Source organism: Gemella morbillorum (genome assembly GCF_900476045.1).
GTDB lineage: Bacteria > Bacillota > Bacilli > Staphylococcales > Gemellaceae > Gemella > Gemella morbillorum.
This window is the reverse complement of record NZ_LS483440.1, coordinates 1,555,640-1,613,310: the sequence shown is the minus strand read 5'-3', so window position 1 is coordinate 1,613,310 and position 57,671 is coordinate 1,555,640. Positions and strand designations below refer to the sequence as shown.

At 31.4% G+C, this 57,671-nt stretch carries 42 protein-coding genes, 1 tRNA gene, 2 pseudogenes and 1 other annotated feature (1 of these 46 cut by a window edge); of the genes and pseudogenes, 39 read left to right on the top strand and 6 right to left on the bottom strand.

Annotation, left to right across the window (positions count from 1 at the left end; translation table 11 throughout):
- Nucleotides 1-5 precede the first annotated feature (5 nt).
- The 11 genes from DQN46_RS07680 to DQN46_RS07630 all read left to right on the top strand — a co-directional run bounded on the left by DQN46_RS07680 (nt 6) and on the right by DQN46_RS07630 (nt 15,083).
- Nucleotides 6-659 carry an adenylate kinase gene (locus DQN46_RS07680; RefSeq protein ID WP_040461854.1) on the top strand — a complete coding sequence of 218 codons (654 nt, stop codon included), beginning with the start codon at nt 6-8 and terminating at the stop codon, nt 657-659.
- Nucleotides 660-674: 15 nt separating this feature from the next.
- Entirely contained in the window at nt 675-890 is a 216-nt protein-coding gene (infA, locus tag DQN46_RS07675; RefSeq protein WP_003144387.1) for a translation initiation factor IF-1, read from the top strand.
- A 26-nt stretch (nt 891-916) separates the two neighbouring features.
- On the top strand, nt 917-1,030 hold the full coding sequence (rpmJ, locus tag DQN46_RS07670; protein WP_003144208.1) for a 50S ribosomal protein L36: 114 nt from the start codon (nt 917-919) through the stop codon (nt 1,028-1,030).
- A gap of 22 nt (nt 1,031-1,052) precedes the next feature.
- Entirely contained in the window at nt 1,053-1,418 is a 366-nt protein-coding gene (gene rpsM / locus DQN46_RS07665; protein ID WP_004633585.1) for a 30S ribosomal protein S13, read from the top strand.
- 25 nt (nt 1,419-1,443) lie between these two features.
- Nucleotides 1,444-1,833: a 30S ribosomal protein S11 gene (gene rpsK / locus DQN46_RS07660; protein WP_004633577.1), complete on the top strand. Its 390-nt coding sequence runs from the start codon at nt 1,444-1,446 to the stop codon at nt 1,831-1,833.
- Nucleotides 1,834-1,869: 36 nt separating this feature from the next.
- Nucleotides 1,870-2,811, top strand: a complete 942-nt coding sequence (locus tag DQN46_RS07655; protein ID WP_111743603.1) for a DNA-directed RNA polymerase subunit alpha — start codon at nt 1,870-1,872, stop codon at nt 2,809-2,811.
- A 21-nt stretch (nt 2,812-2,832) separates the two neighbouring features.
- Entirely contained in the window at nt 2,833-3,201 is a 369-nt protein-coding gene (gene rplQ, locus DQN46_RS07650; RefSeq protein ID WP_003144119.1) for a 50S ribosomal protein L17, read from the top strand.
- A gap of 540 nt (nt 3,202-3,741) precedes the next feature.
- Nucleotides 3,742-5,073: an LPXTG cell wall anchor domain-containing protein gene (locus DQN46_RS07645; RefSeq protein ID WP_111743602.1), complete on the top strand. Its 1,332-nt coding sequence runs from the start codon at nt 3,742-3,744 to the stop codon at nt 5,071-5,073.
- Nucleotides 5,074-5,123: 50 nt separating this feature from the next.
- Entirely contained in the window at nt 5,124-12,479 is a 7,356-nt protein-coding gene (locus tag DQN46_RS07640) for an isopeptide-forming domain-containing fimbrial protein (RefSeq protein WP_111743601.1), read from the top strand.
- 108 nt (nt 12,480-12,587) lie between these two features.
- The gene (locus DQN46_RS07635; protein ID WP_111743600.1) at nt 12,588-13,148 is read left to right on the top strand and encodes a redoxin family protein; all 561 of its coding nucleotides are present in this window, start codon (nt 12,588-12,590) and stop codon (nt 13,146-13,148) included.
- A gap of 573 nt (nt 13,149-13,721) precedes the next feature.
- A complete protein-coding gene (locus DQN46_RS07630; protein WP_111743599.1) occupies nt 13,722-15,083 on the top strand; it encodes an ATP-binding cassette domain-containing protein in 1,362 nt (453 codons plus the stop codon).
- A gap of 295 nt (nt 15,084-15,378) precedes the next feature.
- Here DQN46_RS07630 and DQN46_RS07625 read toward each other — a convergent pair whose 3' ends face one another.
- Nucleotides 15,379-16,830 carry a C69 family dipeptidase gene (locus tag DQN46_RS07625; RefSeq protein ID WP_111743598.1) on the bottom strand — a complete coding sequence of 484 codons (1,452 nt, stop codon included), beginning with the start codon at nt 16,828-16,830 and terminating at the stop codon, nt 15,379-15,381.
- Between the two features lie 518 nt (nt 16,831-17,348).
- On the opposite strand from DQN46_RS07625, the gene DQN46_RS07620 reads away from it, so the two are divergent.
- The 17 genes from DQN46_RS07620 (at nt 17,349) to ybaK (ending at nt 42,282) form a co-directional block, all read left to right on the top strand.
- Nucleotides 17,349-18,119 carry a threonine/serine exporter family protein gene (locus DQN46_RS07620; RefSeq protein WP_111743597.1) on the top strand — a complete coding sequence of 257 codons (771 nt, stop codon included), beginning with the start codon at nt 17,349-17,351 and terminating at the stop codon, nt 18,117-18,119.
- Complete coding sequence (locus DQN46_RS07615; RefSeq protein ID WP_004633567.1) at nt 18,119-18,595, top strand: threonine/serine exporter family protein; 477 nt, start codon at nt 18,119-18,121, stop codon at nt 18,593-18,595. Before DQN46_RS07620 ends, DQN46_RS07615 begins: the two co-directional genes overlap by 1 nt.
- A 302-nt stretch (nt 18,596-18,897) precedes the next feature.
- Nucleotides 18,898-21,504, top strand: coding sequence for a cation-translocating P-type ATPase (locus DQN46_RS07610; protein ID WP_111743596.1), 2,607 nt, complete (start codon nt 18,898-18,900; stop codon nt 21,502-21,504).
- Nucleotides 21,505-22,354: 850 nt separating this feature from the next.
- Nucleotides 22,355-25,495, top strand: a complete 3,141-nt coding sequence (locus DQN46_RS07605) for a Cna B-type domain-containing protein (RefSeq protein ID WP_111743595.1) — start codon at nt 22,355-22,357, stop codon at nt 25,493-25,495.
- A gap of 692 nt (nt 25,496-26,187) precedes the next feature.
- Nucleotides 26,188-28,761: a Cna B-type domain-containing protein gene (locus DQN46_RS07600; RefSeq protein ID WP_111743594.1), complete on the top strand. Its 2,574-nt coding sequence runs from the start codon at nt 26,188-26,190 to the stop codon at nt 28,759-28,761.
- A gap of 1,000 nt (nt 28,762-29,761) precedes the next feature.
- Complete coding sequence (locus tag DQN46_RS07595) at nt 29,762-33,202, top strand: Cna B-type domain-containing protein (RefSeq protein WP_111743593.1); 3,441 nt, start codon at nt 29,762-29,764, stop codon at nt 33,200-33,202.
- Nucleotides 33,203-33,316: 114 nt separating this feature from the next.
- A complete protein-coding gene (locus DQN46_RS07590) occupies nt 33,317-33,787 on the top strand; it encodes a GNAT family N-acetyltransferase (RefSeq protein WP_111743592.1) in 471 nt (156 codons plus the stop codon).
- Nucleotides 33,788-33,944: 157 nt separating this feature from the next.
- The gene (locus DQN46_RS07585) at nt 33,945-34,553 is read left to right on the top strand and encodes a TetR/AcrR family transcriptional regulator (RefSeq protein WP_111743591.1); all 609 of its coding nucleotides are present in this window, start codon (nt 33,945-33,947) and stop codon (nt 34,551-34,553) included.
- 87 nt (nt 34,554-34,640) lie between these two features.
- A complete protein-coding gene (locus tag DQN46_RS07580; RefSeq protein WP_231941205.1) occupies nt 34,641-35,867 on the top strand; it encodes an MFS transporter in 1,227 nt (408 codons plus the stop codon).
- Between the two features lie 224 nt (nt 35,868-36,091).
- Nucleotides 36,092-36,352 (top strand): hypothetical protein, encoded by a 261-nt coding sequence (locus DQN46_RS08650; RefSeq protein ID WP_197712500.1) that lies wholly within the window; start codon nt 36,092-36,094, stop codon nt 36,350-36,352.
- Nucleotides 36,353-36,374: 22 nt separating this feature from the next.
- Nucleotides 36,375-36,503, top strand: coding sequence for a hypothetical protein (locus tag DQN46_RS08855; protein WP_263433188.1), 129 nt, complete (start codon nt 36,375-36,377; stop codon nt 36,501-36,503).
- A gap of 172 nt (nt 36,504-36,675) precedes the next feature.
- Nucleotides 36,676-37,083: a hypothetical protein gene (locus tag DQN46_RS07570; RefSeq protein ID WP_111743589.1), complete on the top strand. Its 408-nt coding sequence runs from the start codon at nt 36,676-36,678 to the stop codon at nt 37,081-37,083.
- A gap of 251 nt (nt 37,084-37,334) precedes the next feature.
- Nucleotides 37,335-38,114 carry a DUF4037 domain-containing protein gene (locus DQN46_RS07565; RefSeq protein ID WP_111743588.1) on the top strand — a complete coding sequence of 260 codons (780 nt, stop codon included), beginning with the start codon at nt 37,335-37,337 and terminating at the stop codon, nt 38,112-38,114.
- A 239-nt stretch (nt 38,115-38,353) separates the two neighbouring features.
- Nucleotides 38,354-38,803: a hypothetical protein gene (locus DQN46_RS07560; protein WP_111743587.1), complete on the top strand. Its 450-nt coding sequence runs from the start codon at nt 38,354-38,356 to the stop codon at nt 38,801-38,803.
- Nucleotides 38,804-39,120: 317 nt separating this feature from the next.
- Nucleotides 39,121-39,368, top strand: a binding site (T-box leader).
- Between the two features lie 93 nt (nt 39,369-39,461).
- On the top strand, nt 39,462-40,205 hold the full coding sequence (locus DQN46_RS07555; RefSeq protein WP_111743586.1) for a cyclase family protein: 744 nt from the start codon (nt 39,462-39,464) through the stop codon (nt 40,203-40,205).
- A gap of 135 nt (nt 40,206-40,340) precedes the next feature.
- Nucleotides 40,341-41,501, top strand: a complete 1,161-nt coding sequence (locus tag DQN46_RS07550) for a 5-methyltetrahydropteroyltriglutamate--homocysteine S-methyltransferase (protein WP_111743585.1) — start codon at nt 40,341-40,343, stop codon at nt 41,499-41,501.
- 289 nt (nt 41,502-41,790) lie between these two features.
- Nucleotides 41,791-42,282, top strand: a complete 492-nt coding sequence (gene ybaK / locus DQN46_RS07545; RefSeq protein ID WP_004633550.1) for a Cys-tRNA(Pro) deacylase — start codon at nt 41,791-41,793, stop codon at nt 42,280-42,282.
- 42 nt (nt 42,283-42,324) lie between these two features.
- Here the strand turns inward: ybaK and DQN46_RS07540 are convergent.
- Nucleotides 42,325-42,395 (bottom strand) — tRNA-Thr (locus DQN46_RS07540).
- Nucleotides 42,396-42,742: 347 nt separating this feature from the next.
- Here DQN46_RS07540 and DQN46_RS07535 point away from each other — a divergent pair.
- The 3 genes and pseudogenes from DQN46_RS07535 to DQN46_RS08775 all read left to right on the top strand — a co-directional run.
- Nucleotides 42,743-43,528, top strand: coding sequence for a TatD family hydrolase (locus DQN46_RS07535; RefSeq protein WP_004633549.1), 786 nt, complete (start codon nt 42,743-42,745; stop codon nt 43,526-43,528).
- Nucleotides 43,529-43,533: 5 nt separating this feature from the next.
- Nucleotides 43,534-44,133, top strand: a pseudogene (locus DQN46_RS08780) (ubiquitin-like domain-containing protein); the annotation flags it as partial.
- 102 nt (nt 44,134-44,235) lie between these two features.
- Nucleotides 44,236-44,502: pseudogene (locus tag DQN46_RS08775) on the top strand (transglycosylase SLT domain-containing protein); the annotation flags it as partial.
- A gap of 118 nt (nt 44,503-44,620) precedes the next feature.
- Here DQN46_RS08775 and DQN46_RS07525 read toward each other — a convergent pair.
- The gene (locus DQN46_RS07525; protein WP_111743583.1) at nt 44,621-45,784 is read right to left on the bottom strand and encodes a multidrug effflux MFS transporter; all 1,164 of its coding nucleotides are present in this window, start codon (nt 45,782-45,784) and stop codon (nt 44,621-44,623) included.
- Nucleotides 45,785-45,958: 174 nt separating this feature from the next.
- Complete coding sequence (locus DQN46_RS07520; protein WP_111743582.1) at nt 45,959-46,225, bottom strand: transporter; 267 nt, start codon at nt 46,223-46,225, stop codon at nt 45,959-45,961.
- Between the two features lie 172 nt (nt 46,226-46,397).
- Between DQN46_RS07520 and DQN46_RS07515 the strand changes: the two genes are divergently transcribed.
- The 3 genes from DQN46_RS07515 to DQN46_RS07505 are packed head-to-tail and all read left to right on the top strand — an operon-like array spanning nt 46,398 to nt 50,361.
- A complete protein-coding gene (locus DQN46_RS07515) occupies nt 46,398-47,198 on the top strand; it encodes a DUF1444 family protein (protein WP_111743581.1) in 801 nt (266 codons plus the stop codon).
- Between the two features lie 36 nt (nt 47,199-47,234).
- Complete coding sequence (gene ytpR / locus DQN46_RS07510) at nt 47,235-47,837, top strand: YtpR family tRNA-binding protein (protein ID WP_111743580.1); 603 nt, start codon at nt 47,235-47,237, stop codon at nt 47,835-47,837.
- Between the two features lie 22 nt (nt 47,838-47,859).
- Nucleotides 47,860-50,361: a V-type ATP synthase subunit I domain-containing protein gene (locus DQN46_RS07505; protein WP_111743579.1), complete on the top strand. Its 2,502-nt coding sequence runs from the start codon at nt 47,860-47,862 to the stop codon at nt 50,359-50,361.
- Nucleotides 50,362-50,438: 77 nt separating this feature from the next.
- On the opposite strand, the gene DQN46_RS07500 is transcribed toward DQN46_RS07505, so the two are convergent.
- The gene (locus DQN46_RS07500) at nt 50,439-51,872 is read right to left on the bottom strand and encodes a bifunctional folylpolyglutamate synthase/dihydrofolate synthase (RefSeq protein ID WP_111743578.1); all 1,434 of its coding nucleotides are present in this window, start codon (nt 51,870-51,872) and stop codon (nt 50,439-50,441) included.
- A 391-nt stretch (nt 51,873-52,263) separates the two neighbouring features.
- Complete coding sequence (locus tag DQN46_RS07495) at nt 52,264-52,809, bottom strand: TVP38/TMEM64 family protein (protein WP_111743577.1); 546 nt, start codon at nt 52,807-52,809, stop codon at nt 52,264-52,266.
- Between the two features lie 228 nt (nt 52,810-53,037).
- On the opposite strand from DQN46_RS07495, the gene folP reads away from it, so the two are divergent.
- The 5 genes from folP to DQN46_RS07470 all read left to right on the top strand — a co-directional run.
- On the top strand, nt 53,038-53,841 hold the full coding sequence (gene folP, locus DQN46_RS07490) for a dihydropteroate synthase (RefSeq protein ID WP_111743576.1): 804 nt from the start codon (nt 53,038-53,040) through the stop codon (nt 53,839-53,841).
- Nucleotides 53,842-53,873: 32 nt separating this feature from the next.
- Nucleotides 53,874-56,687, top strand: coding sequence for a DEAD/DEAH box helicase (locus DQN46_RS07485; RefSeq protein ID WP_111743575.1), 2,814 nt, complete (start codon nt 53,874-53,876; stop codon nt 56,685-56,687).
- Nucleotides 56,687-57,145: a GNAT family N-acetyltransferase gene (locus DQN46_RS07480; RefSeq protein ID WP_004633527.1), complete on the top strand. Its 459-nt coding sequence runs from the start codon at nt 56,687-56,689 to the stop codon at nt 57,143-57,145. The genes DQN46_RS07485 and DQN46_RS07480 overlap by 1 nt, the downstream gene beginning before the upstream one ends.
- A gap of 153 nt (nt 57,146-57,298) precedes the next feature.
- A complete protein-coding gene (gene rpsF, locus DQN46_RS07475; RefSeq protein WP_111743574.1) occupies nt 57,299-57,586 on the top strand; it encodes a 30S ribosomal protein S6 in 288 nt (95 codons plus the stop codon).
- A gap of 13 nt (nt 57,587-57,599) precedes the next feature.
- Nucleotides 57,600-57,671, top strand: the 5' end (the start) of a protein-coding gene (locus DQN46_RS07470) for a single-stranded DNA-binding protein (RefSeq protein ID WP_004633523.1). Its footprint extends 489 nt past the window's final position; only the first 72 of its 561 coding nucleotides appear in the window; it begins with the start codon at nt 57,600-57,602; its stop codon lies off the right edge, out of view.

Here is a 57,671-nt window from a genome sequence, read left to right as displayed (position 1 = left end):
TCATGATGAATATTATTTTAATGGGATTACCAGGAGCGGGGAAAGGTACTCAAGCAGAGCAAATTAAAGAGAATTATCCAATTCCACACATCTCAACAGGAGATATGTTTAGAGCTGCTATTAAAAACGAGACACCGCTTGGAAAAGAGGCTAAAAGTTATATTGACAAAGGACAACTTGTTCCTGACAGTGTAACTATAGGATTAGTTGAAGAAAGATTGAATCAAGAAGATGCAAAAGAAGGCTTTTTACTTGACGGTTTTCCAAGAACAGTAGAACAAGCTGAAGCCCTTGATCAAATTTTAGCGAAAACTAATAGAAAAATCGATAAAGTATTAAACATCGATGTAGATCCATCTATCTTGTTACCTCGTTTAACAGGTAGAAGAATCTGTAAACAATGTGGAACTACATATCACTTAATTTTCAATCCAACAAAAGTTGAAGGTGTTTGTGATAAAGATGGTGGAGAATTGTTCCAAAGAAGTGATGACAACGAAGAAACAGTTGCTAATCGCTTAGAAGTTAATATTAAACAAACAAAACCATTATTAGACTTTTACAGTCAAAAAGAAGGTGTAGTTGAAAATATTAACGGTGACCAAGACATCAAAGTAGTTTTCCAAGACGTAAAACAAATATTAGATAAACTGAAATAATCAGGGAGGAAAAGTATGGCAAAAGATGTCATTGAAGTAGAAGGTTTAGTAGTAGAAAACTTGCCGAATGCAATGTTTAAAGTAGAATTAGAAAATGGTCATATTATTTTAGCTCATGTTTCTGGAAAAATCAGAATGAATTATATAAGAATTTTACCAGGTGATAAAGTTACAGTAGAAATGAGTCCGTATGACCTGACAAAAGGTAGAATAACTTATAGATTCAAGTAAGTTATAAACTCAAGGAGGAAATAACGATGAAAGTAAGACCATCAGTAAAAAAAATCTGTGACAAATGTAAAGTAATTCGTCGTGGTGGTAAAGTATTAGTGATTTGCGAAAACGCAAAACATAAACAAAAACAAGGATAATTAATTAGGAGGTGCAAACTTAATGGCACGTATAGCAGGAGTTGATATTCCTCGTGAAAAACGAGTTGTTATATCATTAACTTATGTATATGGTATAGGTTTAAAAACTGCTCAAAAAATCTTAAAAGAAGCAGGAGTTTCTGAAGATATAAGAGTAAAAGACTTATCAGGTGAACAACTAGATAAAATTCGTGAAATCGTAGATAACTACAAAACAGAAGGTGACCTTCGTCGTGAAGTTTCATTAAACATCAAACGTCTAATGGAAATCGGATGTTACAGAGGTATTCGTCACCGTCGTGGACTTCCAGTAAGAGGGCAAAATACTAAGAACAACTCTCGTACTCGTAAAGGTCCTAAGAAAACAGTTGCGAACAAGAAAAAATAATTAGGATAGGAGGAGAAACACAACTATGGCTCGTAAACAACAATCACGTAAACGTCGTGTGAAAAAAAATATACAAAACGGTATAGCTCACATTCGTTCTACATTCAATAACTCAATAGTAACAATAACAGATGAACATGGTAATGCAGTATCATGGTCAAGTGCAGGAGCACTAGGATTCAAAGGTTCTAGAAAATCTACTCCATTCGCAGCACAAATGGCAAGTGAAGCAGCAGCTAAACAAGCTATGGAACACGGAATGAGATATGTAGATGTAACAGTAAAAGGTCCAGGTGCAGGACGTGAAGCAGCTATCCGTGCATTACAATCTGCAGGACTAGAAGTTACATCAATCAAAGACGTAACTCCAGTTCCTCACAATGGATGTCGCCCACCTAAACGTCGTCGTGTATAATAATTTGCATACACTAAATTTAGGAGGTTTAACATAATGTTAGCAATAGAAAAACCAAAAATTCAAATCATTGAAGAATCATCAGATAAAAGATTTGGTCGCTTTGTAGTAGAACCATTAGAACGTGGTTATGGAACTACATTAGGTAATTCATTGAGAAGAATGTTAATCTCATCATTACCAGGAGCAGCAGCAAGAAGCATCGATATCGAAGGAGTTCAACATGAATTTCAAGCCATCAAAGGTGTGGTAGAAGATGTTACTGAAATTATTATGAATGTTAAAAACATTGCGTTTATTATTCATTCAGAAGAAGAAAAAGTATTATCAATTAATGTAAAAGGTCCAGCAGTTGTAACAGCAGCTGATATCGCTATCGATTCTGATGTAGAAGTAGTTAATGTTGATCAACACATTGCTACAGTAGCAGAAGGTGGACACTTTGAAATGCTTATTTATGTAGGTACTGGACGAGGATTTGTACCAGCTGATGGAAACAAACGCCGTGACTTACCAATCGGTGTTATTCCAATTGATTCAATTTACACACCGGTTTCTAAAGTAAACTACACTGTAGAAAAAACTAGGGTAGGACAAAGTACAGATTTTGATAAACTTATCTTAGATGTTACTACAAATGGTACAATTTCAGCTAACGACGCTTTAGCATTGGCATCAAAAATTTTAATTTCTCATTTAGAGTTATTTATGGAAATGTCAGAACAAGCAAAAGCTGCTGATATATTGGTAGCTAAAGAAGAAGATAACAAAGTTCAAATGTTAGAAATGACAATTGAAGAACTTGATTTATCAGTACGTAGTTATAACTGTTTAAAACGTGCAGGTATCAACACAGTACAAGAATTAGCTGGCAAAACAGAACAAGAAATGATTAAAGTAAGAAACCTAGGTCGTAAATCTCTAGAAGAAGTAAAAATTAAACTTCAAGAATTAGAACTAGGATTTAAAGATGAATAAAACTAACAAGGAGGCACACTAATGGGTTACAGAAAATTAGGACGTACATCAGCTCACCGTAAAGCGATGTTAAGAAACTTAGTAACTGCTCTACTAGTACACGGTAGAATTGAAACAACTGTTACAAGAGCGAAAGAAGTTCGTTCATTAGCAGAAAAAATGATTACATTAGGTAAAAAAGGTGATCTAGCAGCAAGACGTAATGCAGCTAAATTCATCCAACCTGTTGCAGTAGCAACTGAAGAAGGTAAGAGTCAATTAGCTCTTAAAAAATTATTTGAAGAAGTAGCACCTAAATATGCTGACCGTAATGGTGGATACACTCGTATCTTACGCGTTGGACCACGTAAAGGTGATGGTGCAGAAACAGCTATTATAGAATTAGTTTAATAAAAATTTTTCATACAACAATAACATACTACATACACATACACAACTAAACAACACATACAACAATATTTAAACTAATTTTTTTGGCAAAAGAGTGCTTGAAATGCGTAGGAAAAGGCTACGTCGTCTAGCTCTATATGTATCCCAACTTATCGGGGTTGGGATACCCTTTTGTCCCTTTGAAAAATTAATCTAATTATACTTTAAAAGATTACCAGGCAAGGTAGTCTTTTTTATTTTTAAATACAATTACATAGATATTATACATCTATAATATATAATTATTTTTGTAGTACTAATAAATGCAACTGATAATTATTATTAGAAATATTATAATAATTAATTATCAGACTTTTCTAAAAATAATATAAAATATTGTGTGGTATAGATGAAATAAAGGGTAATTTATACAAAAAAACAAGATTTTTAAATGAATAATAAAAACCTTACTTAAAGGAGTAATGAAAATTGATATTTAACGAAAAATATAGTATAATATTAACGTTTTAAAATATATAAAAAAGATAGGAGAAAATTATTATGTTTAAAAATAAAAAATTAGCAATTTTAACAGGAGCTGTTTTAACATTTAACGGTCTTGTGCTAACCACTAATTTATCAGAACTTTCACATGTGGTACTAGCTGAAGAAGATGTCCCACCTGTTGATGAAGATATTCCTGATGCTCAACAGAAAAAATTAGTAAAAGATGCTAAAGCTGCGATAGAATATCTTGAGGAATTAAAAGCTGAAGGGGATAAGGATGTAGTTAAGGAAGCTATAGAAGAAAATAAAGAAAAGCTAAACGGAATCTCGCACATAGCTCCAGAATACGCAGCTCAAAAAGCAGCTCTAGAAGCACGCTTGAAAAAAATTAATGACTGGTTAAATCCAGCGGCAGATGCAGGAGAAATCGAAAAAGAAGTAACGGAAACACAAGAGATAGACTTTGAGACAGTTAAAGAAGATGATCCGTTGTTGGAAGAAGGAAAAGAAGAAGAGAAAACACCTGGAGAAAAAGGTGAACTAACAATTACTTATAAAGCTAAGTTTAAAGATGGAAAAGAAGTTCCAGGGACACGCACTAAAGTAAAAGAAGAACGTACGAAAGAGCCAGTGAATCGTGTAGTTCGTGTTGGGAAAATGAAAGTTGAAGAAAAAGAAATAACAGAAACAAAAGAAGTAGATTTCCAAACAGTAGAAGAAAAAGATCCAACATTAGATGAAGGACAAAGAGTGTTGAAAACACCTGGAGAAAAAGGTGAAAAAACAATCACTTATAAAGTTCAACTTATAAATGGGATAGAAGTTTCGAAAGTAAAATTAGTTGAGAAAGAAACAAAGGTGCCTGTGAACGAAGTGTATCGAGTTGGAACAAAAAAAGCGTCAGCTGATAGTCCACAACCGACACCAACGCCGAATCCACAACCAACACCAAATCCACAACCAACGCCGAGCCCACAACCAACACCAAGTCCGCAACCAACGCCAAGTCCGCAACCAACGCCAAGTCCACAACCGGCACCAAGTCCGCAACCGGCACCAAGTCCGCAACCAACGCCAAGTCCACAACCGGCACCAAGTCCGCAACCAACACCAAGTCCGCAACCAACACCAAGTCCGCAACCAACACCAAGTCCGCAACCAACACCAAATCCAGCCCCTCAACAAGATAAACAAGGTACAAGAACTAGTGAAAATAATGGAGATGTAAGTACTGGAGATCAAAATTCAGATGGGAATACAGAAAGTGGTTCTGGAGAAGCTAAGTTACCAAATACAGGACTAGCAGAAAATAATAGTGTATTTGCTGGAATTTTCGCTTTTGCAGTTGCTGGAGTAGTGGCTATCTTTAGAAGAAAGAAAAACTAATTAAATAAAAAATTATGAATTAATATTATTAAATTGAAAGGAAAATGTAAATGAAACAAAGAGTAAAGAAACTCGGGTTGTTATTTATGGTACTAATCCTGATTTTAAATATGTTTAATGGTGTGTCCAAGAACAATAATATTGCTCACGCCACTGATATAGTTAATATCAATCAAGTTGGAGAAGGTACCCAAATACACCAAGAGGGTTGTGATTTAGTAATCAAGAAAACCCAAGAAACCGAGTGGACGGTACCAAGAAAACCAATCGATTTGGTTATATTACAAGATACAAGTGGATCATTTAAAAATACCATTGGGGGGGTTAAGGCAGCATTAAAAACTTTAACAACACCTGTAAAACAAACAGAGTATGATCCAGATAATCCTAGATTAGTATTTACAGATACACCAGAAACATCTGACAGAGTTATGGTTGGAAGTTTCCAAGGTTTAGATGGATCTATAACCTATGATGAATGGTATAGTGAATATGATTATAATGAAAGAGTATGGAAACAAGGGTATAGAAGTGATACCAACTTTAAAAAATATGAATCATATTATGCATATAATCCAGGATATAAGGTTGAGTCAACAGATCTTATAAAAGATTCAAATGGAATTCACAACTTTATTGATAATATGGAAACTGAAGGTGGGACTCCTACTGTACCTGCACTTGAAGAAGTATTAGCAAAATATAAATCAGCTGTTCAAAATTCTCCAGAGAAAATGAAGAATGAGCGTAAAACAGTATTCCTACTTATCACTGATGGTGTAGCTAACGGAGTTCGTCGTCCTGACGGGAAAGTAGTTATAGAATATAGTGGATATCGTCAAGACCAACTTATTAAAGCTTGGGGATTAGATAGCAGTTATTATGGAATGGAAGCTTCACAAAACATACTTGCTCGTGCTAAAGAATTAACAGAAGCAGGGAAAAAGCTTAAAAATGAACTAGGTTCAAACAGTTCTGTTGTTGTAGGTTTCTGGGAAGATGTAAACAGTTTTAAAAAATATGGGCAATATGGTGATGCTTATCTGAATGGTTACGCTGGAACTGGAGTTAATATGAATGGAGATACACGCTCAGTTCAAGAAATATTCTCTAGTGCGTTAAGAGATGTTGCTTCTCCAGATAAAGTTGTTAATGGAAAACCAGCTACATTTTATGTTAATGAACAAAATGATATAAACGCCTTTGCAGATAAAGTGCTTGCTGCAGTAGGTAATGCTTTAGTAAAAGAAAATGTAAAAGGTAAGTTTAAAATTACTGATGGCTACAAAGTTAAATCAGTATCTATCAATGGAAAACAAATAGTTGATAATGTAACTGACAAGAAGACGCAAATCAAAGGTGAAGTTAAACAAAATGGAAATGATGTAGAAATATCAGTTCCAGATGCAGCATTCAATCCTGGTAAAAATAAGTTTGACTATGAATTATCTAGAACAGAAGAAGCACCAGAAACGGATGAAGAAGATGAAGTTGCTCCTGATGACAATTACACTCCTGGAACAGTTGAAAGACAAGTAGGGGAGCTAGTAGGTCATTTCAGTGTTGGAGACTATCAAACAGCAGAAATTGGTTCTAAAGGTGTCAAAACAGTTAAGGTTAATGAATTAAAATATTGTTATCCAAATGTTAAAAAATCTATTAAAGACCAAGATCCAAGTAATGACCGTGGTTCATTAGAAGATCCAATTTTAACGAAGAGAACGGCTTATGCAGCTAACTTAAATACTGTGCATGAGAATTTCGAATATACAGTGGAATATAGAATGAATAATATTCCTCTGAATATGAAAAAGAATGCTATGTTGGTTGATCCGCTAAATTATCGATTTGATTTCTTAGAGGCGTATGTAACTGATGAATCAGGTGCTAAACGTCCAGATTTCAATATTAGAACTACTAAAGGAACTGATCCTCAAACTGGTAAAGAAAATACTATAGTAGTCGCTGATATTCCTAAAGCCCCAGGAACAAACACAGAAACTGTAAAAGAAGGGGAATACGGAGCTCATAAATTTAAAAAATATACATTACATGTTAAAGTAAAATTCAAAGATGAATATCCATTTGAAACTAATCAAAGTAACTATATTAAAATCCTTCAAGAAAATGATGGATTAGGACCACTTAACCAAGCATTTATCAAATGGAATGGAGATTCAAATAGTCCAACAGATGAAACAGCTTCTGTGCGTAGGTCTAATAACGTATTTGTAGTGCCCCCAGTTGAAACTAATATTGAGAAAAAAGTCCGTGGAGAAAATCAAAATGTTACAGATGGTAAAGAACATTATGATTTACCATTACGTGAAGATAAATTCATTTATGATATTAAATCTGGATGGCCTGGATTAGCTAAAAAATATGTTATAGAAGATACATTAAAAGATGAATTAGAAATCATAAAAGATGAAAACAATTCAACAAAATATGACGTAAATGTTCTTGTTAACAATAAACCTGTACCAGCATTACAAAAATTTGTAAAAGTTGAAGGAAATAAAGTTAAATTAGAGTTACAAGAAAAAGATATTACAAGAAGTTTAAATATAAGAATTAATTTAGCCAATAAAGGAAACTTAGGACCAGCATTAATTCATATTCAAATCAAAGCTAAGATTCGTGATGGAGCTAACTTAGATAAATATCGTGATCAAAATGGAGTAATCAAAATTCCAAATATTTCAACAGTAATTTTAAATGATAATCCTAAAGATTCTAATATAGTTACTGTAACTCCTGATGAGCCAACAATAACTAAGAAGATTAATGAAACATTAGATCACTTAAATATTCCATCATGGGAAAAACAAGCTAATGCTTATAATTATAATATCAAAACTGCATTACCAAGTAACATAAGAGATTATGGAACATATAAAGTTGAAGATGTTTTAGATCAAGATCTAGAATTACAGGAAGGACAGCAACCGTTTATTAAAGGTAGTGCAGCAGATCACTTTGATGTAAGCTATGACAGCGGAAGCCGAAAAATAACAGCAAAAATTAAAGATGGTCACTTCAATCAAATAGAAGGAAAAAGTGTTGTGGAATTAGTAATCCCAGCAAAAATTAAAGATGGGGCTACTCGTGAAAAGATACCTAATAAAGCAAAAGTTATTTATAACAAAGCTAATGCAACTGGTGAGCCAAAAGAATTAGAAACACCACCAGTAACAGTAACACCTCCACCATCGAAACCAGAGATTACTAAGAAAGTAAATGACAAACAACATGTAGATTTACAAAAATTAGATGAAGAATTCACATATAAAGTAGAAACAACCGTACCACATAACGCAACAAACTTCGAAATAACAGATACAATCAAAGATGTATTAGACTTTAGTGGAGAAGTAAAAGCTAAAGTAGATGGAGAAGACATAACTGATGTTAAGACTGAAGGAAAAACACTAACAGTAAAACTATCAGAAGACCAAGTAAAAACAAAAGGTGGAAAAGCGGTAGTAATCGAATTTAAGGCAAAACTTAAAAACGGTGTAACACAAGACGAATTAAAAAATTATATCTCAGAAGACAAAACTGTAAAAGTACCAAATACAGCTGAATATAAAATTAATTTAGGCGACAGACCAGAGTTGAAAAAAGAAACGCCTCCGGTAACAGTAACACCGCCACCAACAACTCCAGAGATTACTAAGAAAGTAAATGATCAAGAACATGTTAACCTACAAAAAGTGGATGAAGAATTCACATATAAAGTAGAAACAACAGTGCCGCACAATGCGACTAAGTTCGAAGTAACAGATACAATAAAAGATGTATTAGACTTTAGTGGAGAAGTAAAAGCTAAAGTAGATGGAGAAGACATAGCTGATGTTAAGACTGAAGGAAAAACACTAACAGTAAAACTATCAGAAGACCAAGTAAAAACAAAAGGCGGAAAAGCGGTAGTAATTGAATTTAAGGCAAAACTTAAAAATGGTGTAACACAAGACGAATTAAAACCTTATATTACAGGTGATAAGAGTGTAAAAGTACCAAACACAGCTGAATATAAAATTAATTTAGGCGACAGACCAGAGTTGAAAAAAGAAACACCTCCGGTAACAGTAACACCACCGCCAACAACTCCAGAGATTACTAAGAAAGTAAATGATAAACAACATGTAGATTTACAAAAATTAGATGAAGAATTCACATATAAAGTAGAAACAACCGTACCACATAACGCAACAAACTTCGAAATAACAGATACAATCAAAGATGTATTAGAGTTTGTAGGAGATAAAGGTAATGTAAAAGCTAAAGTGGATGGAGAAGACATAACTGATGTTAAGACTGAAGGAAAAACACTAACAGTAAAACTATCAGAAGACCAAGTAAAAACAAAAGGCGGAAAAGCGGTAGTAATTGAATTTAAGGCAAAACTTAAAAACGGTGTAACACAAGACGAATTAAAAAATTATATCTCAGAAGACAAAACTGTAAAAGTACCAAATACAGCTGAATATAAAATTAATTTAGGCGACAGACCAGAGTTGAAAAAAGAAACGCCTCCGGTAACAGTAACACCGCCACCAACAACTCCAGAGATTACTAAGAAAGTAAATGATCAAGAACATGTTAACCTACAAAAAGTGGATGAAGAATTCACATATAAAGTAGAAACAACAGTGCCGCACAATGCGACTAAGTTCGAAGTAACAGATACAATAAAAGATGTATTAGACTTTAGTGGAGAAGTAAAAGCTAAAGTAGATGGAGAAGACATAGCTGATGTTAAGACTGAAGGAAAAACACTAACAGTAAAACTATCAGAAGACCAAGTAAAAACAAAAGGCGGAAAAGCGGTAGTAATTGAATTTAAGGCAAAACTTAAAAATGGTGTAACACAAGACGAATTAAAACCTTATATTACAGGTGATAAGAGTGTAAAAGTACCAAATACAGCTGAATATAAAATTAATTTAGGCGACAGACCAGAGTTGAAAAAAGAAACACCTCCGGTAACAGTAACACCACCGCCAACAACTCCAGAAATTACTAAGAAAGTAAATGGAGCAAATCGTTATGATCTTTCAAATCGTAATGATGAGTTCACATATACTCTATCTACACAAATGCCTGCTAATGCCAATAAGTTTGAAATAACAGATACAATCAAAGATGTCTTAGAGTTTGTAGGAGATAAAGGAACTGCAACAGTGAAAATTGATGGAAAAGATGCAGGGGATAAAGCGACTGTAACTGTCAAAGATCAAACAATTCTAATTTCATTTACAGAAGATTCTGTTAAATCAGATGCAGGAAAAGCAATTGAAGTAACATTCAAGTCTAAGATTAGAGATGGAGCAAACTTATCTGCATATATACAAAATAATGGTAAAGTAGAAATACCAAATAAAGCTTCATATGATATCAACAATGATCCAAAATATCATAAAGATTCAAATGAAGTGCCAGTAACACCGCCGTCACCAAAAGATCCGGGTATTACTAAGAAAGTTAATGATAAAGAACATGCTGATTTGCAAAAAGCAAATGAAGAATTCATATATAAAGTAGAAACAACAGTACCTCAAGATAAAATAGCGTTTGAAGTAAATGATACAATCAAAGATGTCTTAGAGTTTGTTGGAGATGTAAAAGCTACAGTAGATGGTGAAGTAATCCAAGACGTTAAGACTGATGGTCAAAAACTAACAGTAAAACTATCAGAAGACCAAGTAAAAACAAAAGCAGGAAAAGCAGTAGTAGTTGAGTTTAAAGCTAAGATTAAAGATGGAGCAAACCTATCTAACTATGTTGTCAATGGTGTAATTAAAGTACCTAATGAAGCAGCATATAAGATTAATAATGATCCAGAGAAAAAATCTAATACTGTAACAGTAACACCACCGCCATCAACACCTGATATTAAGAAAGCAGTAAATGGCAAAGAAAGAGAACAGTTAACTGAGCTTGAGCAAGAGTTTACATATACAATTGATACTAAAGTACCAACTAATGCAACAGCATTTAGCATATTTGATACACTAGAAAATGTATTGGAATTCCGTGGATATGTAACAGCAACATTAGCAGGAAAACCAATAGATAAAAAACAAATCAAAGTAAATGGTCAAACTGTAACAGTTGAATTAACTCAACAACAAGTTTTCGAAAATCCAAATAAAGATGTTCATCTAGAGTTCAAAGCGAAAATTAGAAAAGGTGCAGATTTAACTTCATATATTGTAAATGATTTAACACCAAGCATCCCTAATAAAGCTAAGTATCGTATCAATAATAATCCCGGAACAGATAAAGATTCAAATATCGTTCCTGTGATACCGCCAAGTCCTAAACCTCCGAAAGAGGGAGAAAAATCTATTAATTCAGTAGACTCAGTTGATGAGAAAGAAAGAAAAACGTCACGTGCACTGAAAGACAATAAAGAGAAGTTTAGATATGATATTGGAACAGACATATCTCCAAATGGGTACTATAAACAATTTAGTATTACTGATGAGCTTGAAAAAGTCCTTGTACCACATAAAGCAACAATAAGAATTAGTGGAGACTTGATAAAAGAAGAAGAAGTTCTGCCAGAATTGAAAAAATTAAAAGATAAACTGAAAGAACACAAAGAAAAATTAAAAGAGTTAAAACCAGAGAAAGCTGAAGATAAGGAATTCGCTAAAGCAGTCGAAACAGCAGAAGCTGAATTAACTAAAGCTAAAACAGACCTTGTGAAACTTAAAAAATCTTATAATGAAATTCAAGATAAAGATTCAGCGGAAGCAACAACAGCAAAAGGGAATGTAGTTAAAGCTGAAAAAGCGGTAGAAGCCGCACAAGCTAAATTAGCTGAAGCAAAAGCTAAACTAGCGAAGGCCAATAAACCAGAAAAAGCTGATGAAAAAGTAGAATTAGAAAAATTAATCAAAGAAGTAGAAGATAAGATTAAAGAAGAAGAGAAGACTGATAAAGCGAAAGCGGTTAAATTACTAAATGAAGCGCTGAAATCTAGAAATACTAAAGGAGAAATTTCAGACGAATTAGCTAAGAAATTAGGTCGTTTAGAAATTAAAGGTAACAAAGTAGAATTTGAGATTACTGATCGTACAATTCTAAAACAACTAGAAGGTAGAAAAGTTACGTTATCAATCTATGCAAGTATTAAAGAAGGTGCTGACTTAAGTAAGTATCGTAATAATGGGGTAACTCAGATACCTAATAAAGCGGTGATTAGATTTGATCATAAACCAAAAGTAACTAATGAGGTTTATGTATTACCAAAAATACCACCAACAATTCCACCAAAAACAAATATTCCACCTAAGAAAGTACTACCAAAAACAGGTGAGCATACTAATAACTTAGAATGGCTAGGTGTGATGGGTATAGCTTTAATATTATTAAGAAAAAGATATTCTAAATAATAAAAAGTAATAAAAAAGCCATTGGATTTAAAAATAATTTAAATCCAATGCTTTTTTATAATAATTTAATGATATAATTTAATTAATAATATAATATAGAGGTAGAGTATGAAAAAGAATATTTTAATAATAACACTTATATTTACTGTAATATTAGGAATAGCAATAGTTATCTTTATTAGCAATGAAAATACAAAAGAAAACACATCTAATAATGTCACTATTCCTCAAGAGCAAAAGTCATTAATAAATAGTGCCCTGCCTAATGTTGCGATAAAATCTAGCAATAATGAAGAGAAGAAACTATCTGATTTTCGTAATGGGAAACCTACTTTTATTATTTATTGGGCGAGTTGGTGTTCTGATTGCAGAAAACAATTACCAGATGTAGAAAAACTTTATAAGGAATATAAGGATAAAGTAAATTTTGTTTTTGTAAATGTAGTAGATGGTGAAAGAGAAAATGTAAAACAGGCGAAAGCTTATATTAAAGAAAGTAATTTTACTTTTGATTACTATAAGAGTACGGATAATGCAATTGATGTGATGAAAGTGAAAAAAATTCCTACAAAATTTATTGCAGATAAAAATGGAAAAATAAAAGAAGTTCAAGTTGAAAAATATGTTGCTTATGAAAAATTAAAAACTACACTAGATAAACTTCTTTAAATAGCTTTTAAACTAATCTTTTTGTTAGTATGTGATAAAAGTTAATAAAATAAGAGGAAATCCATAAATAAGATAAAAACTTATTTATGGATTTTTTTAATTTAACTATATCTTTGAGTTTCTATATTAAATATAGGTTATGAGAAGATAGGATGTTAAGTAGCATCAATTTTTATAGTACTCATTCACTTTTTCATCATCTGTATATTTAGAAATAAATAACTTAAACATCACCAAAATATATAACTTAAAATTATCAAGACTATTATAATCATAAAAACTCTTTTAACTAACATAAACTTGCTATTATTCCGTCTAACTTATCAGTAGAATACCTATAGGTTACACTATCAATCATATAATTCTTTATATTTTTGTTATCCTAATAGCTAAGCTATTCCTTTAGGAAAACTAGTTGCCTCTTTAACCATTAGTTAGTTTTTAGCTATGAAGTTATGATTTTAAATTTATAATTTTTAAAAATATATAAATTTCAAAATTATAAAAAATCTTGAATGAGAAAACTAATTATTATATAATTATAAAAAATCTCTTATATAAGGGGAATTAGTAGTGATATTACATATTAAAAACAGAGAATTAGAACGCAATGGAAAACTTTTATGTAAAATAAAAAATATAAGTCTAAATGAAGGAGATATTGTTGGAATAATAGGGAAAAATGGTTCCGGGAAAACATCATTATTAAAAGAAATATATGAAGATGTTCAAAATGATAAACGAAACAAAGGAAGTGTAGAGTTTCTTCAATTTAATGAGAATCTTAATTTAGATAAAAGTGGTGGCGAAATGGTAGTTCAAAAGATATTAGAACACTTTGCAAATGATAAGGGAATATATTTGTTAGATGAGCCGACAACATATTTAGATAGTGCTAATGTTAATAAAATAGTGAACTTAATAAATAAAAAAAACTCTACATTTTGTATAGCAACGCATGACAGAAGTTTCCTAGAAAAAGTTTGTACTAAATTGTGGATTATAGAGCAAGGAGAATTAATAGAATTTAACGGAGATTATACAGAGTATAAAGAGCAAAAAGAAATAAAGATTAGTGAATATAACTCAGAGTTGAAAAAATATCAAAAAGAAACTCGTAAAATACGTGATAGTATCCGAAGTATGAAAGAAGAACAACAAGGGAAAACTTTAGGAAAGCCAAAAAATATGATGGCCTCGGATTATCGTATTATAGGAACGAAGACTAAAATCACGCAAAATCAGAAGAAAATGCAGAAAAATATTCTGAAACAAGAAGAAAAATTAAATTCATTGTCTAAACCTAAAAAGATTGAAGAGGAATACGATATATCATTTTTAAACATATTTAATAAAAGAAGTAAGAGAAGTTTTTATATAGAAGAAAAAGAGTTCTTTATTAATGGAAAATGCTTATGGATGACTACCAATCTCTCGTTTAGTAGTGGTGATAAAGTAATGTTAGTAGGAAAAAATGGTTCAGGAAAAACTACATTTCTTAATTATATAAAAGAGCAGATTCCTAACAATTTTAAAGTAGCTTACTTTGAACAAAATAATTTAGAAATTTTTGAAAAAGAGGAAACAGTATTAAACTTTATAAGAAACATAACAGATATAGAAGAAAAAGAGTTGCGTAATATACTTGCTTTACTTAATTTTAGAGGAACAGATATTAACAAAAAAGTGAGTGTTCTCAGCAACGGCGAAAAAGTAAAGTTATATTTTATAAGTCTTCTTTTCCAAGAAACAGATGTTTTGTTGCTGGATGAACTTACAAACTTTTTAGATATTGTAACTATAGAGGCTGTAGAAAAAATACTTTCTAAATATCCTGGGATTCTTATTATGGTCAGTCATGATAGTCAATTTGTAAAAAATGTTGGGACAAAGGTAATAGAGCTAAATTCTAAAGAAATACTAAGGTTTAAATAATTTTTAAATTTAAGTTTTAAATTAAGTATGGTATAAACTATATATAAAGTAGAGCACATATAATAAGAATATAACAAAACTTGAAATACATGATTATAGCCTTGAGACAAGTAGTCGTAGAGTAGAGTATGTTATGTAAATAAGAATTTAATTTTCAAAAGAGTGATGAGAAAATTTTAATTCTTAATTGTTAATAATATTTTTTTCATGATATTCAATGGCTTGCTAATATTAGCGAGCCATTCTCTTTTTAAGAGCCATGTGATATTAAAATCACATGGCTCTTTTGATATATTTATGCATCAGATCTTGAGAATTTGTTCTTCATATTGCAACTTGCAGTATAAAGTGCTTTATCTAATAGATCATCTGTTTGAACTTTAAGTTCATCCGCAATGTTTTCGTTGGCTTTTTCTAAGAAATCTTTAGCTTTATCTTTAGAAACTTTTTCTGTGATGAATTTTTCATCATATTTATTTATTAACGCTGTTGATTGCGATTGAACTTTTAGTTGATAACGCTCGATATGTGAAGCAGTGTCGGCAAAATGAGCATCGCATAAAGCAGCAATTAGGCGATTAGTCCAATAGAAGTTTTCTGTAGTTACTTGATTTGTAGTATTAGCTAGATAATCAGGTGTGCGATTGATATTAGTGTAAAATGGAACTATAGCATTGAAAACACAAGAACCAATAGCTAACCATTGAAGGCATTTAAGTTCATCTGGCATATATGGTCTAATTTGCACAAGCCCTAAAAAGTTTGTACGATTAATTCCGATTGGGCGAAGAGTTCCTTTCTTCACTGAATGAATATCTTTTGAATATGAATCATATTCTGTTCCTTGATAATGGTGAGATAAGGCATATTTAATATCTTCAACTGTTATTTTTTTCTCTGGAATACGCGCCCAAGGAAGGTTATCAGAATCTGGACGGTAATCAGCATTTATTCCATCATATGTATTTGATGTTGGATTGAAATAACGTTGAAGTATCCAAGCACGCGGTGTATTGTAAGTGTGGTCAGCATCACTACGACTACCAAATGCATGACGAGGGTTAAAGTCACCATCAATAGATAAATCTAGATGATATTTTTTAACAAAGTCTAGTAAATCAGCTGAACACATAAATTCTTTTTTAGCTCCAAATGCATCGTCAAAATCAAACTTATCAATACCAAGTTGATTTGGCATAATAACATAGCTATCATCTGGAACGCGACGTGCCATCCAGTGGTGTCCTCCGATAGTTTCTAACCACCAAATTTCATTTTCATCTTGGAAGGCAATACCGTTCATCTCATAAGTTCCGTATTTCTCAAGAAGATTACCTAAAAAAGTAACTCCCTCACGAGCGCTTGCGATATACGGCATTACTATAGTATAGATATCTTCTTCCCCAATTCCACAGTCTACCAAAGGATCAGCACCTAAAACACGTTCATTTGAAGTAATAGTTTCAGTTGCACTCATAGAAACGTTGTATTCATTAGCTCCACATTGCCCCCAAATACCATTATCTAAAATAGCGTTAGGAACAGCAGTATAGCGAACTGGATTGTTAGGTAAGTCGATTTCTACTTTAGAAATAACTGATTTATATTTACGTGGTTGTTCTTCAGGCGCTACATTAACGAATTTTTTCGCTCTAAAAACTCCAGATGGTGCATCTTCTGTACGTGCAACCATAGTAGAACCATCAAAACTAGCATTTTTTCCGACAAGAATAGTTGTACATCCCATAATATTTCTCCTCCTATTTGTATGTTGATTGATATTTATTTAATGATAATATTATTTATGTAACGTATTTTAAATGTAATTCTTGTGATATTCCCCCTTATAACCTAAATACTTCTATTTTTATTGTAGTACTAATAAATATTTTATTCAAGAAATAAGAGGCTGAATAATAAAAAACTTAATTATTTAAAGAATATGAAACAGCGAATGACTTTGAGTAGATAACAGCTTTTTAATATTATTATAATTACTAGTTACTAATATAATAAAATATTAAGGCTGATAAAAATTCACTTTAAAAAATTAAAATAATAATTTAGAAATTATACAAAAAAAGTGTGTTTTTATTTGGGGTTTTATGTTATAATAGCTTTGGAAATGAATTTGAGAAAGGTGACAAGATTAGAAGAAGTTTTTTTTATAAAAGATAAAAAAGATAATAATGAAAAGAACTGTGTCATAGGTATATAGTTTTTTTATTTTCTTTAGAGTAATCTAGTCTTTAGTTTAGAGAGAAAATGGATGAAAAATTATTAATGAAGACCGCCTTGCTTGCAGGAAAGATTCTTATGGAAAATGGAGCAGAAGTTTATCGTACAGAAGATACATTGGAGAGAATTATAAGAAAAGGCGTTGGAGAAACAAGAATAGATGAATATTATACTCATGTTACAATAACAGGTATATTTATTCGTTTAGAAACAATAGGAACAGATTTTAGAAGAGTTGGCGATAGAACGTATAATCTAACTAAAACAACAGCGGTGAATACTTTATCTCGAGCGTACACATCAGGACAGATTAGTCTAGCAGATATGTATGAAGCATTAAAAAGAGTTCAAGACGAGAAAAGTCCATTACCTGTCTGGTTTAAAGTGCTAAGTTCAGGTATTCTTAGTGGAAGCATTGTGTTAATATTTGAAGGTAGTTTCTGGGATGTTATTCCAGGGAGTATTGCAGGAGCAGTAGCGTATTATGTTTATGTAAAAGTTATCGGTTATTTAAAAGCACCGTTTGTATCAGAATATATTAGTACCTTTGCAGGAGGAGTAGCAGGTTATATTGGTTTTGCACTTCTTAATGGACAATCACTTCGTCTTGCGATGATAGGAGCAGTAGTTCCTTTAGTACCTGGTATTACAATTACCAATTCGATGCGTGATATTATAGCGAAACAGTTCATTTCTGGGACTATTCGTTTTATAGAAACATTCTGTGTTGCATTCGCACTTGGTGCAGGGATAGTCACGGTTTATTATATAGTTAAGTTATTAGGAGGTGCTTTATAATGATTGCAGTATTTAGTCATTTACTTTTATTATTATATCACTTCGTATTTAGTTTTATTTCATCAGTATCGTTTGCGATAGTATGTGATGTGCCACGCAAAACATTAGTTACAGGTGGTGTTATCGGAGCGATAGGTTGGTGTGGATATTGGGAAATGTGGAGTCATGGGCAAAGTGTATTTATGTCGAGCTTAGTGTGTTCGCTTCTCTTGGCTAATATAAGTCAGATTTGTGCAATTAAATTTAAAAATCCATTAACAGTTTACTTTATACCGGGGCTTGTTCCCGTAGTACCTGGGGTAACTATTTATGATGCATTTAGAACATTACTATTGGATGAATATGGAAATTCAGCAAGAATTTTCTTAAATAGTTTTTATGGAGCGGTAGGACTTGCGGTAGGAATTATTATTGCTGACTCAATATTTAGAGTGGTGTTAAGTCCGTTATTGCAAAAAAGACAAGAAAGTAAATAAAAGTTGATGTAAAAGTATCTTCACTTAAATAAAAAGAGTGGAGATATTTTTATTAATTAAAGAGATGATATACATTCGTTTTTTCTTGCAAAATATATAAGACTATGTTATAGTTATATAAACACAAGGGATTAGCTTACGAATAAACGTAGTAGTATCGTCATTACGAAAGAATATTTTCCGGTGCTACTTTAAAAAGCGAGACTTGGTTGCTATGCAATCGGTCTCGCTTTTTTGTTTTAAGATTGGCTGAAAGGCAATCAAGTTACTTTGTGAAGAAATTATAAAGAGAGGGCAAAGCGATGAAATATTTTTATCAAAAAGATAGCGAAGAAATATTAAGTGAATTAGAAACTAGTAATTCAGGGTTAAGTGAAAATGAGGTGAAAAGCCGTCTAGGAAAGCATGGGTTAAACAAACTTCCTGAAGCGCCTCGTCCAAGTGCTTTTCAAATATTTTTAAACCAATTTAAAGACTTGATTGTGTTAATTTTAATAGTTGCGGCGGTTATTTCTGGATTCACAGGAGATCATGAATCTTCAATAGTAATTATTATCGTGCTAATTATTAATGCGATACTTGGAACAACACAGATGCTTAATGCACAACGTTCGGTTGATAGCTTAAAACAACTATCAGTTCCAAAAGTTAAAGTTATTCGTAATGGAGTTAAACAAGAGATTAATTCTGAACAACTAACAGTTGGAGATATTATAGAGTTTGAAGCTGGAGATATGATAGTGGCGGATGCGCGTATTATTGAAGCAAGCTCACTACAAGTTCAAGAATCTGCACTTACTGGAGAAAGTCATGCTGTAGATAAAACAATCGAGATAATAGAAGATGAAGTAGTTGTTGGGGACCAAACAAATATGGTCTTTACAGGCTCACAAGTTACTTATGGTAAAGGTCGTGCAGTTGTAACTAGTATAGGAGTAGCGACAGAAATCGGGAAAATCTCAGAACTACTTAACAAGGCGACAACGAGCAAATCACCATTACAAAAATCAATAGATGAGTTTTCTAAAAACCTATCTATCGGTATAATAGCTCTATGTATTGTAGTTTTTGGACTAACATATATTAGTTCAAAAGATTTTGGTGGAGCGGCGATGTTTGCTATTGCGCTTGCAGTTGCGGCTGTACCTGAAGCATTGGCATCTATTATAACAATAGTCGAATCATTAGGTTCACAAACTCTAGCAAAAGAAAATGCGATTATGAAAGATATTAATGCTGTAGAAACTTTGGGTTCAGTATCTATCATAGCCTCTGATAAAACGGGGACATTGACACAAAATAAAATGACGGTTGAAGATGTTTATGTAAATGGTAAACTTTTAAAACCAGATGAACTTAGTTTGGAAGATAAAGCGAGTAAAATGTTAATGGATACGATGGTTCTTACTAATGATTCATTTATTAATGGTGACCAAAAAGTAGGAGATCCAACGGAGCTTGCTTTAGTAGAATTAGGTAGAAAATACGATATTATTGAACAAGATTATCGAGAAAACTATCCTCGTATTTCAGAACTACCATTTGACTCAGTTCGTAAATTTATGTCGACATTACAAATTGTTAATAACGAAAAAGTAATGTTAACCAAAGGTGCGACAGATGAACTTCTTAAAAAATGTAGCCACATATTATTAAACGGTGACGTTCGCGGTATAACAAAAGAGGATATCGATCAAATATTAGTTCAAAACTACAACTTTGCAGAAGAAGGATTGCGTGTCCTTGGTTATGCTTTTAAAGTAACAGATAAAGAGCAATTAACTTTTGATGATGAAAATAATTTAACATTCGTCGGTCTAACTTCAATGATAGACCCACCACGTGTAGAATCAAAAGATGCAGTAGAAAAAGCGATAAAAGCAGGAATTAAACCTATTATGATAACTGGAGATCACGCTATAACAGCCCGTTCTATTGCTCGTAAAATAGGAATTTTCCAAGAAGGAGATATGGTTATTGATGGTATAACATTAGAAAATATGACCGACGAAGAGCTTGCTCGTGATTTAGAAAAAATTTCGGTTTATGCACGTGTTGCACCTGAACATAAAATTCGTATTGTAAATGCATGGCAAGCAAAAGAGAAAATCGTTGGTATGAGCGGAGATGGTGTCAATGATGCGCCAGCGCTGAAACAAGCAGATATTGGTATTGCGATGGGAATAACAGGATCAGAAGTTTCGAAAGATGCCGCTGATATGATATTGACAGATGACAACTTTGTGACTATCGTAAAAGCAGTAACTGTTGGACGCAATATTTTTACAAATATTAAAAATGCAATTAAGTATCTTTTAACAGGAAATACTGGAGCAATCTTTGTAGTAATAGCGACAACACTATTAGCATTCTTTGATACGAAGTATGTTGTACCATTTGCAGCGATTCAATTGTTATTTATTAATTTAGTAACAGACTCATTGCCAGCTATTGCGATAGGAACAGAGCCAGGAACCGATGAAGTGTTAAAACAAGTGCCTCGTGATCCAAAAGAGCCGATTTTAACGCGTTCAACATTTACAGCGATATTAATAGAAGCGGGATTAATAGCTATTGCGGTATTTATCGGATATTATATTGGTATAAATACAGGAGAAGGTTATGCAACAACATTTGCTTTCTTGGTACTATGTTTAGCAAGATTATTCAATGGCTTTAGCTGTAGAAGTGATTTACCACTGACAAAAATAGGATTATTTACAAACAAGAATACAATTATCGCATTTTTAATTGGAATAACGTTAGTAAGTATAATAATCTTTATTCCAGCAATCGGTAGTATTTTCAAAGTAATGTCACTAAATGGAATACAAATTTTAACTATAGTAGGCTTGGCTCTTGCGCCGACTATTGTGGTACAAGTTATTAAAATAATTAGAAATAGATAAATTTTTCAAACACACTCTAAAAATTAGATAAAAAATCTAGTTTTTAGAGTGTTTTATAGCTATGTTTTTGTAGAAGGTCATATAAAATCATTTTCTAATAAAAATTAAATAAGATGCATTGATAAATTTTCCAAATTCCTTCTATAAGAGGTTAATGTGATAACTATTTTTTGTCTGTAAATATACATATGAAGAGAAGAAAGAAAAAAATAAGTTTACCGAAGTAATATAATAATACGCTGTTTATCGGAGAATGATATGAAAAAAATCACCTTTAAAAATATTACACAATATTTTATATTGATTATATTTTGTATTTAATAATTTAATGTTAAATTCTTAATAATAAAATTTATGTTTTTTTTAATTTTGATTTTTTTATTGTAAAAATTTTTCTCTTATTATGTAAAAAAAATAAAAATTTGATATATTGTAGATGGTTGATATATAGACTTTTTTAAAGGTTGGTGCAGCTATTGTTGAAAACTTTTATCAATTTTGAAACACTAAAAGGAGATATTGTGTATATCTAATGAAATATATTAATTTAATCTCTCCAATTCTAAAAAAAGAATAAAAATCAATATTTTTTTTGTGGAGAAAATGCGAAAAAATCGAATCTAAATAGTTGTATAGACTAGTTTTTTAAGATAAAATAGAAGTGTATTACAATGCTAAAATGGGAGTGTTATAATTTGTTATATTCTAAATAAAAAAAATCTAATAAAAAAGGAGGTATTTTTATAATGAAAGTACATAAGTTGATGAAGGTTATACTATTTTTTCTAACAATACTCTTTTTGCTGGAATCTAGTAGTAACAATCTCACTTTAGAAGGAGGTAAAAGTTAATGAAAAGATTAATGAAGAAGTGCTTAAGTTTTCTTCTGGTATTTACAATGATTTGTTCAAGTTTAGTTCCGTTTGGGAATAAAACATACGCAAAAGAAGTAGAAGGAGATGTAATCACTGAGGCAAGGGTTACAGATGGAGAAGGTAATCCATTTAAACCGGGGCAAAAAGTTGGTGCATATCAGGGGTTCAAGATATATGCGAAATTCAAATTGCCGGATAATGTTGTAAAAGAAAATGATACTGTCACAATGACCTTGCCGATAGGGATTGACACTGCACCACCTGACCATTTTGATATAAAGGATGCAGATAATAACCTTATCGCTAAAGCACAAATGTATAATGAAAATCCTGCAAAAATAGTACTTACATTTACAAAATATGTAGAAACACATTCAGGTGTTAAAGGGGAATTTTATTTTAATGTTTCTGTTAATCCAGATAAAATAAAAGAAGCAGGTAAGAATAAGGTAACTCTAGAAGTTAATGGAAAGCTTATTCCGGCAGGTGATGTTGACTATAACCCACCACAATTTAAGAATACTCAGTTTAATAAAGGTGGTTGGATGACATCTGATAAAACTGTAGGAAAATATGATATAAGAATTAACCAAGACAATGTAGCTCTTGTGAATGCCAAGTTTGAAGATACACTTCAATCTGAGAATGTTTCATTCATTCAAAGTACTCTTAAAATATTGAATGGAAAATGGGAAAACCATGGATCTTATGTAATTCTTGGGGGGCAAAAAGATGTTACTCAAGAATTTATAGCTGCGGGAAAAGTTAAATTTGAGGGTAAAAAACTTACAATTAACATTGGAGATTATCCTGAAGCAAATGAAAAAAGAGGATTCCAAATTTTATATGAAGTTAAGTTAGGTTATGCACCGATAGCCGGTGAAGAAATTAAAAACAAAGCGAATTTAACTTACGATGACAAAAGTTTTGAAAAAGATGGTAATTATAAAATTAAAGATGCGGGTGGTACTGGTGAAGGATATGTCTTTAAACTTAGAGTTTTAAAGACAGGTGAAAATAATAAACCATTAGCTGGTGCTAAGTTTGATGTTATTCGTGTGCGTAACAATGCCAAAGTCGGAGAAATCACAACAGGACAAGATGGAAGTGGTGAGATTGGGAAACTACTTAGGGATGAGTATAGACTAGTTGAGACTGAAGCTCCACAAGGTTACCAAAAATTAACAGAGCCTATCACTGTTAATCCTGCTGATTTTGGTTCTGATAAAATCGCATTAAAAAATATCAAAAATGAACCTGAAGCAAAGGAAAAAGTATCAGGAGAAAAAACATGGGATGACAATAATGACCAAGACGGAAAACGTCCACCAAAAATAACAGTTATTCTAAAGAAAACAGTAGATGGACAAACAAGCGAAGTAAAACGCCAAGATGTTACTCCGAATTCTGAAGGCAAATGGAAATATGAGTTTACAAATCTACCATTATACGAGGATGGGAAACCAATTACATATAGTGTAGATGAAGTTGATGTGCCAGGGTATACAAAAGAAACAACAGCAACAAGCGCAACAAATGGTCCAGACTACAACTTAAAGAACATATACAAACCAGAGAAAAGAACAATTGAAGGGCAAAAAATTTGGAACGACAACAACAACCAAGACGGAAAACGCCCAACGTCAATTAAGGTTAAGTTGTATAAAAAGGTTGGAAATAATAATCAGGAATATGTAACTGAAAAAGTAGTTACAGAAGGTGCTGACAAAACTTGGAAGTGGAAATTTGAAAATCTTGATAAATACGAAAATAAACAAGAAATTCAATACACAGTTGAGGAAGAAGCAGTAGGAGAAGGTTACGTAGGAATAGTAACAGGCTCAATGGCGGCAGGCTTTAAGATAACAAACAGTCGCACACCAGAAGTAGTTAATGTTCAAGGAACAAAAACATGGAATGACACGAATAACCAAGATGGGAAACGTCCAGATAAGATCAAAGTAATCCTAAGCAAAACAGTAGACGGACAAACAACAAAAGTAATAGAAAAAGAAGTAACAGCAAAATATAACTGGAACTACGAATTCACTAACTTACCAAAATATGAAGGTGGAAAAGAAATCACTTATTCAATAGATGAAGAAGCCGTACCAGGCTATGAAAAATCTATAGACGGCTACAACCTAAAAAATAGTTATACACCAGAAGTAGTTAATGTTCAAGGAACAAAAACATGGAATGACGCGAACAACCAAGATGGAAAACGTCCAGAAAAAATCAAAGTAATCCTAAGCAAAACAGTAGACGGAAAAACAAGTAAAGTAGCAGAAAAAGAAGTAACAAAAGACAACTGGAACTACGAGTTTAACGATTTACCAAAATATGAAAACGGAAAAGAAATCACATACAGTATAGATGAAGAAGCCGTACCAGGATACGAAAAATCAGTAGAAGGATACAACCTGAAAAACACACATACACCAGAAAAAGTAAGTGTAGCAGGAACAAAAACATGGGATGACTCAAACAACCAAGATGGAAAACGTCCAGAAAAAATCAAAGTAATCCTAAGCAAAACAGTAGACGGAAAAACAAGTAAAGTAGCAGAAAAAGAAGTAACAAAAGACAACTGGAACTACGAGTTTAACGATTTACCAAAATATGAAAACGGAAAAGAAATCACATACAGTATAGATGAAGAAGCCGTACCAGGATACGAAAAATCAGTAGAAGGATACAACCTGAAAAACACACATACACCAGAAAAAGTAAGTGTAGCAGGAACAAAAACATGGGATGACTCAAACAACCAAGACGGAAAACGCCCAGATAAAATCAAAGTAATCCTAAACAAAACAGTAGACGGACAAACAACAAAAGTAACAGAAAAAGGAGTAACAAAAGACAACTGGAACTACGAGTTTAACGATCTACCAAAATATGAAAATGGAAAAGTAATTAAATATAGCATAGATGAAGTAGATGTACCGGGATATAAAAAATCTATAAAAGGATATAACCTTGAGAACAAATATATCCCACCAAAACCAAAATTACCTAAGACAGGAAGTGCGCCAAGTGAAGTTGGGGGCTTAGGGGTATTAGGATTACTAGCAGGATATGTGTTAATTAGAAGAAAAAACAAAGCTAACTAATTAATAGCAAGTTTGCAGGAAAAATACGAGACACATTAAGACTAAGATGTGTCTCGTGTTTTTTTATTCCTTATTAAATTAGAGGTATAAGAAACATTGATGCTATAATCTGTTTTTGTATGACTTTAGCGTATATTTTATAGTGAGGATTACTTTATATATTTCTTGAACAACTAATTTTACAAGAATAGCCTGTTTTCTAAGTTTAGTTGAATTTAATTATTTTTGTTTTTATTGTATATCTATTACAAACCTATGGGAACGCTATATTGAAGCTGTATCTTGATAATAATGGACACTGATTGGGAACTGTGATACAATATATACAGGAGAGTTTGGATTTTTAGTGAAGGTAGTTATTATTTGCTATATAAAAAGTTGGAAATGTAATAATTATAGACTTTAGTGTAAGAAGAAGCCTTTGCTGTAAAATCGATAAGCATGATTCACTTTATTTTATTAATGGACTTGAAAAATAAGTGATAATTATGCAATTTTACATAAGGAAAATTACTTGAATAGTTATGCTTCCTAATATCAAGTAAGAATACCACGCAATAGAAATTAGAGTTTAAATAGTCATTTACAGTACTATTGTTCTAAATTCAAAACAGATATTTATGAAGTGAAAATAAAGGAAGCAGCTAAGAAATATACAATGAATAATAAAAATACTGGGAGGTAGGATTTAAATGAAGAAAAGTAAGATTATTCAAAAAACGGTTAAACTTTTTTTAGCCTTTGTCATGTTCTTAGGGGTTCTTTTTCAAAATAGTAGTTTAACATCTGCGCAAGGAACAGAAGTGGATCGTGTTAATACAAAAATAACTAGGTTTGAAATTAAGAATCATGATGGAACTCCTGCACTAGGATATCATTATTGGAATCAATATAGACTAGATATGGATTGGGATGCTAGTTCGTATGGAAATCAGTTAAAACAAGGGGACTATTTTATTGTTAAGTTACCAGAACAGTTTAAATTTCCAACAGACGGACCGACAGTAGATTTTAAGCTTTACGCACCAGATGGTAAAACAGTTGTTGCTAATGCACATGTTAATTCTAATGGAGAACAAGGTGGGGGAACAGTAAAAGTTACATTTACAAAATACGTAGAAAATAGAGAAAACGTGAAAGGTAACTTATACTTACAAGCAGGATTTGCTCACAGTAAAATAAATGTAGGTGGAGATAATATAATTGATATACAAATAGGAAGTGTAAAAAAATCTACAAATATCAAAATAGGACCAAAACCTACTATAAAAAATGAAACATTTGCTAAATGGGGAGCGACAGTTCCTGGAAATGATAATCAAGCCAAATGGGTTTTACGTATTAATCATATAAAAGGTAATTATTCAAATTTAACTATCTCAGATAGACTTTACGTAGATGAAGGTAACTTGCCACCTACAATTCATTATATTAGAGATTCTTTTGTGTTATACGAACTTGAATATGATCAATATGGGAATACATCAAGAGTTATTAATGTTTATAAATATAATGATCTTAAAGACTTTATAAAATTTTCTGAAAATGATACACAGTTTACCTTTGAGTATAGTAAAAAATTTGGAGATATAAATGGTAGACAATATCGTCTAACATATAATACAACATATATTCCACAACTTAAATTAAAAAATGAAGGTACTTTCAAGAGTACTGAAAAAAATGTAGTATACAGATCGTGGTTTAAAAATGCAGAAGCTGGTGGTACTGGACAAGGGGATTTAATCCAAAAAATTAAAATTTTTAAAGTTGATGAAAATGATAGGCAAATTAAACTTCCTAACGCAGAATTTTTAATTACAAAAGTGAAAGATGGATCTACTTTTACATTGAAAACAGATGCCCAAGGAGAAGCTGTTTCTGAGAAATTAGAACCTGGGAAATATAAAATTAAAGAAACGAAAGCACCTGATGGCTATATACTTGATCCTACAGAAAAAGAAGTAAATGTAGTTGAAGGTGAAGTGTTATTTTGGACAGCAACAAACGCTAAAATAACAAATATAGATATTGCTGGCAAAAAAACATGGGATGATGCGAACAATCAAGATGGGAAACGTCCAGATAAGATTAAAGTAATCCTAAAAAAGACAGTAGATGGAACAACAACAACAGTAGCTGAAAAAGAAGTTAAAGCAGATACTGATGGAAATTGGAAGTATGAGTTTAATAATCTACCAAAATATGAAAATGGGAAACTAATCACATACAGTATAGATGAAGAGGACGTACCAGGATATAAAAAATCAAAAGATGGATACAACCTGAAAAATACACGTACACCAGAAAAAGTAAGTATAGCAGGTGTAAAATCATGGGATGATGGAAATAACCAAGATGGGAAACGTCCAGATAAAATCAAAGTAATCCTAAACAAAACAGTAGACGGACAAACAACAAAAGTAACAGAAAAAGAAGTAACAAAAGAAAACAACTGGAGTTATGAATTTAACGATTTACCAAAATACGAAAATGGAAAAGAAATCACATATAGTATAGATGAAGAGGCTGTACCAGGATATGAAAAATCAACAGATGGTTATAATTTGAAAAATAAATATACACCAGAAAAAGTAAGTATAGCTGGTAAAAAAATATGGGATGATAAAAATAATCAAGATGGAAAACGTCCAGATAAGATTAAAGTAATTCTAAATAAAACAGTAGATGGAAAAACAACAAAAGTAGAAGAAAAAGAAGTAACAAAAGAAAATAACTGGAGTTATGAGTTTAACGATTTACCAAAATATGAAAATGGGAAAAAAATCACATACAGTATAGATGAAGAAGCCGTACCAGGATACGAAAAATCAGTAGAAGGATACAACCTGAAAAACACACATATACCAGAAAAAGTAAGTGTTGCAGGGACAAAAACATGGGATGATAATCATAATGAACATGGTAAACGCCCAGATAAGATTAAAGTAATCCTAAACAAAACTGTGAATGGAAAAACAACAAAAGTAGCAGAGAAAGAAGTAACGGCAGAAAATAACTGGAACTATGCATTTACAGATTTACCAAAATATGAAAATGGAAAATTAATCAAATATAGAATAGATGAAGTAGATGTACCAGGATATAAAAAATCTATAAAAGGATATGACCTTACAAACAAATACATTCCACCAAAACCTAAACTGCCTAATACAGGAAGTACAACAAACACTCTTGGAGGTTTAGGAATCTTAGGATTGCTAACAGGATTGGTACTAAATAGAAGAAAAAATAAAACTAACTAATTGATGATAGTTTATAGAAAAGATACGAGACATATTATATATATGTCTCGTATTGTTTTGTGAAAAATAGGTTAGGGTATAGGTATATAAAAAGATTAGATAGATAAAAGTAAGAATAAACGTTATAGAAAATATAGGTAGAAACTATATTAAGCAAGTTAAAGGCACTAGGAAAATTATAATTTCAATTTAAATAGCCAATTCGTATAAGTGGACATTAAGTGCTAATCGTGATATAATTGACTTGAGACAAGTGCGTGTCCTTGTGGTATATGGATGCTATAAGAGTAAAAATAGTATAATTTGTAAAGCTAATAACTATAGTTTTTTGAATAAAAAGGAACTAAGTATATTAGCTGAAAAAATTTAATAAGCATAATTTTAATAAAATTTAGAGTTAATAAAATTCAGTGAATTTGTGCTAATCATGCGATTTTGTCTAAGGAAATTGCCTTAAACTACGCTTCCTAGTAAAAGGTAATAAAGCTTTTTAAATACCAACCAAAAAATATAAATTAAGAATAGGTTTAGGGTACTTACAAAGTAAAACAATAGTAGAAGAATAAGGAATCAGGAGATAATTGGACAGTCATTAAAAAATATGATACAATGTTGTATAAGCAAGATTATGTTTTAGAAGCAAGATAGTTGTTAAAAAATTATAAATACAACAACTTAAGCACTAGAATTTAATGAGTCTAAGTATATTAGCTATAAAAAATTAATAGGCATGATTTACTTTATTTTTTATTTTCATTATGATTGGAAAGTTTGGACCAATCATGTAATCTTGTATAAGTGAAATTACTTTGGTATTAAGTTTCCTAATATAAAGTAATAGTACTTAATATAATAATTAAAAATCTGGATTAAAGTAGGCGCTAATAGCGCTATTCTTGTGTAAAAGCTAATTCAAGATTTTTTATAAAGTGAAAGTAAAGGAAGTATTTAAGGGAAATAAATATGAACATAATAAAAAATATTAGGAGGTAGATTTATAGTGATAAAGAATAAAATTATTAAAAAGGCATTTAAATTATTTCTAGCCTTTTCAATGCTTTTAGGGATTCTGCTACAAAATAGTAACTTATCATTAGTAAAAGCGGCAGAAGTTAACCGTGTTAATACAAAGATAACTAGATTTGAAATTAAAACGAGTGATGGTAGACCTATCCCAAGTGGAGGGGAATATAATTATTGGAGTCAGTTTCGACTAGATATGGACTGGGATGCTAGTTCATATGGGAACCAGTTGAAGCAAGGTGATTACTTTATTGTTAAATTACCTGATCAATTTAAATATCCAACAAGTGGGGCAGCAGTAGATTTTCCACTTTATGCTCCAGATGGACGTACTGTTATCGCTAACGCCCATATTTATTCTAATGGGGAAGAGACAGGTGGAGGAACAGTAAAAGTTACATTTACAAATTATGTAGAAAATAAAGAAAATGTAAAAGGTAATCTGTTTTTACAGGCGGGATTTGATCACAAAAAAATAAAAGAAGGTCAAAATAACTTAATTTCTGTTGAAATTGGCGGAGTTAAGAAATCTGTTAACATTAAAATAGGAACAAAAGGGACTGTAACAAACGAAACATTTGCTAAATGGGGAGAAACAGTTTCTGGGAAAGATGACCAAGTTAGATGGGTTTTACGTGTCAATCATACAAAAGGTAATTATAAAAATGTAAGTATCTCAGATAAACTTTATGTTCAAGAAGGGACTTTACCTCCTGGAATTCATTATATTAAAGATACTTTTGTAGTACATGAAGTTATATTCAATTCACACGGAAGTACACAAAGTGTTGTTAAATCATATAGATATGATGAAATAAAAGATTTTTTACATTTCTCTGATAATGATACCAAGTTTACATTCGATTATAGTAAAAAATTTGGTGATATGAATGGTAGACAATATCTTATCCAATATACATCTACTTACATTCCACAACTTAAGTTACGAAATGAAGGTGTCTTTCATAGTGATAGCAAAAATGTAGCGTATCAAGCTGCATTTAGAAGCGCAGAAGTTGGTGGGGGAGGTCAAGGTGACTTAACCCAAAAAATCAAAATTTTCAAAGTTGATGAAAATGATATACAAACGAAGCTACCTAATGCTGAATTTTTAATTACAAAAGTGAAAGACGGATCTACTTTTACATTAAAAACAGATGCAAAAGGAGAAGCAGTTTCTGGGAAATTAGAGCCAGGGAAATATAAAATTAAAGAAACAAAAGCACCTGAAGGATATGAGCTTGATCCTACAGAAAAAGAAGCAACTGTTGTTCAAGGTGAACCACTGTTTTGGACTGTGAAAAATACCAAAGTAACAAATATAAATATTTCAGGAACAAAAACATGGGATGACTCAAACAACCAAGATGGGAAACGCCCGGATAAAATCAAAGTAATCCTAAATAAAACAGTAGACGGACAAACAACGAAAGTAACAGAAAAAGAAGTTAGAGCGAATGCTTCTGGAGAGTGGAAGTATGAATTTAATGATCTTCAAAAATACGAAAATGGTAAACTAATTACATACAGTATAGATGAAGAAGCCGTACCAGGATACGAAAAAGAAGTTACAGGCTACAATCTTAAAAATAGTCATACACCAGAAAAAGTAAGTGTAGCAGGAACAAAAACATGGGATGACTCAAACAACCAAGACGGAAAACGCCCGGATAAAATCAAAGTAATCCTAAACAAAACAGTAGACGGACAAACAACAAAAGTAACAGAAAAAGAAGTAACAAAAGACAACTGGAACTACGAGTTTAACGATCTACCAAAATATGAAAACGGAAAAGAAATCACATACAGTATAGATGAAGAAGCCGTACCAGGATATGAAAAAGAAGTTACAGGCTACAATCTTAAAAATAGTCATACACCAGAAAAAGTAAGTGTAGCAGGAACAAAAACATGGGATGACTCAAACAACCAAGATGGGAAACGCCCAGATAAAATCAAAGTAATCCTAAACAAAACAGTAGACGGACAAACAACAAAAGTAACAGAAAAAGAAGTAACAAAAGACAACTGGAACTACGAGTTTAACGATCTACCAAAATATGAAAACGGAAAAGAAATCACATACAGTATAGATGAAGAAGCCGTACCAGGATACGAAAAAGAAGTTACAGGCTACAATCTTAAAAATAGTCATACACCAGAAAAAGTAAGTGTAGCAGGAACAAAAACATGGGATGACTCAAACAACCAAGATGGGAAACGCCCAGATAAAATCAAAGTAATCCTAAACAAAACAGTAGACGGACAAACAACAAAAGTAACAGAAAAAGAAGTAACAAAAGACAACTGGAACTACGAGTTTAACGATTTACCAAAATATGAAAACGGAAAAGAAATCACATACAGTATAGATGAAGAAGCCGTACCAGGATATGAAAAAGAAGTTACAGGCTACAATCTTAAAAATAGTCATACACCAGAAGTAGTAAATATTCAAGGAACAAAAACATGGAACGATGCAGACAACCAAGATGGAAAGAGACCAAAAGAAATCAAAATCAAGCTGTTTAAGAATGGAACTGAAATTGAAACGAAGACAGTAACAGAAGCAGATGGTTGGAAGTGGAAATTTGAAAATCTTTATAAGTATGAAAAAGGACAAGAAATTGAATATACTATAAAAGAAGAAGTAGTTGCAGAATATGAAACTAATATAGATGGATTCAATGTAACAAACAAACATACACCAGAAAAAACAGCAGTAGAAGGAACAAAAACTTGGGATGATGCGAACGATCAAGATGGTAAACGACCAACTAAGATTAAAGTAATTCTGAAGAAAAAGGTTGGGGATGGACAGCCAAGTAAAGTAGCAGAAAAAGAAGTAACCCAAGCAGATGGTTGGAAGTGGAAATTTGAAGATCTTGACAAGTATGAAAAAGGACAAAAAATAGAATACTTTGTTACAGAAGAACCAGTTAAAGATTACACAGTAGAAATAAGTAAAGTTGAAACAAATGATGAAACATTCAAATTCAACATAACAAACAAACATGAACCAGAGAAAGTATTAGTAACAGGGACAAAAACATGGCTTGACAATAATGATCAGGCAGGAAAACGTCCAGGAACAATAAAAGTAATCTTAAACAAAACAGTTGATGGAAAAACAACAAAAGTAGCAGAGAAAGAAGTAACGGCAGAAAATAACTGGAACTATGCATTTACAGATTTACCAAAATATGAAAATGGAAAATTAATCAAATATAGAATAGATGAAGTAGATGTACCAGGATATAAAAAATCTATAAAAGGATATGACCTTACAAACAAATACATTCCACCAAAACCAAAATTACCTAATACAGGAAGCGCGCCAAGAGAAGTAGGAGGCTTAGGAGTATTGGGGTTACTAGCAGGATATGTGTTAATTAGAAGAAAAAATAAAGCTAACTAAATTAATAGAAAGCTAATTTAAGAAATACGAGACACGTTTTTTCGTGTCTCGTATTTTTGGTTTTTTATGGTACAATAAGAATGGATAAATAAATTAGAATTTATTGAGGAAAAGATGAAAATAGAAATTAAAGAAGTTATAGATAAGAAAGAAAAAGAAGAGATATCCAAGGAAGTACTTTATGACTTACCAGAATGGTTTGGACTTCCTGAAAGCACAGAAAATTATATTATAGATTCGCAAGATAAACCATTATTGGCTTGTTATGTGAATGATGAAGTCGCAGGTTATATTGTTTTAAATGCAACGAGTAAGGATTGTGCAGATATTTTTGTTATGGGTGTTAAGAAGAAATTTCATAGAATGGGTATTGGTTCAAAATTGAATAACGCATTTGAAATCTTGGCTAAAAAATTAGGATATACATACTCACAGGTGAAAACAGTTAAGACAGGTTGCTACAAAGAGTATGATATTACTAATAAGTTTTATATAGCGATGGGGTATAAAGAATTGGAATGTTTTCCTACTCTATGGGATGAATGGAATCCATGTCAAATATATATCAAATACCTTGGAGAATAATAAATTTTGAATTATGAAATTATCAACAAAATTTAAGAACGGTAGAAAATTCTATCGTTTTTTTTTTTTTTTAATTTCTAAATCCGATTGACAGATTTTTTCTTTTCTGGTAAACTATAAAAAAACCGACTGTCAGTCTAAAAATAAGGAGAAACAGATGAAGAATAAAAAAGAACAAATTTTAGATGTTTCACTAGCTTTTTTCTTGGAGAAGGGTTATGATAATACTTCGATTAGTGATATTTTGAGCAAATTAGATATTGCAAGAGGTACTTTATACTATCATTTTGAATCTAAAGAAGCAATTATGGATATGATTATAGAGCGTTCTGCAATACAAATAGTAAAAGATGCTCAAAAAGTTATTTTACAGAAAGAATTAAACATCTATGAAAAAATGTTTTCGTTATTTGCTAGTATGAGTATGAAACGTCTAGCTGGCGGTGACTTGATGATTGATTATTTAAATCAACCCCAGAATGCATTATTTCATGAGAAGAGTAATAGAGCATTTATGAAAAATATTACACCTTTATTAGGTGAGATTATTAAAGAAGGGTTTGAAGAAGGTTTATTCGATAACATTTTTCCTTATGAGAGTGCGGAAACTATTTTGATTATGATAATGGGGTTCGTGGATGGACAATATGAACAGTTGAATAAGAATGATTTAGAACGTCGAGTGGAGAGCCTTTTATATAATATGGAGAGAGTATTAGGGGCAAAAGAAGGAAGCTTTGCCGAGTTTAAGACGTTAGCTTTATAAAGAAGCGGGGTGGCTAAGTTGAGTAATGGTTATAAGAAGTTTCTTTTATTATGGGTAGCGAGCCTTATTTCCACGAGTGGCTCGGGAATGAGTTCTTTTGCGCTAGGTATTTTTATGTATCAGAAAACAGGAATGAGTACTATGACGGGGTTGATAATTTTAGCAGGATTTCTACCTGGACTATTGCTTTCTCCATTTGCTGGAGCCCTAGCAGACCGTCATGACCGTAGATTATTAATGATGTTGGGAGATGGATTATCGATTATTGGTCTGGCGTGCATTCTATTTTCTTTACAATTTTTGGATAGTAAACTTCTTATTGGAGGAATATTACTTGGAGCAGCTATTAGTTCAGCTTTTTCTTCTTTAGTAGAGCCATCTTTTCGAGCTACTATATCCGATTTACTAGAAAAGGATGAATACACAAAAGCTAGTGGAATGGTGCAATTAATTCCAGCTTCCCGCTATCTTCTTTCTCCTGTACTTGCAGGCTTGGTTTTAAGTATAGCAAGCATTCACTCTGTATTACTTCTTGATATTTTAACAATATTAATCACATTACCTATTACATATATTGTAAGAAAAGAGATGCAAGGAACACATAAGAAGACTAAAGAGAATTTGAAAGAAGATTTGAAATTAGGTTTTCGTATTATCTATGATAATAAAGGGCTTTGGCTTCTAGTTATGCTTGGGGTGTTAGTTTCATTTTGTCTGGGGACTGTTCAGACTCTTATGATACCGATGCTTCTATCCTTTGGAGGAGAATCTTTTGTAGGATTTGCAACAACTATTTCAGCTTTTGGAATGTTGGCTGGAGGTTTGATTTTAAGTAAGGTGAGTATAAAAAAAGATTTTACAAATGTTCTACAATATGCACTGTTAGGCATGGGGATAGCTATGATTGCATTTGGGTGGTGGCAGAATAAAGTATTAGTTTGTATCTTTGGTTTTTGTCTTTTCCTAAGTTTACCGTTTGCGAATACAGTGATGGATTATCTAGTAAGAATTACCGTTCCAACAATTCATCAAGGTAAGGCTTGGGGATTGATTGGACTTATTTCTCAAGTAGGTTACGTTGTTGCATATGCCTCAGTAGGTGGATTTGTTGATTTTATAATTTCTCCTTTTCTTCAAGAGAGTGGAAGTTTTTCTCAAGCAATACTTGCGTTGATTGGTAAAGGAGAGGGGAGAAGTGCTGCACTTATGATTATTCTTGCAGGCATTTTTCTTGTGATTGTAGCATTGATATTACCACGCAAAAATGAAATTAGGGAATTGGAGGAAAAGTCAGAGAAATCTATATTAGATTAAAAAGGTATGTAAGATTAAACCTTAAACGTTATTTCTATATTTTTAAAAGGAGCTTTTAGAAAAGTTCCTTTATTTTTGTTTTTCTTAAAGATAATATATAGAAAATAGATTATCTTGGTTATTATTGAACACTGTAATTGAATTTGATATAATCAAAATAAGAAGCAACATGTTGGAATAATAATACTATTTGTATTTGAATAACTATATAGAGGAGAACTATAATGAAAATAGAAAGAGGCTTTGGAGAATATTTTAAGTACTCATTGCATGACGCAAGAATATTAAAAATTGATCATATAAATGACAATTTGATATTGTACTTTAATTATATTTTTTCTTACAATGAAGATAAATCAGAAAATACTCATAAAGCGAAGATTATTTTCGAGAAAGTAGATATAGATGATGTTGATTTTCTAGTATTTGATGACATAATAAGAGAAAAGTTTTCAGGGAATTTATTTAGAAGAATATCAAGATAAGTACAAAGATAGTGAATTTGAAGTGATTATAGAAACATATAATTGGGGTAGAGCGGTATTTCAGGACTGGTTATGGAATGATGATGTTCATGTAGATTGTATTATGAATATTTATTATTTAGGAAAAATGATATATGAAATAGAGGAGTAGTGAAATACTATGGGAAAAACGTATTTAGAATTAAAACAATTTTTGTAAGATGCCAACGAAGCAAGCTAAATTGATTCAATTATTTGGATTGACTGGAGAGAATATGACGAGGATGTTATAAATTATTTTAATGAGAAAATAGAAAATAAGATTACCGTTAACTTTGAGAAGAATGGAGGAAAAGATTAGGGTGCGACTAAAGCAACGTTTAATAGAACTTATAGAACATTTATACAATGAAAATATTATTGAAATTAATGTTGTTGATTTCGAAAAAGGCAGTTTTTATGACACTGTGGTTTTCTTAAGAGATACATTAAAAAAAGAATACCCTAAAACAAAGATAAAACGTATTATGAAAAGTATTCACTATGCAAATAGTTTTGATGACGAGTCTTTAAAACAAAGTGCTTTTTTACTTGACGAAATAGAGCAGTATCTTTGTTTTAATAAATTTCTGAATCATGATAAATCCGTAGAGTATTTTAATGAAAAAATTACAGCTGATGGATTTGTTATTAATCCAGAAAATTTACTAGAAGTGATGATTGAGAGTTTATTAGATAGTGAAAAAATCTAATAAGGACGGATAATGGTTTTTAATATGTGAGAAGATTATGGATACGCATAAATTTAGAACATAATAATCTTCCTATAATTTTAGAAACATTAATGCTATTATGTATTATTTACAAACATACAATTATTATATTTTTAATAAGTTCCAAATAATAGTTTAAAGTTTGTGAATATTTAAATGTGGGTATATGTTATAATAAAGTGCAATAAAAATTTTGTTAATATATTTATTAATGTAGAAAGGATAATAAAATGGTAGTATTTGATAAACTTTGGTTGGAATTTACTAAATTACCAGAGGTAACGGCAATAGTATTAGGAGGTTCTAGAAGTAGTAATAACTATGATGAAAGTTCTGATTATGACCTATATATTTATTGTACAAGCATTCCCGACAAAGATGTTAGAAAATTAATTTTAGATAAATATTGTTCTTATATTGAGTTAAATAATCAATTTTGGGAATGCGAAGATGATTGTACTTTATCTGATGGAATAGATATAGATATTATTTATAGAAATATAAATGATTTTGAGAATAATATAGAAAATGTTGTGGAAAAACATCATGCGGGTAACGGATATACAACATGCTTTTGGCATAATTTGAAAAATAGTAAAATTCTTTATGATCCTTATAAAGAATTTTCTAGAATACAAGAAAGATTTGCCGTTCCGTTTCCTAAGGAGTTAAAAGAAAATATTATTTCAAAAAATTTCCGTTTATTAACAGGGAATTTACCTTCGTATGATAAGCAGATTTTAAAAGCATTTAATCGTGGAGATTTTGTGAGTGTAAATCACCGTATTGCAGCATTTATAGAATCTTATTTTGATATTATCTTTGCGATAAATGAACTTGCTCACCCAGGAGAAAAGAGAATGATTTCGTATGCTAAAGAACATGCTAAGATTCTTCCTAAACAATTTGAAGAGTCTCTGAATATGTTATTATATAGTGTAGGTAGTAGTATAGGTGACGTAGAAAAAAACTTGAAAAATATTATAAAAAATTTAGAAGAAATCATATAGTTATAGATACACCGCATGATGACAAATCAGAAATTAGTAATTAGTCTAGAATTTATCTGGACTAATATTTCTATCTATCCTAATTATGATGGGATTATATTTAAAAAAGAAAAATCAGATACTTTCTAAGAAGCCAGTTAATGGAAAAAAGATGAAGATAAACTAAATGCTAAAAAAGAGACCATGGAGCTTGAATTAGCAAGATTTTGAAGTTAGGATTAAACTAGGAGAGATATTGTATGACAAAATTTATGATAGATAACAATGAATTTACTTTAACGGGTGAAAACGAATATGAAGGTAAATTATGCGTTTGGGGAGAGGAAGTAACAATTTTTGTAGATTCACAAGAAAACCAAGAAAAAATTGTCTCTTTTGTACAAGATAAAATTCAATGGATTGATGAAAACAAAAATAAAATTATAGACGCATTTATGGAGGAAAATAGCCATTATATAGAAGTAATTAATGATATGATAGAAGATGGTGAATTTGATGCTGAGTGTGAAATTGATGAGGAGGACTTTATTAGTGCGTTGTTTATTAACAATGTATCTTTATTTTTAGATGAGAAAGATTGGAGTATAATGTTAGATTTGGAAGCAGAGCCTGATTATCTATTAGGTCATTTAGCTTGTATTGAAATAGATAGCGATTATGAAATAGAATTCGGCGGGTTAAATGGGTAAAAGCTGTTATTAAAAAAGAGATTGCTAAAGAATTATTTTATAGCGATAAAGAAGAATTTTTAGCTACAGATAAAAATAAGCAATATGTTAAAATAATTTTCGCTCTTAATCGTTCGCAAAAGACAACTGTCACCTATGGAAGAAAGTCCGATTTTTTCGTTTTAAAGAAACTATTAGATTATTATTTTCAAACAATATAATTTAAAAACGAACTATAAAATCATAAGATAAAGATATTTTATCAAAAAACAAATTTTATTTTCGAAAAAGTATTGACATTATTTTTAAAAGTTGGTATACTTAATCACAAGTTAATGATTCACACGTCGATAAGATAAGTAAAAGTGAAAGATGGTAAAGAGAGTCTCGGATGGTGAAAAGAGATCGTATTGGAAACTTTGAAAATGGTCTTTGAGTGTTAATGGTCGAATAATTAGACCTTTACGGGTGAGCCCGTTATAGCTTCAGGGTATAACATCAAATTTGATGCGTACTTTTTGAGTTGATATTTGTGAGAATATCATAAAGTAAGGTGGTAACACGTAAATGATTAGACGTCCTTGCAGAAGCGTAGCTTCTGTGAGGGCTTTTTTATTTCTCAAAATAATCAAAAGGAGAATTAACTTAGACTTTTATATAAATATTGGAGGAAAAAACAATGTCAGAATTATTAAGTATTTATAAAACGTTAAAATCTAAAAAATGGGTGAACTTAAGCCATAAGATTGATGAAAACTCTCCGAAGTTTCCAGCATTACCAGCATTAGAAAAAGAAACATTATTTACACTGAAAGATGGATTTTATGTCCAAAAATTTTCAGTAGTTGGTCAATATGGAACTCACATAGATGCCCCTATCCACTTTGTAGAAGGTGGAAGATGGCTTGATGAGATTGAGCTAAAGGATTTATTGTTACCTTTATATGTTATTGATAAGAGTGCTGAAGTAGCTACTAACAATGATTATAAAATTACTAAACAAGATATTCTTGATTTTGAAGAAAAATATGGGGAGATTATTCCGGAATCGTTTGTAGCATTCCGTAGTGATTGGTCTAAGCGTTGGCCTAACTATGATGAGATAAGAAATCTTGATGAAAATGAAGTACAACATACACCAGGTTGGTCTCGAGAAGCATTAGAATTTTTAATTAAAGAAAGAAAAGTTAAAGCAGTTGGACATGAAACTCTAGATACTGATTCTGGAGTGAGTGCTGCGGCAGAAGGATTGGTAAATGAGTATTATTTATTGGAACAAGATATTTATCAAGTAGAAGTACTTGCAAATCTTGATCAAGTACCAGCAACTGGAGCATTGATTTCAGTAGCTTATCCAAACTGGACAGAAGCGACTGGATCTCCAGCTCGCGTAGTAGCAATACTACCAGAAGAAGAAAAATAAAGGCCTTTTATAGAAAAAAAGTAAAGAAGTAAAGAAAGTTAGAAGTTTATAAAATATAGAAATTAAGAAAGTAAAGAAGTTAGAAGCAAAAAGTTTTATGAAGTAAAAAAAATCAGGATTAGAGAGGAAAAAATTATGTGTAAAAATTGTCAAAATAAATTAGTAGGAAAAGCACCATATAGAGTAGATCATGTTGGATCATTTTTAAGACCAAAAGAATTAGTAGAGGCAAGAGCTAAGTTTGTAGCTGGTGAAATTACTAAAGAAGAATTAACAAAAGTAGAAGATAAAACAATTACAGAATTAGTTGAAAAGCAAATAATCCACGGCTTAAAAGGAGTAACAGATGGAGAGTTTCGTCGTGCATACTGGCATCTTGATTTCTTCTGGGGGCTTAATGGAGTAGAACATACTCAAGCAAAAATCGGTTATCAGTTCCATGATGAAACTACAAAACCAGACTCAGCTGATGTAGTTGGAAAAATTTCTGGAGAAAATCACCCGTTTGTAGAACATTATAAGTTTTTACGTGATTTGGTAGGTGATAGAGCAGAAGTTAAGCAAACTATTCCAGCACCAGCACAGTTTTACTTTGAGTTGATTCGTGATGAAGAACATATTGCCCAAACAAATAGCATTTATCCAAATAAAGAAGAATTATTCGCGGATATTATTGCTGCATACAAACAAGTAATTAAAGAGCATTATGATGCGGGGTGTCGTGTAATTCAACTTGATGACTGTACTTGGGGAGCAATTGTTGATGATAGATTAATTAAATTAATCGCAGAAGGAAGTGGCTTTGATCCAGAAGGAATCCGTGAAACATTCAAAAAAGAATTTATTACCCTTAATAATGGGATTTTAACAGATCTTCCAGAAGACTTAGTGGTAAATACTCATATTTGTCGTGGGAACTATCACTCGACATGGGCTAGCTCTGGCGGTTATGACAGCGTGGCGGATACGTTATTCGGTGAAGAGAACGTTAATGCTTACTACCTAGAATACGATACAGACCGTGCAGGTGATTTCAAACCACTTGCCAAAGTAGGAAATGATAAGAAGGTTGTTTTAGGACTACTTACTTCAAAATCAGGAAAGTTAGAAAATAAAGACGAGGTAATCGCGCGTATTCGTGAAGCAAGTGAATATGTACCATTAGAAAATATTTACTTAAGTACGCAATGTGGATTTGCTTCTACAGAAGAAGGAAATATTTTAACAGAAGAAGATCAATGGAAAAAAATTGCTTTAATTAGCGAAATTGCACAAGAAGTTTGGGGAGATAAGTAATATAGAACATTAAGTAATATAACTTATCGGGCTGCATATGAAATATTAATAAGTTTATATCTGAAAACATCTTAAGTTTGAGTATATATAAGAAAGGCGGAAATTCTATTTTTGAGTTTTCGCTTTTTTACATATTATTATAGAAGAAAAGATAAGGAAGGGGATAGGTTATTATAAAATTAAGAAGAGTCTAGCAATAAGTTTTTGACACATATATTAGTTTGGAGTAAAATATAGTTTATAAATAATTGATAAAATTCGTGTAAAGGTAATATAATGAGGTAAAAGTATGGCTAAGAAAAAAGAAATCAAAACAAATGCTATGAGATTTTTGGATGATAATAATGTAGAATATACCCATTTTGAATTTGACGCAACGAGTGACGCTGCAAAGACTGGTGTTGGAGTTGCTGATATAATTGGTCGTAATCACAATCAAGTTTTCAAAACAATTATGACGACAGATGGTAAAGGAAATTATGTAGTAGGAGTGCTGATGAGTGAGGATAACATCAACTTCAAAAAACTAGCAAAAGCAGCCGGATTAAAAAGTTTATCGATGCTACCACTAAAAGATTTAACAAAAATCACAGGTTATGTAAAAGGTGGTTGCTCGCCATTTGCTATGAAAAAACTTTTTCCAACATTTGTAGACGATAGATGTCGTGAAGTTGAATCAATTATTGTTTCAGCTGGTAAGGTAGGACATCAAGTAGAAGTTAAACCAGAAATATTGGAAAATCTTATAGATGCCCAAATAGTTGATATTAAGGCAGAATAAAATAAAAATAGTTTTTAGTTTTTACTAAAAACTATTTTTTTATGCCGCCACCCAGAATTGAACTGGGAACGGAGCATTACCATTGCTCTATTATACCATTTAACTATAGCGGCTCATAAGAATTATATCATATAAACTATTTTCTATGCAAATTTACTTTATGGGACAGTCACATGAATTATTTACAAACTTGCTAGTATTTTAATTAATGAAGACCAATTTTTTTATGGTTTTTTAGAATAGATTTATTGAAATAATAATTAAAATGTTGGTTTAATTAAATAGATTAACAGTATATTTTATAGTAAATACTTCTTGCTTATTCACAAAAACATTGATTTTACAGCGTTTTCAAGTGTTTTTTTATGAATTGAAAGAGGATTGTAATGGAATTGAAATAGTTTAGATATTCTACTGAAATTTTTTTTTGTTATAATCTTAAAGGTGAAGGAGGCGTAATATGTTATTTGATACACATGCGCATTTAAATGATGATGCTTATTTAGAAGACTTAGAAGAAACTATAGAACGCGCTAAAGAAGCGGGTGTAAAATTAATTAATATAGTAGGCTTCGATGACAAAAGTATAGAAAAAGCACTAGAAATCACAGCTAAATATGACTTTTTATATTTAACAATAGGCTGGCATCCAGTTGAAGCGATAGATTTTACAGAAGAAAAGTATGAAATGATAAAAAATATCGCATTGACAAATGATAAAGTAATTGCAATCGGTGAGATTGGTTTAGATTATCATTGGGATAAAAGTCCGAAAGATATTCAAAAGGAAGTATTTAGAAGACAAATTCAACTAGCGAAAGAAGTAAATAAACCAATCGTGATTCATACAAGAGATGCGATGGAAGATACTATAAAAATCCTTCAAGAAGAAAAAGCTAGTGAAGTTGGTGGAATAATGCATAGTTTTTCAGGTTCAGTAGAAAGTATGAAGATTATGTTAAAAGAAGACTTCTACATCTCATTAGGAGGTCCAGTAACATTTAAAAATGCTAAGACACCTAAAGAAGTAGCAAAAGCTTGTCCATTGGATAAACTTTTAATAGAGACAGATTGTCCGTATTTAACGCCAACACCTTATAGAGGTAAAAGAAATGAACCTGCTTATGTGCACTATGTTGCACAAGAAATAGCAGATTTAAGAGAGATGACTTATGAACAACTAACAAAACAAACATTTAATAATGCATGTAAGTTGTTTAGAATAGACAAAAAGGAGATTGATTAATAAAAATGAAATTAGGAAAAATTTTAGTAGCAGCAGCAACATCAGGAGTATTATTATCAGGAGCGTTTATGATAGCAGAAGAATACACAGGAAAATCAGCTTTTGCCGTAAACATGGATAATACACGCATTGAATTAAAAACTAAAAAAGGAACTGTAAGAGAAGTGCTTATCGCTAATGACATTCCTTTTAGTGCAGATGATAGAATCGAGCCAGGACTTGATACAAAAGTTAAAGGTGGAGAAACTATTAACATTTACAGAGCTCGTGAAATCACTATAGTTGATGGAGAAACTACAACAACAAGAAAAACTACTTATCGAAAAGTAGAAGATATTCTAAAAGAGCTTAATATTACTTTAGGATCTGAAGATAAAGTAACTCCAGAATTAAGCAGCGAAGTAGCAGAAGTAGATACTATTAAAATCACAAGAAATAGTACAACTACAGAAACAAGAAAAGAAGCTATAAAATTCGAAACTAAAGAAGAAAAAGATGATACTAAATATGTAGATGAAAAAGTTACTAAAGTTGAAGGTAAAGACGGAGAAAAAGAAGTTACTTACAACGTAGTAAGAGAAAATGGTAAAGAAGTATCTAAAACAGTTGTTTCTGAAAAAGTTTTAACAGAAGCAACAGCTAAAGTAGTAGTTGTTGGAACAAAACAACGTCCAGCTAGCCAAATGGTGAAAACAGCAGGTGGAACAGTAGCGTTAGCAAACGGAAATACAGCTGGAGCAACAGGTGCAGCGGCAGCTCAAGAAATGGCTCGTCGTACAGGAGTACCAGCATCTACTTGGGAACACATCATTGCTCGTGAATCAAACGGTCAACCAGGTGCAAGAAATGCGTCAGGAGCAAGCGGATTATTCCAAACAATGCCAGGATGGGGATCAACAGCAACAGTTGAAGACCAAATCAACGCAGCAACTCGTGCATATCAAGCGCAAGGTTTATCTGCTTGGGGAATGTAATATAAAATAGAAAACTCTCGAAAAGATTTTCGGGAGTTTTTTAATTATAAGATTGTAAAAAAATAACTCTTAGAAAGTAGCTAATAAAAAAACCACAAATTCTAAGAGGTTGTTTATTCTATATTCTTTTCTCAACTGCCTTATATAGTAAGAATGATGCAACTGAACATATAAGAATAGCTATTGCACTAGAATAGAAAATATTACCAATTCCAACTAGAGGCGAGACAATTCCACCTAAGAAGAATGGAACAAAACCTGATAGGGCAGATGCACTACCAGCACGTTCGCGCTCTAAACTCATAGCTAAAGCCCCACCTACAGGTAAGATAAAACCTAATCCTAAAAGAAGTAAAAAGAAACTAATCTCAACAAAAATAAATGGTAGTGTTAGAGTAAGAACGATGGCTAAATAAATACTTACTAAAAGCATAATAGATAAACCTAAAGTCATGCTTGTTTTTTCTCTAAAATTTGTAGTGCTTTTACTTCCTAAAACTAAAGCTAAACCATTAAGTCCAAAACATAAACTATATGCAAACGAAGATAAATTGTAATGGACTTGTAGAATAAAAGGAGAAGCAGCGATATAAGCAAACATAGCTGACATAGCCAAACCTTGAATCATAACAAGCATAAAGAATAGTTTGTTTTTAACTACTGCTACAATAGATGAATATGTTTTTAGAACTGGGACATCAAGACGCTTTTCTTTTTTTAATGATTCATTAAATTTCATGGATGTAATAATTAAAGGTGCACCTATAAGTGCTAAGGTAACAAAAATCCCACGCCAGTCAGTAAATTGTAGCAACAAGCTACCGATAATCGGTGATAAAATTGGAGCAAGACCATTTACCGCCATAAGAAGTGCAAAAAATTCCGCCATTTCTCGACCTCTATAAAGATCGGTAGAAACAGCTCTTGAGATAACTAAAGCTCCAGCAGATGCAAGCCCTTGGATAAGTCTAAGGATTGCCATTAAATATATATTAGGTGAAAAAATAATGGCAACTGTGCTGATTAGATAAACAATAAGGCTGATTAATAGTGGTTTTTTTCTTCCGTATTTATCGCTAATAGGCCCGATAAGTAACTGTCCTAAGGCCAAACCAACCATACTTCCTGTAAGTGTAAGTTGAACTGTAGAGGTATTAGCGCCAAAATATTCCCCCATGAATGGTAAAGCTGGTAAATATAAATCTGTAACGAATGGCCCAAATGCCGATAGAGTTCCTAAAAATAAAACTAGGAACAATTTTGAATTTTTTCTATTTGTCATTACGACTCCTTTCTTTTTGAGAATACTAACGATTATAGCACAAAAAATTTTTTTGTGTAAGTTTTTTTTAGCGTATTTAAGAAAATTTTTTGAGCAATAAAAATAAGAGTATAAAATAGAATTTTAATTTTATCGAATGTTTTCGATATGAGTTTAAAAAACTAGATTATACTCTTATTTTATTTTGAAATCAACACTGTCAATTTTAGCGATTAGTTTATTATTTATAAACCAAATTAGTGAGCCTACATAAATAATGTAAGTAAACATAAGTAAGCTTGCAGTAGTAAAGATACGATGGTTTTTAAAGAATAAAAAGTTTAGCAGTAAAACAGTGCAATAGATAATAAAAACGATTAAAAGTTTTAGTTTGCTTTTTTTTATCCAATTAGTATATTTAGTTAGCAACTCTAATCTTTTGTTTTCTTCATTTGTTACCATTATATTCTCCTTATAAAATAATATCTAAATTATAACAAAAGAAAAATAAAGGTGCAAATAAAAATAGATAAAATATTTTTATAGTAGAGCTTCAAATAGTTTATTGGTATTGCTAGAATATAAAGATATATGGTATAATTAAATTGCCATATTATACACAATAGGAGGAAATATGTCTTATACAAGAGATGGTATTTTTGAAAAAATTATAGAAAAATTACCTACTTTAAAAATTCACGAAAGACGAGAAAAAGATAATAGTATATTTATTTTAGAATATAATAATCGCCGAGCAAAGATTGATATAGATAGTTTTATAAGAAAGCTAGGCGACAAAAAAAGTGAGAAAAGCGATAAAAAGGTAGAAGAATTTATTTATTATATTGTGAATAATTTTACAGCTCAAGATAATGTATCTTTAGAGGGTATTGCAAAAGAAGAGCTGATAGATAAGGTTTATCCCGTTGTTCGCTCAACAGGATTTAATAAAGATAACAAGCAACATCTTGTAAAATATCCGCATACAAATGAGACGGATATCTATCTAGCTTATGATTTTGGAAAAGGGTATAAGCTTCTAGATAAGACTTTTCTAGAGAAACTTTCGTTATCATTAGATGGAGTTTTTGAATTTGCTAAAAGAAATCTAGAGAACTTGCCGCTAAAATATAATCTAGATGAAGTAGAAGGAAATAAATTTTATTTTCTAAATGCTAAAGATGGCTATGATGGAGCACGAGTTATTGATAAAAATATTTTAGATTATTTTTATAAAAAAATTGGAGAGTCATATTATTTAGGCTTACCTCATCAGGATGTTCTTATTATAGCGGATATAAAAAATAAAAAAGGGCTGGAGATTCTGCAAAAAATGATGGTTCAGTTCTTTACAGAAGGTACAGTTCCGATAACAACAATTACATTCAAATATGATGGAGAAAAATTAGAAAGTTATTTTATTTTTGTTGAATAAAGCGACTAAAATTTAAAATAGTATAGGAGAACGATTATGTTATTTTTTTACAATAAGAAAATGCTAGGAGAAACATTATTAATTACTATTCAAAATAGTGAAGAGGTTACTTATGAAGATAAGAAAAATATTACACTTATTAAAGATAATAATGGAGTATTAGTAGGATTAAATATTTTTAATGTTGAAAATTTGAAACTAGAAGGTGAAGGAAGTATTGAATTATCTGATGAACAAAAAGAAATTTTGAGCAAACGTCTAGAAAAGAATGGTATCAAAATAGATTTAGAGGGTAATAACGATGATTACTTCGTAGCAGGGGAAGTTCTTACTTGTGAAAAGCATCCAGATGCAGATAAACTGAAAGTAACAACGGTTAATGTTGGAGAAGAAACTTTACAAATTGTTTGTGGAGCACCTAATGTAGAAGCTGGACAAAAAGTCGTAGTAGCCCTTAGTGGAGCGATGATGCCGAGTGGATTACTTATTAAACCATCGAAATTACGTGGTGTAGATTCTAACGGTATGCTATGTTCAAAACGTGAATTAGGTTTACCTCAAGAAGAAGTAAGAGGTATTTTAGTATTAGATGAAGATACTAAAGCAGGTACTAAATTAAAAGAATTGAATTTAAAATAATTTATAAATAGGAGGTGTAACTATGGTTAATTGGAAAAAATGGTTTTTAGAAGAAGAAGAAGATGAAATTTATAAAGCTGAAGAAGGGCGAAGAGATAAAAAAGAAAAGAGTCCTGTCTCAAATAATGAAAGTGATTTTGATATAGAAGTATCTGATAAAGAATCATTTGTAGATAAAAGAGAAACTAGAAAACGCGAAGAAGAAATAGATCTAGACGAATACAGTGTTCCGGAAGATTTTGATATAGAGTTTACAGAAGAAGATGAATATTCAGCTCCACAAAAATATCAAAAAGAGAAAAACGATGGCGGATTAATGGGGCGAATAAAAGGTTTATTCTCTAGTTCGAATGATAAACAATTTTCAGATGATGACTTTGAAGACGATTTCGAAGAAGACGATGAAGTAGAAGACTATAAAACATATTTAGAGCGTCAAAGACGAGAAGAGAAGTTAGAAAAAGAAGGAAATTACACTTTATCAGAAGACTTGGAAGACGATGAAGAATATGAAGAAGAGTACGAAGAAAAACCACAAGGATTCTTCAACCGATTAAAAGAACGTTTATTTAGTGTGAGTGAAGAAGATATAGAAAAAGAAGAATTGGATGCCATACTTGATGACTTGGAAGATGAGTCAACTTCTGACAACTTCGTAGAAGAAATTGGCGAAAAATTTGAGAGAACTGAACAACAAGATTTTTCAGAGCGAGTTCGTAATGAGGAAGTTACGGATGTGGAATTTGAAGAAATAGATTTATCAGAATATGAAGAAGGTTTAGAAAAAGAAGAAAAACCTGAAAATACTACTAGTCTGACAGATGCATTAAAAGAACTAGGAGTAGCAAACTCTGAGATAAAAGACGTTGATATTTTTGGAGATAAATCAGATAGAAGAACACATCCAACACTTGCAGCTGTTCGAACAAAAAGATTAAAACAAGATCATAAGATGGACACTCTAGGAACAGATGTTGCTTTAGAAAAAGACCATAGCGATTTGAAAAATGAGATAGCTAAAGCTTATGAATCAAAAGAATCATCTGCTGAACAAGATTTAGAAGTTAGAGAAACTAAAAACAAAGAAGCACGTGCTGAGTTAAGTGAAAACTTCAATAAATTAGAACGTCGTGAAGATAAAATACAAAAAGACAACGTATTATATAAACAAGATAAAGAATTAGATGAACTTTTTGATGAGATTAAAGTTAAAGAAGAAGAAAGCCATCAAAGATCTGTACCGGAATTAGAAGTTCGCACTGTAGATGCAGAAGGTGAACGTCGTGAAAAAGTTAAATATACTACTGTTGATGATATCTTAGAAGGAAATGATGATCTTTTTGAAGATGATATTGATAGAACTAGTAAAAAGCTAGTAGGTGAGCGTTTTGATGAAACTATTAAAGCGACAAAAGAGGTAGAAGATTTTAGAAAAGACTTGTATGAAGGTAGAAGAGCAGAAACAGTAGAAAAAACAGCCTTAGACGAGCTTATCGAAGCGGAGAATATTGATATTTTCAAAAAAGAAGAGACTTTACCTGAAATAGAAAAATTAAACACAAATCTAAAAGAGTTCAGGGAAGAACATAATGTAGAAGATATTGAAGAAGATATTGATTTAGTGGAAAAAGCTGCGCGCATAGAAGACATAGAAGTTGAAGATTATGATGAAATAAAAGAACATAAAAAAGATATCCTAGAAGGATATAGTGATTATCATCTAGATGAAAATGAGATTATTGAACTTGAAGAACAAAATCATTTGGATGAAACAGCAACAGACGTTGATATTGATAGATTATTAGCGGACATTTCTCCTCGTAATAAGGTGAAAACGATGAATAATGATGTTGATAAGTTTGTTGATGAAAAAGTTGAGCCAATAGAAGTTGCTGTTCAGAGAGTCGAAAAACACTTAGAAGAAGATGAAGTAGTAGTAGAGGAACAAGAGGAAGAGGAAATTGGTATCGACTATACTGAAAAACTTTATACTGATGATGTTTTTGACTATTTCGATAAAGGTAATGGAAGAAAACTAGGTGAATATAAAACTATAGACCATGGTTATAGACCTGTAAGCAAAGAAAAAATAGAGAACAACCAACGTATCCTAGAGTCAATTTTTGAGAAGTATTCTAATAATAATATATCATCAAATAAATCTGTAACATCTACAATGATGACAACGAATATTATTACTCCAAAAATGAGAAGTGTAGGTAAGTTCAAACCTACTCCAGTTTATTCATCAGTTTATGGTTCTGGACCGCGTAAAGATGTAGAAGTTAAATCTGCAACTAAGTTGGCAGAAGAAGCGGGTTTATCAGATAAAAAAAGCGTTCCTGTGAAAAAAACTGCAGAACCAAAAAACAAAAAGAAGTCAGAAGCTAAGGTAGGAAAAAATGAGCAGGCAAGTGCTGATATTTATAAAGAAATAGCTTCTCAAGAAGAAACTGTATGGAATATTGGCTCTGCTAAAAGAGTGCCTAAAAGCAAAATAAAAACAAAAAAAGATAAAAAGTAATTTAATATTTTCCAATTAACCAAAAAATGCCAACCGTAAGAATTTAATTTTTACGGTTGGTTTTTTATGTTATGAAGTTAGTATTTTTCTAAGATTTCTGCTCTAACTGCCGAGATTAAATATAGCGAACCTGTAATTAAAAGTACTTCATCACTTTTTAAATTAGGAATAAGCTTAGAAAGAGCTAGTTCATAATTTTCATATTTAGTAACAAATGTATCATTAAAACTACGAACAAGATTATCCAAGTTCGATTCTTTGATTTCAATAGGAACTTTAGTTGCAGAAAACTCAGCGGGAATAGTTTTTAACTTAGTCACCATATCTTCATAGTCCTTATCCTCAAGGATACCTAACAAGATTTTTAGTTTTGGGAAGTTGTTAGCACTAAGGTAATTGACCAAACTGCTAATACCATCATTGTTGTGGGCTCCGTCTAGTAGGATATTCGGACGAATCCATTCTAGGCGACCTGCCCAAGTAGACAAAGCTAAAGCAGAACTAATTGTTTTATCATCTATATCGATAATACCACGAGAGCGCAGATTAAAGATTGCTGCTAGTGCTAGAGATGCATTGTAAATTTGATGTTGACCAACCATTTTTGTGGTATAGTCGATATTTCTAAAGCTAAATTTATTGCCACGAGCACCAATATCTTTTATTTCTATATTATTTTCGTCTAGAATAGAGAAATTTGCATTTTTTTCTTTACAAATATTAGAAATAACATTTACAACACTATTATCAGCTGGATAGATAAGGACGTTATCATTTTCTTGGATAATACCGGCCTTTTCGTAGGCGATTTTTTCCAAAGAATCACCTAGTATTGCAGTATGGTCTAATCCAATTTTTGTAATAATCGACAATAGCTTTTCTTTAAAAATATTTGTTCCATCATAACGCCCGCCAAGACCAACTTCCATAATAACAAAATCTGTTTTTTGATCTTTGAAATATAGTAGAGCAACTGCTGTAATAATTTCAAAGAAAGAAAGCTTATCGCTAGGGTCATGATTATTTGCATCATAAACTTTAACAACTTCTTTATAGAGACGATATGCTTCTTTGTATGGAATAAAGTCATCGTTAATACGAATACGATCGTTAAAACTTAGCATGCCAGGACTAGAATAAAGACCAACGCGGTATTTTGTTTTTAGTACGTCTTTTATATAAGAACATGTAGAACCTTTCCCATTAGTTCCCGCGACATGAATAACTTTCAAGTCATGCTCAGGATTATTGAATAGAGCCAAAACATGCTCCATACGATGTAGACCAAGCTTCATTCCAGTGCGCTCTATTTTATAAGAAGCGGTAATAAGAAGCTCTTCACAAACATATTCCAGTGCGAAGTTGGTCAACTCATCTTGAGGAAGGGATTCTAGTTTATCGATAATATTTTCTAGGTTTTGTTCTTCTAATAATTCTAAAATATTGTAGTTATCTACTAAATTATTTTTTGTTAAAAAGTTTTCAATTTTAGTTTTACATTTTAAATTCATAATAAATTAACTCCTAAGAAGACTATATCTTCTGATTTTATACATTTAATTCTATAATGCTAAGCAGAAAAAGTAAATAGTAGAAAAAATAATTTTTAACTAGATTTTAGTTATAGTATAAAGTTTGTGTTAAGTTTAGAATATATAATATAACTATAACAAGTTAATAATATTTTTTTCATAATATATGGCTCGTCGTTTGGCGAGCCGTTCTCCTTTTATTCCATAATGTTAATGTAAAAAAGTAAATAGCAGAAAAAAATAATTTTTAACTAAACTTTAGTTATAGTATAAAGTTTATGTAAAGTTCAGAATATATAATATAACTATAACAAGTTAATAATATTTTTTTCATAATATATGGCTCGTCAATTGACGAGCCGTTCTCCTTTTATTCCATATTTTTTGCGACTATAGCACCTATTCCGATAAAAGCTACTATTAAAACAGCTGCCGTTAAAAATTCTAAACTCCAGATATTATTTAATTTCGAACCAAAATTTAACCAAATTAATCGACCGGGAATAAGACCGATAAGGTTGGCTATAAAATAATGTTTAAATGATATTCTAGTAAGTCCATAAGAATAACTAACAACACTGTTTGGTAATATCGGAATAAGTCTACAAATAATCAAAAAGGTAGCGAGTTTATTGTCGTTTAGACCGAAAATTCTATTAAACTGTTTTAAGGTAAGACGTTTTTCTAAAAAATTTTCAATTTTATTTCTCGCAAAATATCTAGAAATAAGAAACATTATATTAGTGTAGATAATTGCGGCTATTATAGTTAGGACAGCACCTAGCTTAAATCCAAATAAAAGACCACCGATAACAGAAAAAATTCCTGGTGGGAATAGAAAGACAGGGAGAATAGATGCTAATAATAAAAATATTATAGGTGCACAATTACCAAATTGTTCAATAAAGTTTTGCATATTTTCTCCTTTAATTATAAATGTATCTTCATGTTTTCCTACTTAAATAGTATAACATAAAGTTTGGGAAAAGGTGAATATAATAGTTTTCTAGAGAGTGACTGCAGGACAAGTATGGAAAGATGAAAAAACAAGTTTTAGTCTAGGCTAGAACTTGTTTTTTCAATAAATTTACTTGCGTATGTTATAATATATTTTATATAGTAAAGAATATTATAGGGGATAACAATGACTAAATTGAAAAAACTTTTAGATGAAAAAAAATATTTGATAATGGGGATTTTGAATTTCACTCCGGATTCTTTTTCGGATGGGGGAGATTTTTTTGATGTAGAAGCAGCGATAGCTGGGGTAAAAGAAATGATTAATCAAGGTGCTGATATTATTGACATAGGAGCAGAATCAACACGACCTGGCTCAACTGCTATTTCAGAAGATGAGGAGCTTCGCCGTTTGGAAAGAGTTTTTCCAATTTTACGTATCGAGTTTCCTGAAGCATGCTTTAGTATAGACACTTATAAACCAGCTGTTGCTGAATATATGATTAAAGCTGGTGTTGACGTGCTTAATGATGTAAATGGAGCAAAAGGAAGCAATATGGCAGAGGTTGCTGCAAAGTATGATATACCGATTGTTATTATGCATAATGGTGGCGTAGAAGAAGGTAGTGAAGTCGAACAAGTCGTTCGTGAACTTGGGGAAAGTTTAGATATTTGTCTTGCTGCTGGTGTTAAAAAAGAAAATATAATAATCGATCCAGGAATGGGATTTGGTAAGACTGCTGAAGCTAATTTAGAGATTACTAGAAAATTAGACTCGTTAAACTCTCTAGGTTACGAGATTTTATATGCGGTAAGTAGAAAGAGAACGACGGATTACGTTTTAGGAGGTAATACTAACCCTAAAGAACGGGATATAGTTACTGCGACACTATCTTTAGAGGCAATACGTCGTGGAGCGAGAATGGTACGTGTTCATAATGTAAAAGTTATGAAAGAAGCATTGATAACTTATGAAATAATAAATGGATAAAATATAGAGAAATACTAAGAAAGGAGGTTAAGATGAAAAATACTTTTATTTATAATAATCATTTAGAAGCGAAAAAAGTACTTAGTACCCTTGAAAAAGAGTTAGAGTTATGCGATGAATTTATTTTTAGCGTGGCATTTATTTCGGAAAGTGGTTTGACAAGTCTGCTTCAAACTTTAAAAAACTTAGAAGAAAGAAATATTCGTGGGAAAATATTGACAACAGATTATTTGTATTTTAACACACCAAAAGTTTTAGATAAACTAGCTACTTTTAAAAATATAGAGCTAAGAATGTATGCTAGTTCGAAAGATAATCATGGTTTTCATACAAAAGGTTATTTGTTTAAGAAAAAAGACTCTTGGAATATTTTGTTAGGTAGTTCGAACTTAACGAGTGCTGCATTAACGATTAACAAAGAATGGAATACATTTGTTGAAGAAGATAATCAGCTATGTTCAAGTATATTAGAAGAATTTCATACATTATGGAATATGTCGGAAGACTATGCTAGCGTAAAAGATAAATATAAAGTTGAGTTTTTGAACAATAAGCAACAAACTCTTAAAACAATAGATAATATTACCGATGAAATTAGTCCAAATGAGATGCAACAAAGTTTTATAGAAAACTTTAAAAAGCTACGAGAACAAGATAATAGAGGATTACTTGTGTCTGCTACTGGTACTGGTAAGACATTTGCAGCAGCTTTTGCGATGAAAAATATAAATGCCAAAAGAATTTTATTTATTGTTCATCGTGAACAGATTGCAAGGCAAGCTTTGGAAACTTTTAAAATTATTTTTGGGAACAGTCGTACATATGGACTTCTTACAGGTAAAAATAAGAATATAGAAGCGGATTTTATTTTTGCGACAGTCCAAACAATATCCAAGTCTGAAGTGTTTAAAAATTTTTCTAAAGATTGCTTCGACGAGATTATTATTGACGAGGTACATCGAGCGGGGGCGAAAAGTTATTTAACAATAATAGATTATTTTGAGCCAACTTTTTATTTGGGAATGACAGCAAGTCCGGATAGAACAGATAGCTTTAATATTTACGAGTTATTTAATAACAATATTGTTTATGAGGTACGCTTAAAAGAAGCGATGGAAAATAACCTTCTTTGCCCGTTTCACTATTTTGGAATTAGCGATTTGATAGTAGATGGCGAAACGCTAGATGAACTTAGTGATTTTACAAGATTAACCTCTGATAAGCGAGTGGATCATATTATTGATAAAATAAATTACTATGGCTATTCGGGGGACAGAGTAAAAGGATTAGTATTTTGTTCTTCTAAACGAGAAGCACAAATACTTAGCGATGCATTTAATAGTAGAGGATTTAGAACTACTAGTTTAACAGGTGAAGATGGTCAGGAAAAACGCGAAAAAGAAATTGAGAAGCTAATAGCTGACTCGGGAGATATATTAGATTATATTTTTACCGTAGATATTTTTAATGAAGGTATAGATATTCCAGAAGTTAATCAAGTGGTTATGCTCCGCCCAACACAAAGTGCGATAATTTTTATCCAACAGTTAGGTCGTGGTTTAAGGAAAAATAAAGACAAAGATTTTGTTGTAATAATAGACTTTATCGCAAACTACAAAAATAACTTTTTAATACCGATTGCCCTATCAGGAGATAGAACTTATGATAAAGATACAGCTCGTAAGTTCCTATCACAAGGGAATAGGTATTTACCAGGAATGTCGACTATCCATTTTGACAATATATCAAAACAAAGAATATATAGCGCAATTGATAATGTGAAATTGAATACATGGTTATTTATTTCTGATGAGTACAACAAGTTAAAAAATAAACTCGGTAGGATTCCAACCTATTATGACTTTGAAAATTATGACACGCTAGATATTAAAAAGATTTTTGAGGTCGCAGGTAGTTATTATGCGTTTTTATCTAAAAAAGACCGAGATTATAGCTACAATGGGAAACTATCAAAAACAGCAGAAAATATGCTGAATTTCGTATCAACTAATTTAATCTTAAGCAAGAAAATAGAAGAGCTGATACTTTTAAGGTTAATCTTAAAAAATTCTCAAAGTCTTGAAGAGGATTTTAGAGGTGTGATGCTTACAGATTATACTAAATTAATCGCTGATTATGAACTTGAGGTAAGTAGGAAGATTCTTACAAATAATTTTGTAACGAGCAGTGTTACGAAAAAGAAATTTAATGACTGTATATTTTTAGATGAGTATAACAAGGTGGTAAAACCATCAAAAGAATTAGAAAAAGAATTGCAGTCAGATATTTTTAGAACATTGTTGACAGAATTAGTAGAATATGGAATTTATAGATATAACAAATATTATAAAGCTAATCTATATAGGGATACTAATTTTGTCCTTTATGAAAAATATAGTTTTGAAGATATTTGTAAACTTTTCTCTTGGAGTATCAATTACGTACCTTTAGCTATTGGTGGCTATAAATATGATGAACAGACAAAAACTTTACCGGTATTTATCAATTATGATATAGATGAAAATTCATTCAACCATGATTATGTCCATGGATTTTTACCAGACAACGGTTTTACATCAATGTCGAAACCACGTCGTAATTTAGAATCAAGAGAATGTGAATATTTCTATAAAGATGAAACAAAGATTTATCTATTTATGAGAAAAAATAAAGATGATAAAGATGGAGCAAGAATATTCTATTTCCTTGGAGAGATGAAAACAGTAGGGAAACCAGAGTTGGTTCATAGAGAAAAAAGTGGCGATACAGTTATTCAATTTTTCTATAAAATTCAGACACCGCTTAGGGAAGATATGTATGAATATTTTACACAGGAGAAGATATAATGATAGATATAGAATTAATAGAAGGCTTAAGCATAGATGATGCTAAAAGAGTTTGCTTATGGACAAATGAAAAAGGTGTAGAGTTTTTGAGAAGGTGGGCAGGACCAGACGTCGAGTTTCCACTTAATGAGGATTCATTATTAAATTTTGAAAATATATACTCTATACAGAAAAATGGAGAATTTATAGGTATAATTAGAAAAATACGTCAAGTTGGCACAAATGTTCATATAGGGAATTTCATATTAAATCCTGAGTATACAAACCGTGGTTTTGGGAAAATAGCTTTAAGGAAATTTATTGATAGTATTTTTTCAGAACAACAAGTAGAGACTATAACTCTTAATGTTTTAGCTGATAATAAGAATGCTATGGAATTATACAAAAAATGTGATTTTGAAGTTCTTTCTACAATAACTCAACCCATTAAAAAATATTTGATGGTTAGAAGAAAATAAAAGCTTGAAAAACTAGTATAATATTTACAAAATATAGTGGATATTTGTTGATTTTTAATTTTATAATTGATATAATGGAAAACAGAGTAATTTTATTACTCCTTACTCTCTTGAAAAAAAGGGAGTCGCAAAGACCAAAAGGAGGTAACACACATGAGAAAATATGAAGTAATGTTTGCTGTTCAACCACGTATCGACGAAGAAGCTAAAAAAGCTGTGGTTGATAGATTCGTAAATATTCTTTCAGAAGGTGCAGAAGCAGTAGAAGTTAAAGATTTAGGTAAAAAACGCCTAGCTTATGAAATCGAAGACTTCACTGATGCTTTCTACTATGTAGTAGAATTAACTTCAGAAACAGATGCGTCTACAAAAGAATTCGATCGTTTAGCAAAAATTAGCGATGACATCATCCGTCACATGGTAGTTAGATTAGAAAAATAAGGGGTGACTTACTATGATTAATAACGTAGTATTAGTAGGAAGATTAACAAAAGATCCAGAATTAAGATATTCTAGTTCAAATATC

Excerpts from the sequence above, each read along its gene's own strand:
- ytpR (WP_111743580.1), top strand. The coding sequence starts at position 47,235 with ATGTTATTTTTTTACAATAAGAAAATGCTAGGAGAAACATTATTAATT.
- DQN46_RS07560 (WP_111743587.1), top strand. The coding sequence starts at position 38,354 with ATGACAAAATTTATGATAGATAACAATGAATTTACTTTAACGGGTGAA.
- DQN46_RS07580 (WP_231941205.1), top strand. The coding sequence starts at position 34,641 with ATGAGTTCTTTTGCGCTAGGTATTTTTATGTATCAGAAAACAGGAATG.
- DQN46_RS07495 (WP_111743577.1), bottom strand. The coding sequence starts at position 52,809 with ATGCAAAACTTTATTGAACAATTTGGTAATTGTGCACCTATAATATTT.
- DQN46_RS07620 (WP_111743597.1), top strand. The coding sequence starts at position 17,349 with ATGGATGAAAAATTATTAATGAAGACCGCCTTGCTTGCAGGAAAGATT.
- DQN46_RS07505 (WP_111743579.1), top strand. The coding sequence starts at position 47,860 with ATGGTTAATTGGAAAAAATGGTTTTTAGAAGAAGAAGAAGATGAAATT.
- DQN46_RS07635 (WP_111743600.1), top strand. The coding sequence starts at position 12,588 with ATGAAAAAGAATATTTTAATAATAACACTTATATTTACTGTAATATTA.
- DQN46_RS07640 (WP_111743601.1), top strand. The coding sequence starts at position 5,124 with ATGAAACAAAGAGTAAAGAAACTCGGGTTGTTATTTATGGTACTAATC.
- DQN46_RS07500 (WP_111743578.1), bottom strand. The coding sequence starts at position 51,872 with ATGAATTTAAAATGTAAAACTAAAATTGAAAACTTTTTAACAAAAAAT.
- DQN46_RS07550 (WP_111743585.1), top strand. The coding sequence starts at position 40,341 with ATGTGTAAAAATTGTCAAAATAAATTAGTAGGAAAAGCACCATATAGA.
- DQN46_RS07485 (WP_111743575.1), top strand. The coding sequence starts at position 53,874 with ATGAAAAATACTTTTATTTATAATAATCATTTAGAAGCGAAAAAAGTA.
- DQN46_RS07615 (WP_004633567.1), top strand. The coding sequence starts at position 18,119 with ATGATTGCAGTATTTAGTCATTTACTTTTATTATTATATCACTTCGTA.
- DQN46_RS07520 (WP_111743582.1), bottom strand. The coding sequence starts at position 46,225 with ATGGTAACAAATGAAGAAAACAAAAGATTAGAGTTGCTAACTAAATAT.
- ybaK (WP_004633550.1), top strand. The coding sequence starts at position 41,791 with ATGGCTAAGAAAAAAGAAATCAAAACAAATGCTATGAGATTTTTGGAT.
- DQN46_RS07625 (WP_111743598.1), bottom strand. The coding sequence starts at position 16,830 with ATGGGATGTACAACTATTCTTGTCGGAAAAAATGCTAGTTTTGATGGT.
- DQN46_RS07600 (WP_111743594.1), top strand. The coding sequence starts at position 26,188 with ATGAAGAAAAGTAAGATTATTCAAAAAACGGTTAAACTTTTTTTAGCC.
- rpsK (WP_004633577.1), top strand. The coding sequence starts at position 1,444 with ATGGCTCGTAAACAACAATCACGTAAACGTCGTGTGAAAAAAAATATA.
- DQN46_RS07645 (WP_111743602.1), top strand. The coding sequence starts at position 3,742 with ATGTTTAAAAATAAAAAATTAGCAATTTTAACAGGAGCTGTTTTAACA.
- DQN46_RS07480 (WP_004633527.1), top strand. The coding sequence starts at position 56,687 with ATGATAGATATAGAATTAATAGAAGGCTTAAGCATAGATGATGCTAAA.
- DQN46_RS07585 (WP_111743591.1), top strand. The coding sequence starts at position 33,945 with ATGAAGAATAAAAAAGAACAAATTTTAGATGTTTCACTAGCTTTTTTC.
- DQN46_RS07525 (WP_111743583.1), bottom strand. The coding sequence starts at position 45,784 with ATGACAAATAGAAAAAATTCAAAATTGTTCCTAGTTTTATTTTTAGGA.
- rpsM (WP_004633585.1), top strand. The coding sequence starts at position 1,053 with ATGGCACGTATAGCAGGAGTTGATATTCCTCGTGAAAAACGAGTTGTT.
- DQN46_RS07655 (WP_111743603.1), top strand. The coding sequence starts at position 1,870 with ATGTTAGCAATAGAAAAACCAAAAATTCAAATCATTGAAGAATCATCA.
- DQN46_RS07515 (WP_111743581.1), top strand. The coding sequence starts at position 46,398 with ATGTCTTATACAAGAGATGGTATTTTTGAAAAAATTATAGAAAAATTA.
- DQN46_RS07610 (WP_111743596.1), top strand. The coding sequence starts at position 18,898 with ATGAAATATTTTTATCAAAAAGATAGCGAAGAAATATTAAGTGAATTA.
- DQN46_RS07590 (WP_111743592.1), top strand. The coding sequence starts at position 33,317 with ATGAAAATAGAAATTAAAGAAGTTATAGATAAGAAAGAAAAAGAAGAG.
- folP (WP_111743576.1), top strand. The coding sequence starts at position 53,038 with ATGACTAAATTGAAAAAACTTTTAGATGAAAAAAAATATTTGATAATG.
- DQN46_RS07565 (WP_111743588.1), top strand. The coding sequence starts at position 37,335 with ATGGTAGTATTTGATAAACTTTGGTTGGAATTTACTAAATTACCAGAG.
- DQN46_RS07680 (WP_040461854.1), top strand. The coding sequence starts at position 6 with ATGAATATTATTTTAATGGGATTACCAGGAGCGGGGAAAGGTACTCAA.
- rplQ (WP_003144119.1), top strand. The coding sequence starts at position 2,833 with ATGGGTTACAGAAAATTAGGACGTACATCAGCTCACCGTAAAGCGATG.
- rpsF (WP_111743574.1), top strand. The coding sequence starts at position 57,299 with ATGAGAAAATATGAAGTAATGTTTGCTGTTCAACCACGTATCGACGAA.
- DQN46_RS07605 (WP_111743595.1), top strand. The coding sequence starts at position 22,355 with ATGAAAAGATTAATGAAGAAGTGCTTAAGTTTTCTTCTGGTATTTACA.
- rpmJ (WP_003144208.1), top strand. The coding sequence starts at position 917 with ATGAAAGTAAGACCATCAGTAAAAAAAATCTGTGACAAATGTAAAGTA.
- infA (WP_003144387.1), top strand. The coding sequence starts at position 675 with ATGGCAAAAGATGTCATTGAAGTAGAAGGTTTAGTAGTAGAAAACTTG.
- DQN46_RS07535 (WP_004633549.1), top strand. The coding sequence starts at position 42,743 with ATGTTATTTGATACACATGCGCATTTAAATGATGATGCTTATTTAGAA.
- DQN46_RS08650 (WP_197712500.1), top strand. The coding sequence starts at position 36,092 with ATGAAAATAGAAAGAGGCTTTGGAGAATATTTTAAGTACTCATTGCAT.
- DQN46_RS07555 (WP_111743586.1), top strand. The coding sequence starts at position 39,462 with ATGTCAGAATTATTAAGTATTTATAAAACGTTAAAATCTAAAAAATGG.
- DQN46_RS07570 (WP_111743589.1), top strand. The coding sequence starts at position 36,676 with ATGGAGGAAAAGATTAGGGTGCGACTAAAGCAACGTTTAATAGAACTT.